Origin of the sequence: Marinomonas sp. A3A, from assembly GCF_018336955.1 — a bacterium.
GTDB classification, from domain to species: Bacteria; Pseudomonadota; Gammaproteobacteria; order Pseudomonadales; family Marinomonadaceae; genus Marinomonas; species Marinomonas lutimaris.
This window is the reverse complement of record NZ_CP025532.1, coordinates 1,431,268-1,488,938: the sequence shown is the minus strand read 5'-3', so window position 1 is coordinate 1,488,938 and position 57,671 is coordinate 1,431,268. Positions and strand designations below refer to the sequence as shown.

The window sequence follows — 57,671 nt, the reverse complement described above, 5'->3', positions numbered from 1 at the left end:
AGAGAAAAATACCTATAAGACCAACACCAAGACAGAAAGCAGTTTTCAGCTTTTTTAAAAAAGTGTCTAGTTTTATGTACACTCAATTAAGTAGCACAAATCCGATGAATGACCTTTCCTATAACACGTCTTGGCGACACCCAACCAATCCGTTCGGACTGTAAACTTTTATTGCTTTCACCGCCTAACCAAAGCTGTCCGTCTGGAGCGATATGCAATACTTTTTTGATAATAAATCCGTATAACGCGTGATCAACTACAACTAAATGACCTGTTTTAAGCTTTTTATGCCAACGACTGGTAAAAACAAAATCTCCATCGTTCAAAACTGGAGCCATACTTTCGCCTTGTACCTTGATTAAATGAAGCATAGTTACTCCTTTACGCGACCTATTTGCAAAATTAATGTCTATTCAAATGCTGCTTTCAATTTTTTAGATCAGGATAAACGACATCCAACATAGGCGGATAAGGGCAAGGAGCACGATAGATTGGAACATCCTTCGTAAACCAAAAGGCTTCTGCAAAGTCATTCACTAAAGCAACCAACCTCTCCCCTTCTGCACGATCAATTCCCTGTTTGCATTTTGAGGCCTGCAACATAATGGAATGCACTAGATCATGAGTATTGGGTATTTGCTCAAATTGCGGCGCTTTAAAATAATCTCCCCAGATAATCCGAACGGCCTCTTTCACTTCTGTACAAGCTGATTCTTTTTCGCTGACTAAACGAGAGATCTGAGCAAAGTCAGCCACACCTAACAACCCTTTTTCTTCTACTTCTTTAATCAAATCCATCAGACGAACACAGCTCAACGCCGCTAAAAGAGCTGTAGAAGGATCATAAATTTTACAGGGTATATCACAGTGAGCTTGCGCAGTCTTAAAGCCAATCACTTTATCTAACGTTTTAATCACACTATGCATCATGGCTAATCTCCTCTCGTTCAAGTTGTTTGCGGCGACGTAATAACTGCTTATAAATAAAGCCGCCAACAATAATGCTTCCCACAGCAAATACGGTTAATACGTGAATCAGGTCACTCGCCCAATGTGAATCATCATGACCAGGATGTGCCTGTGCCAATTGACTCATGATAAGAAAAACACTGCATAACATGACGGTAATAATAGATTTCATATCATCATTCCTTTTTTAGTACCAAAAATGTCAGTGACGCACCATGGTGGCAGGCATAGACACAGCGTTAGACAATGACTGCATCAAGGCTCTGCTTTGCGCAGCAACCTCCTTACTATAACTCTGAGTAAACAGCTCCCATTCAAAACGAATATGAGTCGCGGTTCTCATGATGAGAGAGCGCTGTTCGCCATCCAGATCTGGTCGAGCAATAATGGTTTGCAGAAAATTGACCGCACACTCAAATTGAGTATTAGCGGAAATAAAGTCACCTAAGGCGGTATAAGATTCGGCAATATTCAAAAAGCTTACCGCAGCGGCAGCAACAGCCGATTCAGCATCTCGATAAAAATCTTCATCGAATGAACGCTCTGCTTCCATCAATGCCTGTCGGTTTAAATCCACAGCATCAGTAAAAGCATGGTTTGAATAAGCTCGGTTGGCTTGTCTAGTTAAACGTTCCCAGTCCTGCATTGTTTTCTCCACGATATGTTATGACGCATCAATTAAACTTAATGAGAATCATTATCGTAAAAGATTTTAAATAAATCCAGCTAATTTGAGAATAAATCTCATTTGAATGCATTTTTTACATTATGAAGAGTCTGAGCAGGTCTAGCCCCAGACACAAAGAAAGGAAAGATAAAGGGATTGAAATAGAGAGTAATTCAGAAAGAGTAGCTCGCTGCGCGAACTACCACTCAATTCCGACTTGAGCTTTTACACCATTCGCAAAAGCATGACGTTCATTGGCAATTTTACTGTGGGTATCAACACTGTCTAACAAAACGCGTGGTGCTGTACGGCCTGTCATCATCACATTTTGATGAGCGGGACGAGCAGCCAACGCAGCGATCAAATCGTCTTCATTTAAATAGCCATATTTATACATGTAGGTAATTTCATCCAACAAAACAAAATGCACACTTGGGTCAGACAATACACTTTTAGCTAACGCCCACGCTTGCTCAGCGGCTTCTTTTTCCAATTCTGGGTTACGTGTTTCCCAAGTGAAACCATGTCCCATGACGTGAAAATCAACTAATGGATGAGAACCAAAGAACAGCTGTTCACCTGTCGCTTTTCGCCCTTTGATAAACTGAATTACCGCACTTTTTTGTCCATGTCCCAAAGCACGAGCCATGGTACCAAAGGCGCTAGAACTTTTGCCTTTGCCATTACCAGTTAGCAAGATGGTTACACCACGCTCTTGCGTTGCCGCTGCAATACGTTGATCAACAACCGCTTTTTTCTTCAACAAACGTGCTTCGTTCTTTTCTGCTTGTTCTGTGCTTTTTTGCTCTGTGACTTTTTGCCCAGGAGAAGGATCCATCATAATTTGTCTCTTTAATGTCATTTTTTTGTACTACTTTTTTTGTACTACTTTTTTTGTACTACTTTTTTTGTACTACTTTTTCTTGTACAACAACCAACTTGGGTAATACAAATCTTTATGTATCGCGAACACCCTTAGTATAAAGACTAAAGCGACTGCGTAAATCGAGTTAAACTCATGTGTCGGTACGTTTTTTTCAAGTAGCACTAATAACAAGGCGCCTAAGAATGCTGGTGTTGCGTAAAATTCTCGCCCCAACACCAAAGGTGGACGATGGCTCAAAATATCACGAATAATACCGCCAGCTACACCAGTAATAATACCCATAGTGATAGCAATCGTTGGCGGGAAACCTAAATTTAACACTTTCTCCGTTGCTACTACGGTAAAAAGCGCCAGGCCAAAAGAGTCTGCATAATGGAAAACGGTTTGCCTATCTTCAATAAATCGCACCGTAAAAAACGCCAAAGCAGAAGATAAAAATGCCACCCACAAATAAGAGGTGTCTTCAACCCAATAAACCGTTTCCACCGATAAAACCGTATCTCGAATCGTACCGCCACCCAATGACGTCACCATACCAAGAAATACCACGCTAAAAAGATCCATGTCTTTTTTGCCGGACGAAATAACCCCTGTGATTGCAAACGCAGCAATCCCAAACATACCCAAAAGATATAGCAACATTTTTTATTGATTCTCAATCGAACTTAAGACGATCTGGCGAATACCAAATCCAACATTAAAAGGCACTCGTTACTGACTCTATACCCAGTCACCAGCACCCAAACGCTTTAACATGACAAAATCCCCTTGAATGGAAAACTCCGTCAAACTGCTGAAGCCTACATCAATTCGGTGACATTGATCCAAAGGCCATTGGCATAGCATGCAGACAAACACCTTGATGACACCAGAATGAGCAACTAATACACAGTTCTCCATCGGCAAATCTTTTACCGACAGCCACCATTGCCAAACACGATCTGCCACAACTTGCAGCGACTCGCCATTATAAGGCGCTGAATGCACAATGTCGCCAGCCCAAAGATCTATTTCTTGCTTTGGAATATCTTGCCAACACAGCCCTTCCCAATCGCCAAAATCCAGTTCTTTTAGTGCGTCAACAACTTGTGATTTACCATCTCCAATATGTTCAGCTAATCGTGCTGCTCGGCTTAACGGACTGTGAAAACACACATTTGATTCACCATCAAATTCGATCGACAAGGCATTTTTTAATGCTTGTGCTCCCTCTTCCCAACCATCGACAAGTGGCACATCCATATCACCGTAACACAGACCTTTCTTAACCTCTGGCCTTGGATGTCGAATCAAATAAAGCTTCACGAATAAGACACCAACAGACACAAGACAACAAATATTTCGCCTATCTGTTCGCTTGCCCCCAATGTATCGCCATTAAAGCCATCAATTTTTTTACGCAAATAAAGGCGCATCAAAAAGACTAAAACCGCTGCAAAAACAAAGGTAAGAATCAAATCGAACAAATTAAATGCCAACATACCAAGCAACAAGCAAGGCAACAAAGCCACCAGCCACTGGCTAGGTTCTAACTTAGCAATCATGCTCGATGCCTTACTTTGCCCCATGGTTACATAATCTAGTGTATTCATTAACACCAGAGGTATGAATCGAGCAATAACATGCACCACACACCAACCGCTTAAGGTATAAATAAAACCTAAAAACGAGTCCGGAATGATCTGCAACCATTCACTAAGCAACAACCATTTCAGTGTTAAGGAAAACCAAATAGACAAGGCGGCATAACTGCCAATGCGCGAATCTTTCATGATCGACAAGCGTTGCTCTTTATCCCAGCCGCCAACCAAACCATCACAACTGTCCATCAGACCATCTTCGTGAAATCCACCGGTTAATAACACCGCGGTCAACAACATAAAAAGCGCTTGCAAAGACGTCGACCAATCAAACCATAATGGCCAAGCGCTCAGTAAACCGACAACCAAACCAATCCATGGTAAAAAGCACACCGCTGGGATGTGCTTTATGTCATCACTCCAATCCACCTTCAGTGGGATTCGAGTATAAGTAACAAGGCTACGTTTAAAGCCTTGCCAATAAGGGCCAATAATCATGCCTTTCATCTTTGTTTTGACTAACCTAGTTATTTATATAGTTGGCCAATAGCCTATTTGAACGAAAGCTATTTAGAATCACTCACACCAGCACTTTCAAAGCTCGCCATCTTATTCAAAAACAGACACGCACTGTTGATTAATGGATAAGCTAAAATAGCACCAGAACCTTCACCCAAACGCAGATCCAATGACAAAATAGGTTCTGCACTCAAATAATCAAGCAATATCTTGTGGGCTTTTTCATTCGATTGGTGAGCAAAAATGGCATACTCACGCACATTCGGAGCGATTTTCTGCGCAAACAACAAAGCGACTGAACAAATGAAACCATCCACAACAAAAGCCGTTTGGCGCTGAGCCGATTGCAACATAGCACCAGCCATCGCCAAAATTTCAAAACCACCGACTTGCTCCGCGAGGGTTTGTGCACTCCAGTCAGCCATCATCTGGCCAGTTTCTTGTTCTGCACGCTTTAGTGATTGCTCAATAATCTGCGCCTTATGGGAAACCCCAGCAATGTCCAATCCAGTGCCACGTCCAGTGCTGTCTATCGCGCTAACACCAATTAATGCCGTCATCATGCAAGAAGACACACAAGTGTTACCAATGCCCATTTCACCAAACATCAACAAGTTCACGCCATCATCAATAGCAAGATTGGCTTCGTCAACACCCGCTTGAATCGCTTGTTCAAGTTGCTGCGTTGTCATTGCGGCTTGTTGACTAAAGTCCTGAGACGAGAATGCTACTTTACGCGCACCTAATAAAGGATGCGCAGCTAATTCTGCATTCACGCCTACATCAACAATTCGCAGTGGCACATTATGTTGCTCACAAAAAACACTCACAGCAGCACCGCCCATCAAAAAGTTCATCACCATTTGTGGTGTTACTTCTTGAGGAAACAAACTAATGCCCTGTGCGACAACACCATGATCAGCTGCAAAGATGATCATCTTAGGTTTTGATGTATCTGGCGTTAACGTTTGCTGAATTTTGCCAAGCTGAAAAGCAATGTTTTCCAACTCGCCCAGCGCACCTAACGGTTTAGTTTTGTTATCAATTTTGTGTTGTAACTCTGCGGCAATAACAGCCGAAGGTGCCGGAATATTAAATTGCTTAAACAAGGCTTTGTGCCCCTTAACCTTTGGCCTTAACAGCGCGTTGACGCACTACTTCGTAGAGACAAACACCGGTCGCTACTGACACATTCAAACTAGAAACCACACCAGCCATAGGCAGTTTCACTAAATAATCACATTGCTCACGAGTCAAACGACGCATGCCATCTCCTTCTGCGCCCATAACAATGGCCGTCGGAATGGTTAAGTCTTGCTCGTAAATAGTTTGTGTCGCTTCGCCAGCCGTGCCAAAGATCCACACACCTTGGTCCTGCAACTTCTTCATGGTGCGAGCAAGGTTGGTCACCGCATACACAGGAATGCTTTCTGCGGCACCGCAAGCGACTTTGCTTACCGTTGCATTCAAAGGCGCAGAATTATCCTTTGGCATCACAACCGCATGAGCGCCAGCTGCGTCAGCACTACGCAAACAAGCACCCAAATTATGCGGATCTGTCACGCCATCTAGAATAATGATCAACGGCGTTTCATCTAAACCCGCGATTAGCGTATGCAAGTCTGCTTCATTACCCGCTTTGTTCATTGTGGTATAAGCGACAACACCTTGGTGAACCACACGATCTTTATTTGAGGTAAACAATTGGTCGAGATCGCGGCGGGCAACAACGCTATGACGCACTTTATTTGCCTTACAAAGCTGCATTAAGCGCTGAGTTTTCTTATCGTCACGGCCTTCTTGAAAACGCACTTCTTTGATACGTTCTGGCTGTTGGTTCAACGCATTTTCCACGGCATGTATGCCGTATATCCATTCTAAATCTGACATCTTTTACTCTATTAATTTGGGGGCATACGCCCCCATTTTATTCATCTAGAAAGTTACTAATCTAGAAAGTTATTCATCTATAAAGCTCAGTTCACAGCTTCAGATCAGTCTTTTGCTTTTGGCTTAGTATTGCTCTTTTTCGGCTTTTTAGGCTTTTTCGTTTTTTTAGCCGCTGCCGTTGGCTTACCATTTGCCGAAACAGTACCCGACTTTTTCTGTCTGATACGTTTGCCTTTAGAAGCCGGCGAACGGCGCTTTTTCTTCGCCTTGCCATCCGACTCTTTAGCCTCTGATTTGCCATCTTTCGACTTATCGCCTTCTACTTTGGCGACAGACTTAGGCTTAGGTCGACCACCCAATTCAATAGGCGGCAACTGAGCTAATTGCATTTCAAGCTCCGACATTTCGTTGCGTTCCACTTTTTTACGTGGTTGACGCGCAGCGCTTTCGTCCAAACTCAAATCAATCTTACGCTGTTCCAAGTTCACATTAGACACTCGAACTTTCAAGGTATCGCCAAGACGGAACACTCGACCCGTTCGTTCACCAATAATCGCCTGATGCTCCATGTCATGAACAAAGTAATCTTGTCCAAGCCCTGAAATATGCACCAAACCATCGACAAACAAACCTTGTAGCTCAACGAACAAACCAAACGAGGTCACAGCAGTAACGACACCATCAAACGGTTCGCCCAAATGCTGTTCAACGTATTGGCATTTCAACCAAGCTTCCACATCACGGGTTGCTTCATCAGCACGGCGCTCAGTCAAGGAACAAGAATCCCCTAAACCATCCATATCGGCGTGATTGTAACCATAGATTTTGCGTTCTTTCAGTTCTGGGCTACCTGCCACACGATGGGCCTGACGCACGGCTGGACGACCTTCACCACGAATCAAGTAACGGATCGCGCGATGAACCAACAAATCTGGGTAACGACGAATTGGCGACGTAAAGTGCGTATAAGCTTCGTAATTCAAACCAAAGTGGCCCAAGTTATCCGCTTGATATACAGCCTGAGACATAGAACGCAGCATCATGGTCTGAATACTACGAGCATCCGCTCGATCTTTAATGCTTTCAGACAGTGCCGCGTAATCTGCTGGCGTCGGTTTCGTGCCGCCCGTTAATTCTAAACCCAGCAAACCAAGGTAAGTACGCAAGGTTAACAAACGGTCGTCTTTTGGCCCTTCGTGAACACGGAACAAGGCTGGCAAATCTGCAGTAATCAACAATTCTGCTGCCGCCACGTTGGCGCACAACATACATTCTTCAATCAGTTTATGAGCGTCGTTACGTTCAACTGGAATAATGTGTTCAATCTTAGAATTCTCGTCGAATACCATGCGGGTTTCGATGGTATCGAATTCCATCGCACCGCGTTCATCACGAGCGCCTTTTAATACATGATACAAACCTTTTAAGTCATCAATATGCGAGACAATAGACGCATAACGCTCACGAAGTTCAATACCTTGCTCTTCTGGCTCGTCGTCGATCATTTTCGCGACTTTGCTGTAGGTTAGACGAGCATGAGAGCGGATAATACCTTCATAAAACTTGAAGCCGCGCATCTTGCCTTTCGTCGTCAAAGACACTTCCGCCACCATCGCCAAACGATCTACATCTGGGTTAAGTGAACACAAACCATTCGACAAAACTTCCGGCAACATAGGGATAACACGACCAGGGAAATAGACCGAGTTACCACGAACAATGGCTTCTTCATCTAGCGCAGTGTCTTTCTTCACATAGTGAGAAACGTCGGCAATGGCAACAAACAACTTCCAACCGCCCGGTGTTTTTTCACAATATACCGCGTCATCAAAGTCACGCGCGTCTTCACCATCGATAGTAACAAAAGGTGTATCACGTAAATCAACACGATGTTCTTTGTCTTCTTCAGCAACTTCTGTGGTGAAGTTTTTAATTTGTTTTTCAACCGCAGCTGGCCACTCGTTAGGAATTTCATAACGGTGCATTGCTACTTCGATTTCAACACCTGGCGCCATAAAGTCACCAAGGACTTTTTTCACCAAGCCTTGAGCTGGTTTACCGCGCTCAGCGTAGCTAACAATTTCCGCCAACACATATTGACCATGCTTTGGCGTTAAGCCAGAGTCAGTGGTGATCAAGATATCTTGAGCGATACGTGGATTCTCTGGTGTCACGAAAGCCGTGCGGCTCTCTTCATAATATCGGCCAACAAGTTGCGTGTGCTTACGTTCTAGCACCTCAACCACGACACCATCTAAGCGACCTTTAACGCTACGACCAGAAAGGCGTGCTTTTACTTTATCGCCATCCATCACGTTCTGCATTTGACGGGCAGACAGGAAAATATCGTCATCGCTTTGACGCAATAAGAAACCATGACCTTCTTTATTGCCTTGAACGTAACCTTCGATCAGATCACTTTCTAAAATCGGCGAGTATTCGTCATTTTGGTTGCTGGTCATTTGATTGTCTCGGCACATAGCGATGAGACGACGACGGAGGGCTTCGATTTCGTCTTCGCCAGTCAGCGAAAACTCTTTGCATAAATCTAAATGACCCATGCTTTTATTTTGGGTGGCAAGAAACTCTAAAATGAATTCACGGCTCGGTACAGGGTTATCGTACTTAGACGCTTCTCGCTGCATGTGTGGATCGTTAATTTTTTTATTACTCAATGTATTTTTATCCTTGGTTTTTTCAATAAGACGCCCTTTTATAAAATAGAAATATGAACATCTCACTATTTAGAACATTTGCAGTACTCGCTATCGCTTCTGATAAGCCACTTAATGCGAGTCACTGTCGCGCTCAATTAATCGTCATTATAGAGCATATTAACCAAATACTCTGCAAGTTAGCGCAGCTCTTAGCATTATCTGCACACTCTCTTCGAGTAAATTTGGTAATTACACAACAAATAGCCCTTATGACTCGATATTTGTCTGTCTTTTACAAGCATTTGTAATGCCATTTTGGCCTAAGCGAAATATTTTCATTACTTAATTGTCTAAATTTCAAGCAAAAACGATGAACCCATCGAATTATCTGATCATTCCGCCAAGCATTTTTACTGTCTATGGCGCACCAAATCCATTTCCGCCATCACTTTGGTGGAAATTTCTTCCACAGACAGTTTTGTTGAATTCAAAAAAGGGATGCGTTCTTGGCGATATAAAGACTCCACTTCGTCCACTTCATAGCGACATTGACGAGCAGAGGCATACTTACTCGCCGCCATTCGACCAGTACGAATTTCATGCAACCGCTGAGCGTCTATCGTCAAACCAAATAACTTTTTCTTATGATCTTTTAACACCTTAGGCAAACCAGGCGTAGAAAAGTCATCTTCGGTAATTGGATAGTTTGCCGCTTTGATACCGTACTGCATCGCCAAATACAAACTGGTCGGCGTTTTGCCTGAGCGAGATACACCCAACAAGATAATATCCGCCTCGGCAAAATTCTTCACCGACGCCCCGTCATCATTCGCCAAAGCATAATTTATGGCGTCTATTCGGCCATCATAAACGCCCTCTTTCATACCATGGGCTTTCTGTGCTGTCGGCTGGGCTTTCACGCCTAAAGCTTGTTCAATCGGCGACAATAAATCTCCAAACAAGTTGTAACAATGGCAATCACAAGAATCGATGATATCGCGAATTGTCACATCAGAAATAGTATAAAAAACCAGCAAAGCAATACCTTGCTGCACTTCCAAATTAATCTGTTGTTTTAAGCCTTCCGCCCGATCTTTAGTACCCAAAAACGGCACACTTTTTGTCTCTACCGCCACATCAAAAAAGGACAGCATTGCCGACCCAAATACCTCAGCAGTGATCGCTGTCCCATCCGATACAAAATACACTTTCATGCGTTTTTTTCCCGTTTTTGTTGTTATCTAACGACATTCGTTTTTTCGATTGAAATAAAACTACATCGAATAATCGATTTTATTCAAAGCAACTACCCTACATACAATGAACCCAGACCGAGCGCTTTGACAAGAGCACGAAGCAATTTGATAAGTGCCTAATGTCTACTTGGCAAACCAGCCATCTTTTGGCCAAACCAGCCATATTCTTTTAATAAGAAAAAATAATTGGAGTCTCTTGTGAGCAAATTTATTAAGTGGTTTAAAGATCTTCATATGGAAGATGTCGGTGAAGTAGGCGGAAAAAACGCCTCTTTAGGTGAAATGATTTCCAACCTGACAGACCTTGGCATTCAAGTGCCAAACGGTTTCGCAACTACTTCCTATGCTTATCAAAGCTTCATCACAGAAAGCGGCCTAGACGAGAAAATCCATCAAGCACTAGACGCATTGGATGTGGACGACGTTCACGCCCTCGCTGAAACCGGCGTAAAAATTCGCCAATGGATTGAAGACGCGACTTTCTCGGCAGAATTTGATCGAGAAATCGAAGCGGCTTTCGCAACCCTTTGCGATGACAACGCAGAAGACACCTCATTTGCGGTTCGTTCTTCTGCCACAGCGGAAGATTTACCAGACGCGTCTTTCGCAGGTCAGCAAGAAACTTTCCTAAACGTGAAAGGCTTGGCAGACATCAAAGCTTCCATCAAACGCGTTTTTGCTTCCCTATTTAATGACCGCGCGATTTCTTACCGCGTTCACCAAGGCTTCGAACACCAAGGCGTGTCTTTGTCCGCAGGCATCCAAAAAATGGTACGCAGTGACATCGGCGCTTCTGGCGTACTTTTCACTCTAGACACGGAATCTGGCTTTGACGAAGTGGTCTTCATCACCGCCGCTTACGGCCTTGGAGAAATGGTTGTACAAGGCACCGTGAACCCAGACGAATACTACGTTCACAAGCCAACACTGGCAGCTAATCGTCCAGCCGTTGTACGTAAGAGCCTAGGCAGCAAAGCACAAAAAATGGAATACGCCGAAGCTGGCAGCGATGACGAATTCGTCAAAATCGTCCCAGTCGCTTTGGATGACCAAAACCGCTTTGCACTGACTAACGACGAGATTCAAGACCTTGCTCGCCAAGCCTGCATCATCGAAAAACACTACCAACGTCCAATGGATATTGAGTGGGCGAAAGACGGCATCGACGGCAAGATTTACATTGTTCAAGCACGTCCAGAAACCGTTCGTAGCCAAACCAATGCCCAAAGCATGGAACGATACAACCTGAAAAAAACCTCTCAGGTGATGATCACAGGGCGCGCTATTGGTCACAAAATCGGCACAGGCGCGGTAAAAGTATTGTCTTCTATTACCGAGATGGACCGCATCCAACCGGGCGACGTTCTAGTGACCGACATTACCGATCCAGATTGGGAACCTATCATGAAACGTGCTTCAGCGATTGTCACCAATCGTGGTGGTCGTACATGTCACGCAGCGATTATCGCTCGTGAATTAGGCATTCCAGCGGTCGTGGGCTGTGGCGATGCAACCGACGTATTGCAAGACGGCCAAGTCGTCACCGTATCCTGCGCACAAGGCGACATGGGCTTTGTTTACCAAGGTGAACTGCCATTCGACATCATCACCTCTGAAGTCGGCAACATGCCTGAACTGCCAGTAAAAATCATGATGAATGTGGGCAACCCAAACCGCGCCTTTGACTTTGCCATGCTGCCAAACGCTGGCATTGGCTTGGCTCGCTTAGAATTCATCATCAACCGCATGATCGGCATTCACCCGAAAGCCTTATTGAACTACGCAGAAATGACACCCGCGTTGCAAGAAGAGATCAACCACCGCATCGCGGGCTACTCAGGCCCTGTGGAATTCTACATCGACAAACTGGTCGAAGGCGTCGCCACACTGGCGTGCTCTTTCTCTCAAAAACCAGTCATCGTGCGATTATCTGACTTCAAATCAAACGAATACCACAACCTTGTGGGCGGTCCATTGTTTGAACCAGACGAAGAAAACCCAATGCTTGGCTTCCGTGGCGCAGCACGCTACATCGACGACTCGTTCCGCGACTGCTTCGCCCTAGAATGTGAAGCCATCCGCCGCGTTCGTAACGACATGGGCTTAACCAACGTACAAATCATGATCCCATTTGTTCGTACCTTGGAAGAAGCACAACAAGTCACCGAACTGCTTGCTGAACAAGGCTTGGCTCGTGGCGAAAATGGCCTGAAAGTCATCATGATGTGCGAACTACCGTCCAACGCCCTATTGGCTGACGAGTTCCTAGAATACTTCGACGGCTTCTCCATCGGATCGAACGACTTGACTCAGCTAACTCTCGGACTTGACCGCGACTCAGGATTGATCGCAGACAAATTCGACGAACGAAATCCAGCCGTGAAAAAACTGCTGAAAATGGCCATTACCGCTTGTCGTGAACAAGGCAAATACGTCGGCATCTGCGGCCAAGGCCCATCCGACCACGCCGACTTCGCCGACTGGCTAGTAGCGCAGGGCATCGAAAGCATGTCTCTTAACCCAGACACAGTGATCGAAACTTGGCTACACCTTGATGAAGTATTGAAAAATACCGAATTGAACAACAAAGCCATTTAAAGAATCTTCCGCCGCGCGGCAATCCGTGCAGCGGGAAACCAGTCTGCGTTTGGTGTTGTGTTTTTTAATACAACACCAGATCAGAATGCTGTGTAAAAGCAGCGCGTGACCTTATCGTAGTCACTCCCTAGTTTTATAGCCCCGCTCTGCGGGGCTTTTTTTTGAGTCCCTTCCCCTTTCCTGTAGGTTGGGCTTTAGCCCAACAACCCCAAAATAAATCTAGGCACAGCAGCTTCCATTCAAACGCTTTGTATTCCCAACCTTTATTCCGCTCTGCTGAGCGTGTAACTTTTTGCTAGCACCCAAAAAGTAACCAAAAATTCGCTTTATCGGGCTATCGCCCAAACGTCTCATTCACTTTGTATATATTCGTTTTGGCAAGACGATTTTTATCGTAAGGCATAGATTGTTTTTACAGACTTAAGAAAGGGTATTTTTAACTGCCTCTGAAACTCCATAGAGTCGCGCAACTTCGTCGCGTCGAACGGACTTCATCGGTGATACCGCTATTTCGTACTTTTGGTTCCATTCAAACGCTTTGCATTCCCAACCTTTATTCCGCCCTGCTGAGCGGGTAACTTTTGCCAATCGATGCAAAAGTAACCAAAAAATCTTTTATCGGGCTATCGCCCAAACGTCTCATTCACTTTGTATATATTCGTTTTGGCAAGACGATTTTTATCGTAAGGCATAGATTGTTTTTACAGACTTAAGAAAGGGTATTTTTAACTGCCTCTGAAACGCCATAGAGTCGCGCAACTTCGTCGCGTCGAACTGACTTCATCGGTGATACCGCTATTTCGTACTTTGGTTCCATTCAAACGCTTTGTATTCCCAACCTTTATTCCGCCCTGCTGGGCGTGTAACTTTTGCCCAGATCCGCAAAAGTAACCAAAAAGTCTCTTTATCGGGCTATCGCCCAAACGTCTCATTCACTTTGTTTATTATCGTTTTGGCAAGACGGTTTTTATCGTAAGGCATAGATTGTTTTTGCAGGCTTGAGAAAAGATATTTTTAACTGACTCTGAAACTCCATAAAGTCGCGCAATCAGGATTGCGTCGAACTGACTTCATCGGGATTTCAAGCGCAGAAGGTAATGTCTACTGATCACCAAGTCCCTTCCCCTTTTATCTTCAAGGGGAAGGCGGAGGATGGGGTTAATCTCTTTTCGACTATATTCCCACCTACCCGTAGGGCATCATGAGCGCAGCGTAATGTGCCGCTGAAAGCGAAGCTTTCATTATTCCCACTAAAAATAAGTCATTCCCGCGAAGGCGGGAATCGATCTCTTATGGGCTAGGATAAGAAACTGCCTTTTTGAGCCGAAAATTAAAACGTAATTTATGGGTGTAAATACAGTTTATTTTTATGGTTGCCAAATTTTGGCTCGGTTTGCCAGTTTTAAATAGTCGTTTTTTGCGTATTTGTACTGGCAGCAAATTAAAAAGTCTCCTAATATCAATGAATAAGCATATCGGAAGACGAAATAATATGCTGGAAATAAATGCGTAAACGCGCATGCTCATTTTTTCAGGATTTAATTTCTTCTTCAGAAGCTTTGAAATTAGCTCAATGCGCACTTGCGATAAAAATATTAGTTCATTAAATTTTTTTCATAAAAACGGAGTCAATATGGATGATTTCACACTACCACCATTGACTGATGAGGATGTCATTTTAAACTCTAGGTTAGAACATTTGTATAACCATGATTTTGGTGGAGGTCGTTTTTTTCAAGTTATCTTTTCAGACCAAAATGAAACTCATGTAAAATTAGCAGCAAGAACTTCTTTCAAGGTTATCTATCTTAAAGATAAAGACAATATTGAAGGGTTTGAAATTATTAAAGTGGTCTCTGGTAAAGAAAAAGAACGCGTGAAGTTATCTAAGTTTAACTTGGAGCAACTTACATGTTTCTTAGAGTTCATACAGGAGCTGGACTTCAAAGATATTACTAGACGCCGAATATCATTAGCCGATGACGAATTAAGCATTTTAGATTCTGAAACCAAAGCAAAAATCGCCACTTTGCTTAGTGGTGAAGATGGGGGAGACTTGGTTTACGATCTATTAGATAAAGGTCTAATTACAAATCAAGATCTTGTTAATACCGGTTACAGAAAGCACCAATTAGAGGTGTTTGAGTCGTTATTATATAAAGATGGCTTGTCAGCATATAAAGAGCAAATAGATACACCAAACACTAAAGATGAAACAGCTTGGCAGCATTTTTTCAGTTCCAATGAATGGATATTTGGTTACGGCCTAGATTATCGATTTCAAGGAATCCTTCAAAAAGAATTTCATGCTTCAACGTCAAATGCTGCAGGTAAAGATGAAGTTATATCAGACTTTCTATTGGGTGATAGGAGATTTACTACTTTTGTGGAGTTGAAACTACCGACTACGAACTTATTCAATAAGTCAAAAAACAGGTCTAATTGTTGGAGTCTATCAAATAACCTTATCGATGCCTACTCACAAATTCTAGAGCAAAAAGCTAGTGGTCAAATTAAAATTGAAACTACCAAAGAGCTTATAGGTGATGACTATGAAGAAATTAAGCAAAAAGCTTATGACTCTAAAACCATATTGATATTGGGGTCTTGGTCAGAAATAAAAGATGACTCTCCCGGAATTAAGCGGATTAAAGAAAAAACGTTAGAATTGTTTCGTAGAGACTCAAGAAATGTAGAACTAGTTACTTACGATGAACTCTATGATAGAGCGAGATTTATAGTACATAATGAAAAGCATGCAAAGCAAAACCAACAATCGCAATCATAGCGTCTCGTGCGAGACGTGCATGTTGCGAACGTTCAGAAGCCCCATTCGACACAACCGCAATATTTCTTGCAGCGTTAACCTGAAATAAGCAGAGAGAACATGTTTTCAATCATAGATCTTCATCATGACTACTTACTTATCTCAAAAATGAAGATTCCAACAAAAAGAAAAGCACGATTAATTACTGAACTATTAGCCGAGTCAGATAACCCTTGGAGAGTTATAGGTATCACGGAAAAGGCATTTAAAGTGTTTTCTGAGAACGATTTTGATCGAATCCCTCGAATGAGGATTAATCGAGCTCATCTTGTTAACAGGATTGAGACTTTTACCCATCTTTTTGAAAAAATCTATACTGATCCAAATGAATGGTGGAATTATTATTATGATCGAGATAAAACAATATTATCTACTTCATCTGAAAACATGACAAATGATCTTTCTAGCATAATATATTTTGACCGCTTTGACTTTTTTAATGTGAAAGATAATTTATTCAAAACTGTTGGCTTTACATGGTCTTATAGTAAAAAGAAAGAAAAGCAATTTCTTATGCAATTGGCAAAAGAGCTAAATGCATAACAAAGCACTCAAGCCGACTGCGCTAACGCGCAGTCGCTGAGTTTAATCGTTAACCATCTGGGAGAGATATGTCCGAGTATAAGCTTATGAAAGAAATCATAGATCTTTCAGTATCCAAGGTTTGGGATGCCGCGAAGCTCGAATGGTCGTTGGCACAAATATATGAGGCAGATGAGCCTGAACGCTGTTTGTGCGGCCACTTCCCAATCATTGAAATATGTATATTGCAAAACAAGCATAATCATAACCAAGCTACGCTTGGAAACTGCTGCGTTAAAAAGTTCATAGGACTGCCTTCGGATAAAATATTCCAAGCTGTTAAGCGTGTGCGTAAAGATAATGAGAAATCACTCAATGCCGAAGCTATAATCCATACGTATAGAAACGGCTGGATTAATGAGTGGGAGTACAACTTTTCCATCGATACTATACGGAAGATAAAACTGTCAGTGAAACAGCTTCAAACACGCGTCAAAGTGAATGAAAAATGCTGTTCAACATGCGTCGTGGCAATCAAAATGGTTAACAAGGTAATAAAAAATCGCTAGCAAAAGGCGCAGGCTTGACTCACTACCGCTCACCTTTATTGCGGCGTTATGTTTTTAGGAAAATTTTGTGGAAATAACAATTAGAACAATTAGAACAATTAGGGCCAGATGAAAATTAAAACTATAAAAAATTGGAGTGAATTTGATAATGCTGTCGGAAGAAAAAACTTCCGCAAGTGGATTTTTAGAGGACAATCCTATTCAGATTGGCCTCTTGAAAGTTCATTGCATCGTGCATTCGAAGAAGCACAGTCAATACATAAACTTAAAAGCGGGAAAGAAAAAAAACTTAACCGAGTTGAGCATGAAAAGGTAATGATAGACCGTTTCAAGTGTAATGCTCACTTGTATCTCGATCACTTGCCTCAGCCTGAAGATCTATTAAGTTGGCTTTCATTAATGCAGCATCACGGTGCTCCGACTAGGCTGTTAGACTTTTCATTTTCACCCTATGTTGCATTGTTTTTTGCTTTAGAGTCTGGTGAAGAGGATGCTGCTGTTTATTGTATTAATCATGATGCCATCCGAAACGACGATGATGAATATTTTGGGAAGAATCGGCTTGAAGTATATTCCAGAATTCTTGAACCTATAAATAGGCAAGATGATCCATGCCTTTTCGCATTTGAGCCTACATTTTCTAACCAACGTTTACTTTCTCAGCAAGGTCTATTTGTGGCAACGAATACGCTAGACTTAAGCCATGGAAAGATATTGAACGACTACGACATTCAAGATACCGATGTCATTAAAATAGTTATACCTGCTGAACAAAGGTTCGAGGGCCTTAGGAAATTAAATAAGATGAATATCAACTCTTCTAATATATATCCAGGCTTAGATGGTTTTTGTAAGAGTATGCGCAGACAGCCAATTTTTGGTCTCGAGTGGCAGAGAAGAGTTGGAAATGAACTTTAGGACAAGCCGCTGAAAGCGCCGTCACAAGCCCATCCCGAATGCGCGACCCTATGGAGTTTCAGAGTCAGTTAAAAATATACTTCCCAGCACCATCAAAAACAATCTATGCCTTACGATATAAATCGTCTTGCTAAAGCTAACCTAAAACGGATTGAGTCAGACGTTTGGGCGATAGCCCGATTAAAGATTTTTTGGTAACTTTTTTATCGCTTGAAAGAAGTTACCCACTCAGCTTTCCCCTGAATTAAAACTCGGAAATAAAGATCGGGAATACAAAGCGTTTGAATGGAAACCTTTATAAAGCCCAGCGTTAGTAAGGATATCTTATCAAGGCTATTTCATTGACCGACGACCTATATAAGGACTATATTTGGTCATAATGAAGAGGTATTTATGAAGTTATCAGGTCAAATCAAGCCTATTAGCTATTTGAAAGCTCATGCTGCTGAGGTCGTGCGTAACCTGTCTACGAATATGCAGCCGATGGTGATCACTCAAAACGGTGAAGCTAAGGCGGTTATACAAGACATCAAAAGCTATGAGCAAACTCAAGAGACTATGGCGCTACTTAAGATGTTGGCTCTGGGGCAGCGCCAAGTAGACGAAGGCAAAGTTCAGCCTGCAGGTGATGTTGTTGCCAAGCTTCGTAATCGGAGCAAAAGTCGCTAATGAGTTATCAGGTATTTCTCACTGATGATGCCGCTTACGATCTTGAGGCTCTATACGACTATATCGAATCTCATGACGCACCAGAAAAGGCAAATTACGTTCTCGACAAAATCGAAGAGACATTTTTAAGCCTTGCCGATAATCCAGAACGCGGGACTTATCCAAATGAGTTGCTAGCTATCGGCCTACGGGAGTATCGAAAAATCTATTTCAAACCCTCCGTATTATTTATCGAATCAACTCGCTGTCTGTTTATGTCATGGTGATCGCCGATGGTCGTCGCGATATGCAATCGCTTCTAGAACGCCGTTTGTTCCAAGACTAAGGGGAATAAAGGGTCAGCCAGATTAGATGAAAAATAGGATAACTTTTCATCTAATCCTCATGTCAAAAAATATTTACGAATCACTGTGGATGTCCCATTCACAAGATATTAATGCTCCTAATCCTAACGAAGTATAAAAACTATCTGCATTGATTTTGACCAAAACTTGCTTAAGCAGCACTTGTAAAAACAAAACAAAGATAAAGGAAACTTTGTGATCAATAATTCTGGTGATTATATCCAGATATGGATAAAATCACCCCGAATTTTAAATCAGAAAAATTAAATTGTATTTTTACATGGAGTATCAAATGACAACCCCTTCCTTTCGAACTTTAAAAAATTCTATGGTTTGCTTATCTATAGCAACAGCTTTAACTTTAGCAGGCTGTTCGGTAAACCAGTCGCATCGTGCTGTAAAATCGGAGACAGTAAAAAGCTATAACACTGATTATAAAGGATTAAAAACTACGTTGGTTGTTGGTAATTTCCAAAACCGCTCTTCATACATGCAAGGCCTTTTTTCGTCAGGTACTGACAAACTAGGTAACCAATCTAAAACCATTCTGAAGACACACCTTCAACAAACTAATCGATTTAAAGTAGTAGACAGAGAGAATTTAGAAGTTTTAAAACGTGAAGCCGAGCTGAATGGTATAAAACAAACTTTAACTGGTGCTAGATATACAATTACCGGTGATGTAACAGAATTTGGGCGAAAAGTAACTGGAGATAAACAGCTTTTTGGAATTCTTGGATCTGCTAAAACTCAAACTGCCTATGCAAAAGTCAGCATTAACATTGTCGATGTTGTGAACGGAGAGATTGTTTATTCAACACAAGCCGCTGGCGAATATGAACTCAGTAATCGCGAAGTAGTAGGCTTTGGATCAACTGCTAGTTACGATGCAACACTAAACGGCAAAGTATTAAACTTCGCTATCACAGAAGCAGTAAATAATATTGTACGTGATCTAGAGAACGGCACATGGGTGGTGCTATCAAATGAGCAGTAATAAAAACATCAAACACTCCAATAAAGTATCTTTCGCTATAGTATTTTTTTCGTTGTTTATCTTGAGTGGCTGCGCCACTAAGAAAAGCACTTTCTACTGGGGAGAATACGAAAACATGCTATATGGAATGTATATCGAGCCAGGTAGTGCTGATTCGACCACTCAAATTTCGACCTTAGTAACAGATATTCAAAAAGCAGAAGCACAAAATATTCCCGTGGCACCTGGCATTCATGCCCATCTTGGCTATATGTATGCTTTAGAAGGAAATGTGGCTCAATCTAAATCAGAGTTTATGACTGAGAAAACCTTGTTTCCAGAATCTGCAATACTTATAGATGGAATGATGAACCGCTTGGAAGGAACTAAATGATGCTAACGTTTAAAAAAGTGTTTTTACTATTCACGCTCTCATTAGCTCTTTTAATTACAGGGTGTTCAACACCTCCTCCTTATAATTATGACGCACTATTGGCAGCTGAGCCTAGATCAATCTTGGTGATTCCACCTAAGAATAACTCTGTAGAGGTAAACGCACCATATATTTACCTATCAACAATAAGCAGACCATTAGGTGAAAAAGGCTATTACGTATTTCCAGTAGCTGTCATTGATACTTTTATGAAAGAAAATGGATTGCCAACGCCGGAAGAAATGAATTCAGTTCCTCTCGACAAGCTGTATGAACATATTGGTGCTGATGCAGTATTGTATGTCGAAATTAATGACTGGGGGCAAAAATACAACATACTATCTTCGGATACTGTAGTTAACGTGTCTATGAAGCTAGTTGATGGAAAAACAGGCGTTCTCTTATGGGATGCAAGCGCTTCTGTCGTCCAAAGCTCTAATTCAGGTAATAATGGCTTAATCGGTAGCCTAGTAAACGCAGTTGCTTCACAAATAATGAACTCTATTTCGGATCAAACTCCGACTGTCGCGAGAACAGCAAATAATATCGCACTATATAGACATAATCAGGGATTACTGAATGGTCCCTATGCCGCACCTAATGTACAAAAGTAACTTCTAATTTGTTGTAAATACTCCAATCACTAAAGCATTACAGTAGTTGGAGTATTTTTTATAAAATTTAACCTTCCCTTTTGAAATCTTCCTAGCAGTATAAAACAACCCCTAACGTCCAAACTGTTGGTCTAACCAATCAAAAGAAGCGTTTTGCATGTCTGCTGTGTAAGTGTGGCCTTTGTTTGGCCAGATTTTTGTTTCTAAACTATCTGATACGTTATTAGCAGCCCAAACAGAATGCAGGGTTGAAAAAGCGTCGTTGACCGAGTCAACAGGAAATAATGTGTCTTCTTCACCCGCATAGACTAAAAGTGGCTTGGGAGCGCTGAGGGCGGCGATATCTGGATAATCTAGGTATCGAGCGATAAATGGATGTAACATGGCAAACGCAGATTGACCTTTTAGTTGATTGTTTCCGGGAACCATTAATCCTTTCATGGTCGCCATCCAGCAGTCGACGATACCTGCTGTAATGTCATCTGATAAAGCTGTCACTTGCCAAGCACGAAATGCGCCCATAGAAAAACCAACCGCTGCGACCTGAGTTTTATCAACCTTAGGTAAATTAGCGAGAAATTTAGCTGCTCGTACATCTTCCAAAGCAATAATGCCTGCGTAAGAAGTGCCTAGGTTAAACAGATTGGACGCCAATGCTTGTTGCGAATCGGTTTTAAAACCGTCAACGCTTCTATCGCCCCAGCCCAAAGCGTCAATGGATAAAACAACATAACCACGTTTCGCAAGTACATCTCCAGGAAAGCGACCTGTGAAGAATTTATCAGCCCATGCTTTGGAAGAAGTAAGGCGTTTGTCGTCCCCCCACGTTTCGACAAATTTTTCTTTGCCTATATCGAACTTACTGCCATGGTCATGCAAAAACAGTGCGGCGGGAAAAGGACCGTCTCCTTTTGGAACTAACAAGAGCGCTAAGACTCGACTCTCATTGCTGATATTAAAGACTATTTTTTTCGCGAGATAACTGCCACGATCAATTTCATCAATCACCACGGCATCAAAAGGAGTATCATCCTGATAAGGAAAAATTAATTCTTTAGCTTTAGCTAACCCTTTTTCTTTCCATGCTTGCGGGTCTTGAATAGTTTCATTCCAGCCTAAAGCGAACGGTATTCGATCTTTAAGTTTTTGGTAGAACAAAGGAAAACTGCGGTCTGGGGAGTTTATTGCTTGAGTCTGATAATCCGTTGGGATTTGGTCATCTACCTCGCTGGTTGTCACGTTTTGGGCCCACCCTGAGAAAGAAAAAGTTACGCATAGCGAAGCTAAAAACACTTTTGTTTTACATTCCATGTCATCACCGAATTTTATTAGATTTATTGTTAATTCAGCTTTTTAAGATAAAGATATCTACGTGATAATCAACTATTTTACAGACAAGTTAGTGGCTGTTTTTTTGCTAATAAAGAAAGCTTGCAGGCTAGCGCCCTCTCCACACATATAGCAGAATGCGCATCATTGGCGGCATAAAGTATCTGGTTTTCTTTCAGTGGATAAGCGCCCCAGTTGGATTTTTGGGCGCCTTTGCCAAGGCGTTTTCCCAGTACCATGGCGACGGCGGCGCGGGCGCCGATGCTGTTTTTCTCTCCGACGAGTTGCTTTAAGGTGACAGACAAGTCTTGCGTGTTGGTGATGTCGATGTCGAGTTTGTTACGCAGTTCTTTGTTATCGTCTTTTATACCAAAGCCGATTTTTTTGATCTTCGAGTTGGTTAGTATTTCCTTGGCCGCAGCGACAGCCGAAGGAAATCGAGTTGGGAATAGGAATGCTTTTGACTCTGTCGCCAGTTGAATCAGCGATGGGCCTGGGCTGACCTCACCTTTGCGAAAAATCGGTTTGCTCTCGGTATCGAATCCGATAAAAGCCTCGTTTTCTAGCTCTTTTATGGCTTGTGCGGCATCAAGTTCGTTTTCAACGATGTAGATGTCGGAAAGACCAAGGCCAATATAAAAAGGTAATTCGCTGATCTGTTCCTTGGTAGGACGTTCCATTCTTTGTCTCTTTTTTTCTCTTGTTTCTTTAAGCTTTTTTTAGATCAAATAGCACGTCGTGGATTTCCGCTTTTAGCTCTTTATCGATGATTTTATTGCTGTGGATTTTAGCTTGTTCAAGATATTCGATGGCACTAGCGTTATCGCCAAGCTCTATTTTCAGTTGAGCAGCAGCGAAGCCGATGGAAGATAGATAGTCTTTTGAGTTAATAGCAGCGGCTTTTTCTAAGGCTTTATCGTAGATAGCAATCGCTTGTTCTAAATCGTCGGTAAAGTCACCAAGGGTTTCCCATTGAACTGGGTGATCTTTGTCTGTGCCGTCGTTGTCATCACAGATTGCTTTCAATTCTGCATAATAAGCATCAAAGCCCGCTTGGTCTTTTTTGTTCGCGCAGGTCATGAGTTCTTTGGCTAAAAAAAGCACTTCTTTGTATATTTTAGTGTTCATATTTCACTCTGTTTGATGCATTCAATTATGTAATAACGAGTATGGTAATTTTAATAGACTATTTATGACAGCTTTTCGCTGGGTTCTTAACAAATAATAGGAGTTATCTAAATGCAAGTTCATGAATGTGTCTCTTTTATATTGCTAAAAGACGATCAGGTGTTGTTAGAGAAACGCGCTAAAGACAAAGAATATGATCCAAGTCTGATTGCGATTCCTGGTGGTCATATGGAGCTAGGAGAAACACAAGAACAAGCCTTGTTACGAGAGCTGAAAGAAGAGCTAGATATCGTCCCAACGTCTTATGTCCACTTGTGTTCTCTTTATCATCCAACAGGTGAGCTTCAACTCATTCACTATTACGTCGTCAATAGTTGGGAAGGTAAGATATTGTCTCTAGAGGCAGACGAAGTGACTTGGCATTCTCTTGATTCTAATCCTCTAGATGTTGAGGCTGATAAATTGGCGCTGTCAGAGTATCGAAGACTTAGCTTATCATTTGCAATCATGTAAATTCATAAGGCGAAGCAGAATAAGAGCATTTAAAGTGAATGCTGAGCGTACGGGATGAACTACGAGTAAATTTGGTTTATCGCAAAAATCAATATCATTGGTTAATTAAACAATTACAAATAAAAACATTGCATCTCTATTATAAAAATGCTTTTTGCTAAAAGCAGCTCTTAGATTACAAGGGCAATAACAATAAAAATGGAGAACAAGTATGTTTAAAATTGTTAATAACATCGTAATTTGCTCCACCTTTTTACTGAGTAGCGTTAGTGTGTTCGCCACTGATGAAAACCCTAATAGAGATAATCGCTTTGAAACGAGGTTCATCTACGAATCACGTGTAACAATAGACAAAAAACGAGTCACTGTTGGGCAAAGCAAGTATGGTGAACGAGGCATTATTTGGATCACAGGCGGTGAGTTTGCAGGACCATCTTTAAAAGGGGAAGTCATATCTGGTGGGGGCGACTGGCAGCTAGGTAGACCAGACGGCAGTAAAGAATTAGATGCTAAATACGCACTGAAAACCGACGATGGTTTTGTGATATTGGTTCAAAACAAGGTTACTATTAACTCAGAACCCACCAAAGAAAACCCTAGCAATCGTTATGCCCGAAGCGTATTAAGCTTCGAAGCACCTATCGGCAGCCCCTATGAATGGATGAATAAATCCGTTTTTCTAGGCACATTAGACAGAGCCGATAATTACAACGAAGATCCAGCAGTGATCATTCGAGTGTGGCAAGTGCTCTAAACGCCTTATTAAGCTCCGATATTTAAGCGTTATCGGAGCTTAATTCATTTAGGCCTCTTTTTTGTCGAATCAAGCTCACTTCAGCCAAAACAACGATCCCCAATACCAACCAAGATCCCATGATGACGCCGCTCCAACCATCCGCTTGCCAGAAAGGATCAAGATAAAACCCACCAAGACTGGCGCCTAGATAGTAAAATACCAAATACAAGGAAGAGGCACTGGCTTTGGCATGTTTGGCATTACGACTCACAAAGCTACTGGTAGTAGAATGACATAAGAAGAAGCCAAAGCTGTTTATCAATAAGCCCGCGATAATCGACAATAAAGAGTCGCCCAATGTAACTAACGAGCCAAACATGAAGATGCAGGTACCTAATACCATAATGTTGGGTTGGCTCCAGCGTTTGGCAAGCTTGCCTGAAATCGCCGAACCCAAGGTGCCAGACAAGTAAGTTAAGAAAAGCAAACCAACGTATTTAGCCGTTAAGCTGTAAGGCGCGGCCTCCAAGACGAAAGTCACATAACTGTATTGATTGATAAAAATGAAGAAGCTAAAACCACCGATGAAATAACTGGTTAATAAGCGACGATTCTGCAGATGGCTTTTCATGTTCATCAGGATATGACCAACACGCAGTGGTTTTGCTTCAAAGTGCTGTGATTTTGGCAGTAGAAAGAAAAAGGCTAATAAACAAATTAAACTAATCACACTCATGACGCCAAAAGTTGCCGAGCGTCCTAGCCATTCACCAACAAAACCACCAATCAGACGGCCACCAATGCCACCTAACGTGTTACCACTGATGTACAAGCCAACCGCAACCATCAAGGCTTCTGGTGTATATTCGTCGCCCAAGTAAGCAACGGCAATAGCAGGCAACCCAGCTAGAAAGAAACCTTGCAGGGCACGCAATGCCAATAATGATTCGTAACTTTGTACTAGGGATAAACAGAAAGTAGTCAAAGTAATACCAACCATGGTCATCACCATAATCCCTTTGCGACCTAAGGCATCTGAAATTGGACCGTAGAAAAGCAAGGATATGCCCAACGTCAGAGTTGTAATAGTAAAGCTACCGCTGGCTTGTAATGGACTAATGGAAAATTCGTTGGCAATCATTGGTAGCAAAGGCTGCGTCACGTACACATTGGCAAAAATCATAAAAGAGCCAATGACTAGAGCCAAGGTTCCTCGCCAAAATACCGAACTACCTACTTCTATCACAGCAAAACTCCACAGACATCAAAAACAAATCAAACAAATATTATTGCGATACTATACGCCTCACCATTTTATCAATAAAATATATTCGTTTTATCCAATCCATAAGGGTTATTGATGGACATTAAGCCGCTACGTTATTTCATTGCGATTGCAAAAACAGAAAGCTTTACCAAAGCAGCTCAGCAGCTTGGCGTTGCGCAGCCAGCTGTCAGTATGGCAATCAAAAAATTAGAGACGGATTTAGGTTTAACCTTAATTCATCGAGCAGATAGAAATGTAGGGCTAACCGACGAAGGTAAAAAGTTGCTAACTCATGCAGAAAAAATCATTCAGGCAACGGACGATGCCCTATTGGAAATGAGTGAGCTAAAAGGTTTGAGTCAAGGTGAAGTACGTGTGGGGATTCCAAGTATGCTGGGCTCTTATTACTTCCCGCCTATTCTGATGGCATTTCGCCATAAGTATCCAAGTATTGCCTTAAAAGTCATTGAGGGAGGAACTTGGCAGTTACAAAAGATGCTCGAAAATGGCGAATTAGATCTTAGTGTCATCGTCGCTGAAACACTTCCTGATAGTTTAGAAACTCAAGCACTGATTCGAGAAGAAATGCTGGTAACCATTGCAACCGACCATCCTTTCAGCCAACTAGACAGAATCTCACCAGAAGCCTTTTTTGATGAAGAACTGGTGATGTTTAAAGAAGGCTACTTCCACCGCCGTATTGTCGACAAGCTAGCGAAACAATGCAAAAAGACGCCCAAAATTGGTTTTGAAACCAATTTAATTCCACTAATAAAATCCATTACCCAGCAAGGCTTTGGCATATCTACCCTACTCGCCATGGTTATCGAAGAAGACGATGACCTAATTACTCGCCCTTTTGATCCACCAATCTGGCTAGACCTAGGTATTGCTTGGCGCAAAGACAGTTACCTTTCAAAAGCCAATCGCGCTTTTTTAGAGTTTGTCAGTGAGCATGGACAATATAAACGCTGAACCAATAAAAATGCCTGCCCTACACAACAACAGGACAGGCACTTGGCATCATTAAAAGGTGTTTAGTGGAATAAGCGTGCTTCAAACAAAGAAGAGTTCTTGAAGCGATGCAAGCTTTTCGCACCAGCCAATACGGCAAGATCAAGTACTGGCTCTAACAATACAACGCTCATATACGCCATACCAAACGTTGCCACAGAGACTAAGTTTTCAGCGCCGAAACCTTGGCCATAAAACGCCCAAAAAGCCACCCAAGCAACAATGCCACCTTGGTAAGTTAAGGACAGTTGCAAGGCTTGCTTGTAGCTAATATCAACGTAAGCGGTATTGACCACGATCGTACGACGGGCAACCGCAGACATAGCAAACAGAGGCAACAATAAGGTCGTCACGTTCATACCATATTGAGGCAGATCAAACTGAGCAAAGAAAACGCCTTGTGTTAACAAACCTAATATCAAACCAATAGAAGCAGCCGCAGGGCCAAAGATTAAAAAGAGCGTTGAGCCTAATATAAGATGAACTTCGGATACACCAACAGCGTGATGAGGCAAAAGTTCAAAAAAGGCAAAAACAAAAAGTGTAGTCAAAGTACTGCGACTGATTAAAGACATAACACCGTCTTTTTTTATCATATCGATAGAGGCTTTTGCGGAAAAGCCGAAGGCGGCCAACGCCGTAGCGTAACTCAAAACGATTTTTGCGCCGTCAACGACGCCTGGTTCAATATGCACTATGTGCCTCCAAAATATGCTTCATACTCACCCGTATGATTCAAATTAACGGATTTTTGCATGGCAATATTTGCCGATAGCAAAATCCTAATCAATGAAGGCCGGTCTCCGGACTGATAAGTGTTTGGCAGATCTGTATTTATTAAAGCCCCTCGTCCCTTCCCATTCAAAAAAATTTCTATCTATGAACAGTGGAAGCGAGAAAAATACACCACTTATTTACCGTTGCGGGGGCAGTACAGGGATTACTTAACAAAAAGCTCACCTGTTTCCCGTTTCACCCATAAGGGCACCTTCACAAGAACTGGTATTCATGATCTTAATGCAAGATTAATAACCGATTACCAGAGATTCGAAGCGTACGGTTTAACTTAAATTTTAGCAACTAAAGTAATGGAAATACTGAACGCTTAACGAACACCCTTCATACAAAGAAGAAAGGCATTCATAATTTGGAAAATTTTAAGAAGGTTTACGCCCAGATAAAGAGCTACGAGCATTCATACGCGACTCAATATTCTTCAGCAAGGAAGTTCTATGAAAGATAGTACCGCCAATAATCCCAATCGCACTACCAATAGAAATATCGATCAAACGATGTTCTAGTAAAACCTCAGTCGTCATATTGACACTCGTAATTTCAGCCATAATAACCGTTAACGGTGTAATAAAAATCACAGCTGCACCATAGTTCTTTATGATCAACAACTCCACGACAAATTGAAAGAAGATCATACTTAACGCTAAAACCCAATAATTTGGATGTAAAGAAAACAAGCACCAAGCGACTCCCATACCAATTGCCGTACCCACAATACGATGAATATTTCGGTGCCAGATCATACGATAAGTCGCACCTTGTAAAACAGCTGCACAAGAAATTGGCACCCAAAGTGCATTAGGTAATTCAAGTAAAACAGCAACGAGATAAGAGAGAGAGATAAAGAAAGCCACCAAAGCAGCCTCTAAAATAATCGCATTAACCTGAGTATCTGTTTCTACTTTTGTTATCGGCAGATCATTTGCACCAGTCATCAGACTATAAATAAACGCCAAACCACAAGATAACATTCCCCCTAAAGCGACCATACCGATATTTGATGACCACTTACTTAAATCAAAAGGTAAATAAATCGCCAAAGCAGAAACAAGAATAAAGAAAAAGCTACCGGGAGGAGATAGACGATAATATCGGGTAATAACAATCGCGCCGAAGGACAGTAGCCCAAGAGCAAAAACAGCAACGTAAGGGTTGAAACTAGAAAGAGAGCCTATTGTAAAACACACCATGAAACCAAAAGAGCACATGGCGAGAGTCACCATTCGATGTGCTGTACGAGTTTTAGGCAAATATAAAATAACCATTGCTCCTAAACTAGACAAGGTCGCTACTGCAAATTGATTTGTCGCGGCGCCAATCAAGGCAGGAATACCAACACAAACAGAAGCAAGTACTGCAAGGTGCCAAGGACGCTTAACGTCACTCCACGAAAAAAGCCCCTTTAATTGGGTTAATAAAACATTCAACAAGCATACACCCCACAAAATTGTTTAGTAGATAAACATTATAACATCATTATCACGCTTCAATTCTGAAAAACTTCAAACATAAATTTCATAGTTCTGGTAAAACCAACACCCATACAGTTTAGATGAGAAAAACTAAACAATTATTTGAGTAAAACTGTTTAGAAAGATAAAAAATCATCTTATTGGTCAATGTTTTATAAATAGCTATATATTTATTCCATAAAAAAAATTTATAATCTTTTTTGTAAGTTTTTGTTCGTACCGCCTACTAAATAATGATTTCTGCAAGGACACAGATTATGAACCTGATCCGCACTCTCCTATCCTTTTTAATGAAGGATAAAATAATTGCCTCACCCAATTTTAACCGTTGGCTGGTACCACCAGCCTCAATAGCCATTCACCTATGTATTGGTTCTGTTTATGCTTGGAGTATTTTTAACCCAGCATTAACGAAAGAGTTTGGTGTTGTAACCAGCGCTGCACAAGACTGGAGTCTTAGCAGTGTTGTATGGATATTCTCTGTTGCTATTGTTTTTCTGGGTCTATCTGCTGCAATCGCAGGTAAATGGCTAGAAGAAGTTGGCCCTCGTTGTGTTGGTGTAACGGCGGCATTCCTTTGGGGCGGCGGCTTTATTATCGGCAGCGTGGGTATTTCAACTCATCAGTTGTGGTTGGTCTATCTAGGGTATGGAGTTTTAGGTGGCTGTGGTTTAGGGCTTGGTTACGTGTCCCCAGTTTCTACACTACTTCGCTGGTTCCCAGATAAGCGCGGTATGGCCACAGGTATGGCGATTATGGGATTCGGTGGCGGCGCAATGATTGGCGCACCGCTAAAAACCTTTTTATTAGAAAAATTCGCAGTAGCTCCAACGTATCTTGGACCTGAATCTGCGGTTAGTCTCATTACCGAAGGCGGTAGACGCTTTGCAGAAATGGCAAGTGGCAAAATAGAAGTGGTTGTTGCCAGCGCTTCTGAAGCGGCAAAACTACCTGTTCCAGGTGATGCCGGTGTTTACGTGGTTGGGACAGGTAATACCGGTGCTGCCAGTGTTTTCTTAACGCTTGGTATTGTGTATTTCATTATCATGATGATTGCTTCGTTTGCTTATCGCGTTCCGCCTAAAGATTGGAAACCTGAAGGTTGGACTTCACCAGCAAAAGATGCGGCCAACACTATGATCAGCCGTAATCATGTCCATATTGATCAAGCCCTAAAGACGCCTCAGTTTTGGCTGTTGTGGATTGTATTGTGCTTTAACGTGACTGCTGGTATCGGTGTAATCGGCATTGCTAAAACAATGATGACGGAAATCTTCGGATCAACCCTTCCGACTATCGCCACAGCAAGTTTTGCTGGCACTTATGTTTTGATGATTTCTGTTTTTAATATGTGTGGTCGATTCTTCTGGGCATCAACATCAGACTTCATTGGACGCAAAAACACCTACCACTGCTTTTTCGTACTCGGCACAATTCTGTACCTATCTATCCCTTACGCGGCGTCAGCTGTAAGTGCAGATCCATCCATTACTTGGCTGGTTATGTTCTACGCAGCAACCATGATTATTTTCACTATGTACGGCGGTGGCTTTGCTACGATTCCAGCTTACTTAGCGGATATTTTTGGTACGCTACATGTTGGCGGTATACACGGTCGATTACTTACTGCATGGGCAACCGCTGGTGTACTAGGACCTTTTGTTATTACTTACTTAAGAAACCTATCGGTGGAAAACGCGATTAACGATTTAGTCAGTAAAATTGACCCTGCCGCATTTGAACAAAAATTCAATGCGTCCGTTTCTCAGCTAAATGAGCTAATCGCCGCAAAATCCGTGACCGTAGCTAAACTGATGGAAATTGCCCCTGCAGGCACAGTCGATCCAACATCGAGTCTTTACAATACAACAATGTATGTAATGGCAGGTTTGTTAATTGTCGGCTTCTTTGCCAATTTAATGGTGCGACCAGTTAATGAAAAACACCATGTGGAAAAAACGCACCCAAATCTATAGTCGATAATCTCAGCGTACAATCGGTTAAAAAACCAAGCCAACAAGACAAATTCTGTCTTGTTGGCTTTTGCATAAAGTGTTTCGATGAAATTAAAAGCAATCAAGCCATGACTTAGGATTGTTAAAAAGTTCACACACTCATTCTCAGCCATTATTTAGCAACAAAAATAAAGATTACTATAATAATAAAACCTTTATCCAATGCTGTACTAATCTGATTAAAAGCATACTTCAAAAGAAGGAATTACTTCATGATTCAGCAAATAAAATCCATGCCCATTACGCGCCAATTGGCCGTTGTTGTATTTACGGTTTCAATTCTTTGTTTTAGCGCGTTAAGCTGGTTAGCTTCGAATAAATCCTATGATGGATTTATGACAAGTATCGATCACGAACTACAAACCAGCGCTAGTCAAGGAGACATGCTGCTTGATTTTTATTATGAAAGTCTAGAAAGCAGCACCAATAGACTAGCTGATATATTCTTCACACTTTTCCCTAATGGAATCACCGTAAGCGATTCAGAAACAGTAAAAATTGGCGAATATGACAGCCCTTTAGCTACTAACTCAGGCGAAACAATTAACCTGAATTTTAGTAAACCGGATCAATTTACCAGTATGACAGGTGGTACAGCGACGGTTTTCATTCGCTATGGAGATGATTTCCTTCGAGTTAGTACATCACTAAAAAAAGCCGATGGTGAACGCGCGTATGGAACACTATTAGGCAAAGGGCATCCTGGCTACCAAAAACTAATCAATGGTGAAACTTACTCAGGCCCTGCCGCATTATTTGGCCGTAACTACATGACTAAATACGTACCTTTTAAAGATGCAAAAGGGAAAGTGGTTGGCATTCTGTATATTGGTTTTGATTACACTGAAGGGTTAAAAAGCTTAGAAAAAGAAATTAATGGCCTATCCTATGGCAAAACAGGCAAAGCCACAGTTATTAACTTAAAAGAAGGCAAAGACTTCGGTCGAGTTGTTATTGACTCTCAAAATAAAGGTAAGTTATTCACTGAGCTTGGCTTAGCCAACGCAGAAAAACACTTACAACTAATGAAAAGCCAAGATACAGGCACATTCTTCACAGAACAAACCGTGAACGGAGTTACGCAGAAAAACATCATGACGTTTAGCCGTGCAGATCGTTGGAATTGGGCAATTCTAACTGGCGGACCAATAAACGAGTTTACTCTTGTGGCTGACTCTGTTCGTAACAGCCTAATCATTATCTCCCTGATTTGTGCCGTTATTCTTGTGGTTCTCATCGCCTTTATTACTCAACGAATTCTTTCTCCTTTAAAACGCGTTGGCCAAGACCTACAAGAACTAGGTAATGGTAATCTTTCTACCCACCTCTTTGAAAATGGGCAAAATAATCAAACTCAAAGCCGTAATGAAATCGCGACGCTTTTTGAGCATGGTCGAAATACAGTTAAACAGTTACGCTCCATGCAAATGGAAGTTAGAAACTGTATGGAGCTACTTGCTAGTTCGAGTCATAAAGTACAAGAAACCGCGACATTAGCCTCCAAAGGCATGGCGAAACAGCAGGTAGAAACAGACTTGGTAGCAACAGCCATGAACCAAATGGTGATTGCCGTTGAAAATGTGTCTCAAAATGTTACAGAAACAACCAATGAAACACAAAAGGCTGACGAAGAAACCCGAGCTGGCACACAAGTAGTAAATGGTGTCGCAAACGATATGCAAAGCCTAGCAAGTGTCATTGGTCATGCTTCGTCAGTTATGCAGGAAGTTGAAAAAGAGAGCGTTAGTATTGGCTCAGTTTTAGATGTTATTCGTAGCATTGCAGAACAGACCAACTTACTAGCTCTCAATGCTGCCATTGAAGCAGCTCGAGCTGGTGAACAGGGCCGGGGCTTTGCCGTGGTTGCTGATGAAGTGAGAACACTAGCGACACGCACACAAACGGCTACCGCTGAAATTGAAGGCATGATTAGCCAGCTGCAAAAACTGTCTAAAACAGCGTCAATGGAAGTCATTAATGGACGCGATCAAGCAGCAGGGAATGCAGAAAAAGCACTGGAAGCAAGTAAAGGGCTGATGAAAGTAACCGAATCGGTTAGCTCAATAAACGCTATGTCTATCAATATTGCTAGCTCAATTACAGAACAATCTGCCGTTGCAGTCAGTGTGAATGAAAACATTGCCAACATACGCAATGTTTCGAACGAAACGGCTAACGGCGTTGAAGAAATGATGGCAACCACAAAAACACTTTCAGAAGTATTAAACAAGTTGAAGTTATCAATAAATCGATTCACGTTATAACTGAATTTGCCTAAAAAAAGCGAGTAGACAATGCCTACTCGCTTTTTTTATTTCTTCAAACTCGTATATTCTTATCTAAAAATACGTTCAGACCAGACGGTTAATCCTGCGGCAACGCTGCCAAAATGATCACCATCCAACACTGGAATATCGCCAATGCGTTTTTGAATAGCTTGACGAATCACTGGAGACTTTGCGGAGCCACCTGTCATATAAATCAAATCTGGCTTCTCGCCAGCCTGCTCTATCGCGGCCGTCATTAGATTTAACATTTTTTCTAGCGGAGAAGAGATAGATTTAGCCAACTCATCACGGGTAATCGTGGCCGCTAATTCTGCCTCAATATAATCCAGTGCAGCAAGATAACTCTGCGTATCTGATAGGGCAATTTTAGCTTCTTCCGCACTGCGAACAATATGATAGTTGTGTTTTTCTTCCCGCATGCGCAAGAAACGTTCAATCAATTTAGGCTGTGCAGCATCTAAACGCAGCTGCGCTATCTGGTTCTTGGTTTCCATACTATTGAAGGTCGCAATAGCTGATACATCGTTTGTCGTAATCGCGTTCCAATACATTTGTGTCGGCATTGGCAAACCCGTTTTTAACAATGAGTCCATACCAAAAAGAGGCATTAAATGCTTACCCGCAATCTGTATGTCTAAATCATTACCGCCAATTCGTTCACCGGTATGAGCTAAAAAATCACCGCGACGGTCTTCTTTTTTCAGATAGTCAGGGCCCATACGAACCATAGCGCAATCTGTAGTACCACCACCGATATCCACAACCAATACGGTTTTATTCTCTGCCAGTTTCACTTCAAAATCTAAACCAGCCGCAATAGGTTCATAAAGAAATTCGATTTCTTTAAAACCAGCTCGCTTGCCTGCTGTCGTTAGGATCTCAAGAGCTTGACGGTTACTTACATCCGCATCAAGACCTTGAAAGTTAACTGGACGACCAATAACGGTGTGAGTAATGTCAGCACCCAAGCTTTTTTCTGCGCGCTGTTTGATATTCTGCATCATTACAGTCACAACATCTTCGAAAAAATGAATATGCTCTGAACGAAGTCCAGCACCACCTAAAAATGACTTAGGCGATTTTACAAAGTAGCCTTCTTCAGGCCATTGGAAATATTCATTGAATGCAGCGCGTCCAAAAAATAACGTTTGATCTTCATCAGCAATGTCTTCTTCATAACGCGCACGCTTAGCACGTGTTAATGCATTTTGTCGTAGTTCAGCAAACGCTTGTCTTGAATGAATATCTTGCAGGCCCCTTCCGACCGCTTCGGTAATTAAATCTCGATCTAAGGCATACAATGTAGAAGGTAAAAAAGCATGTTCTCCTTCTAAAGCGACCAAACGCACAGCCGAATCTTGCACAATACCTAATGCACAATTCGATGTTCCGTAATCAAATCCACAAATCATCTAATATTTACCTGTTATCGCTAATAGAAAAGGGCCGCGGACGATAACAGAAAGATTCAAAAGTATCAAAACTATCGGGACACAACTTAAACATAGAAAGCTTACGCTTAATAACAGAAAATTGCAGGCCTGCAACATACTAGAAATACAATCTAAGCAATAATCCGCATTACGTAATACTCAGGAGATAAAGGATGCACCTTTCATTACAGGCTAAAATAACTTTTCAGTCCATTATTGTGGCTATAATTGTCGCTCTTGGCGTCGGCGGTGTATCTTTTTACGCTTTTAAATCCGACAGTGATACTCGCATAAAATCAGAAGCTAGCTCCCAAGCTAATGCCATTTCCACTTACATTAACAGCTGGTCTGATGATCGCATCGGTACTATGCAGGCCGTTAAACAAAAAATAGAAGCGTCCTTACGAGAAAACCCTGAGGTAAACGAAAAAGATATTCTTAATATATTGCAACAAGCACAAACAAGCTTGCAGTTTGGCTTGACCTTTTTAGGCTTAGAAAATGGCGCAATGTATCGCCACGACCCATCGTTAAACAGCGCTGACTATGACCCTCGTAAGCGAAGCTGGTATATAGATGCAAAAGCAAAAAACAGCGCCTACGTTACAGCCCCTTACATCTCAGCTTCAACCAAACAACTTTCAATGACCTTTGTTGAACCTATTATGTTGAATGGCAAGTTTGTCGGCGCCATCGGTGGTCTAGTATTTTTAGACAGTGTTTTAGATAGCATTTTGGCCATGAAAGTAGCAGGAGACGGTTATAGCGTATTGTTTGATGGCGACGGAAAAATCATCGCACATCCAAATACCGATAAAATTTTAAAAGATGCCACCGATTTATCGCCAGTATTAACGGATGACTTTTTCAAAAGTGTTCGTAATGAGGCTAAATTTACCGAGCTTAAAGTAGACGGCAAAAACACTGAAATGTACGCCAGCAACATAAAAGGCAACCCTTGGGTTTTAGGGTTAATGATGGATAAAAGCGTTTTAAACGCACCTCTTGTGAGCTTAGGCACCAATATCCTTATTGCGGTGTTTGTTTTGCTTTCCATCGCAATATTAGTGGTCATTCAAGTAACCAAATTCTTGCTTAAAGATTTACGTCGCGTGTCTGATAGTATGGCGCAAATTGCACAAGGTGACGGAGATCTGACGCAACGATTAACCGCCAGTTCTAAAGATGAAATCGCAGTCTTGGTCGATAACTTTAATACCTTCGTCGCATTATTACATGGCACTGTGTCACACCTTAAAAAAATTGGATATGACTTAGCAGGTCAAGCCAGTGCGGCCCATGCATCTTCTAGAAACAGCTCTTTGAAACTAGAAGAACAGCAACACAATATTTCAATGGTAGCGACAGCGATTCACCAAATGGCACAAGCGACTCAAGAAATCGCCAGCAACGCGACAAATACCGCAATCAATGCCGATGAAACGGTAGCTGCAAGCAATGTTGGCCAATCGCAAGTACTAAAAAGCCAAGAGAGCATTCGAACACTCGCTGCCGATATCCAAGACGTTGCCACTGTTATTAACGATCTCAGTAAAAATGCGGATGGCATCAACACCATTTTAACAACAATTTCTGGAATAGCAGAGCAAACGAACTTACTCGCCTTAAACGCAGCTATTGAAGCCGCACGAGCAGGTGAGCAAGGACGAGGCTTTGCAGTGGTTGCGGATGAAGTACGGGTACTGTCACAGCGTACTTATAGCTCGATTGAAGAAATCCAAAAAATGATTGAGTCTTTGCAAAAAATAACGAAAGACGCAGTAGGTAAAATTCAACTCAGCCATACCAGAGCGAACAACAGCGTTGAAGATGTCAACCAGGCAAAAGAGAGCCTAGACAAGATTCAAATGTCAGTCACAACGATCAATGATCGTGCGGCACAAATTGCAACAGCAACAGAAGAGCAAACTAGTGTAACCGCAGAAGTAAATCAAAATACAGCTGACATACAGCAAGGCTCGACCGAATTGGTTACTCTCGCAGCAGAAAGTGCAGCTCGTGCTGAAGAACTTAAATCATTGGCTGATGACCTAACCAAAAACATCAATCACTTCAGAACATAACAAACTGATGCCAATAAAAAGGCTCTATCAGGTAAACCAGATAGAGCCTTTTTTTGCTCTTGTATCTTTATGCTTTAGCGACGCATTAAACCAGTGGTGATACACCAATAATTGCTTGGTGTAGGTAAAAAGCGATAGCAAACCAAGAAACCATAGCGAAAGTGAAGGCCGCTAAATCAAACTGAACACCAGATTCTTGATCACGTACCACACCTGCTTTGCGGTCACGACGACGATAAACGGCAAAACTCACAATAGACCAAACCAAGAAACTGCCAAAGATCATTACATCGGCCAAGGTTCCGTTGCTAATCAAATGAGCAAATGCCCAAATTTTTACAGCGATTAACATGGGATAACCCACTTTCTTTTTCATTGTCGTATTCGGTACTAAAGCAGAACCAACGAAGAAAAGCGCAACCAATACCAGTAAGCCAGCTAAATGTCGCGTCCACACAGGAGGAAACCACAACCACACTGGCTCAAGGCGAACTTGCATGTAGCCCAGCACAATAAAAGCGGCGGCAATTAACGTTACCATGCCAAAACGCATTTTCCAGCGCATCTCGCCATGACTTGCCATACTTTTCTCTCGCCATTGTGGCGCGACCAAACGAATGGAATGCAAAACAAAGAAAATGACTAAACCTACAACTAAAATCAACATACTAAGATGTTCCTCATACACTTTAAAAATCTTTCAACTATCACTGGGAAATGACTGTAACCCACTCTTAATAATGGCCAAGCTAAACAGTACCAACCAATCTAAAAAATTAGGTTTAATTTATAGCGCAGGATTATAGAGGGAAATAAGCAAGAGGCCTATTATTCATTACAAACTACTAACAAATCACGAATTGCTCTTAAATTGCTCTTCGTTTATCTCGTAAACTCAACTGCCGGAAGATGGACATCAAGCAAATCCTGATTAAAGTCGTCAAAATGTCATAAAAAGCCCTGTAAAATACCTTTATTAAGCTAGAAAAAGCCCCCTCCTTTGCACTAGAATACACCGTTTTGACTAACGGGCAGGTTGCCATGATCAAGACACCTTATTATCTTATCGACAAAGCAGCTCTATTAAAGAATTTAGAGAAAATCGCTTACGTGCGCCAGCAGTCTGGAGCCAAGTCCTTGTTAGCTCTAAAATGCTTTGCAACTTGGTCTGTATTTGACCTAATGCAAGACTACATGGATGGCACCACGTCTTCTTCCCTATACGAAGTCAAACTGGGTAAAACCAAGTTTCAAGGCGAAACGCACGCTTATAGCGTGGCCTATTCCGACGATGAAATAGCAGAAGTGTTAGATCACTCTGATAAAATCATTTTTAACTCCATTGGTCAGTTCACTCGTTTTAAAGAGGCTAGTAAAGACAAGACCCGTGGTTTACGTGTTAATCCACAAGTGAGTACCTCTGAGTTTTTGATTGCCGATCCAGCAAGACCTTTTAGCCGTCTTGGTGAATGGGATCCTGAAAAAATCGCAACCGTAATTAACGATATATCTGGCTTTATGTTCCACAATAACTGTGAAAACAATAGCTTTGAACGCTTCGACGAGATGCTAAACCTTATCGAAGAGCGCTTTGGTCATTTGATTCAACAAGTAAAATGGGTCAGCCTTGGTGGCGGCATTCACTTTACTGGTGAAGGTTACCCAATTGATAAATTCTGCCAACGCCTAAAAGAGTTTGCCGAAAAATATGACATTCAGGTCTATCTAGAGCCAGGTGAAGCCAGTATTACAAAAAGCACAACACTAGAAGTCACCGTATTAGATACGCTATTTAATGGCAAAAATTTGGCTGTTGTCGATAGCTCTATTGAAGCTCACATGCTTGATCTACTGATCTACCGTGAGAACGCTAAAATGGCACCTTGCGATGGCGAACATGAATACATGATTTGTGGAAAGTCCTGTTTAGCAGGCGATATTTTCGGCGAATTTAAATTTGATAAAGCACTAAAAGTGGGTGACCGACTGTCTTTTCAAGACGCAGCTGGTTACACCATGGTGAAAAAGAACTGGTTTAACGGTGTTAAAATGCCGTCTATTGCCATACGCCAATTGGATGGCAGCATCGAACTTGTAAGGGAATTTGATTACAACGATTTTGAGCAGAATCTGTCTTAATTCTGCTTCAGTTAATATTTTGGAGTAAGCACTACCATGAAAAAAAATGTACTCATTATTGGTGGCGGAGGCGTGGCACGTGTTGTGGCACATAAATGCGCCCAACACAATGACACACTGGGCAATATCGCAATTGCTTCGCGCAGCGTTTCGAAATGCGACGATATTGTATCCAGTGTCCTCGACAAAGGCAGCATGAAGGTAGAGGGCCGCATTCAAGCATTCGCCCTAGACGCTCTTGACGTGCCAGCAACGATTAAATTGATTCAGGAAACCGAATCACAAATCGTCATTAACGTCGGTTCTGCCTTCGTTAATATGTCTGTACTTGAAGCTTGCATGGAAACTGGTGCTGCGTACTTAGACACTGCAATACATGAAGATCCAAGCAAAATTTGTGAAACACCACCTTGGTACGCCAACTACGAGTGGAAACGTCGCGATGCCTGTAAAGAAAAAGGCATCACCGCTATCCTAGGTGTGGGCTTTGACCCAGGTGTTGTGAACGCGTATGCAGCGCTTGCTTATAACGACTATTTAGACTCCGTTGACTCTATCGATATTATCGACGTGAACGCTGGTAGCCATGGCAAATACTTCGCCACTAACTTTGATCCTGAGATCAACTTCCGTGAATTCACCGGACGCGTTTACTCTTGGCAAGACAGTGCATGGCAAGAAAACAAAATGTTTGAAGTAAGTCGTACAGACGACCTTCCAGTGGTTGGTTCTCAAACGACTTATATGACAGGTCATGATGAAGTGCATTCACTGTCTCAGAATCTAAACGTGCCAAACGTACGTTTTTGGATGGGCTTTGGTGAGCATTACATTAATGTCTTCACTGTTCTTAAAAACCTAGGCTTACTATCTGAGCAACCAGTTAAAACAGCTGAAGGCCTAGAAGTTGTTCCTCTTAAAGTAGTAAAAGCAGTTCTTCCTGATCCATCCTCTCTTGCACCTGCTTATACAGGTAAGACTTGCATCGGTGATGTGGTCAAAGGCAAAAAAGATGGCAAAGACAAAGAAGTCTTCATCTACAACGTAGCTGACCATAAAGAAGCTTATAACGAAGTAGGTAGCCAAGGTATTTCTTATACAGCTGGTGTTCCACCTGTTGCTGCCGCCATCCTAGTTGCCAATGGCACTTGGGATGCGAAAGAAATGCGCAACGTAGAGCAACTTGACCCAAAACCTTTCCTAGGTTTGTTGAACGAGATGGGCTTGCCTACTCGCATTAAAGACGAAGACGGCGACCGCCCTTTTACGCTTTAATAGCTAATCAAGATTAGCGCTTAATCCCCCCAAAATAACCCCGTATTGACGGGGTTATTTTTTATCTAAGAAAGCCCATTCAATAAAAGCCCCCTGATTAAAATAAATACCAGCCCTCAAGACTTACACAATTAGAATAAAATCCTTACAATATCTTAACGTTTTTCGCTCCCCCTTTTTAGAATCTAGCCAAGGAACATCGTTATGAAAAAGGAACTAAAATTTGCAGTACTCACTGCTGTTATTACACTCACTCTTGCTGGTTGCGCATCCAATCCAGACTCTACCTCAAGCCTTGCTGCAGATATAAAACAAGCAGAAACCATTACTCAAATAAACAACCTCAAGCAAACTATTGATGCTGCCAACAAAAAAGTGACGCAAGGCATAGAAGAAGAACTAGATTGGTTCGCTACAAAAGAAGTCACCGATGCAAACGAAGCCTTAGCTGAAGCAAAAGAGTACTACGCAAAATTTGAATTCGACCCTTCAGAAGCAAATAGCAGTACAGGTTTTTTTAGCTCGACAACCAACATTACTGCCGCAGAAGAAGGTATCAGTAAATTCAATGAACATATGACAAAAGCCACTAATATCAAAGCTGCAGCGCTATCAGCGTTAGCAGAAGCATTTGACTATCGTGAACAGCTAAAAAAAATTGATGCTCAAAAATACTTCCCAAGCACAGTTAAAGAGCTAGAAGGTGATCTTAAAAAACTGGTAGATCAAGTTTCAAACGAGAGAGTTGAAGCAGCAATAAGTGCACAACCTGCCTTGCTAGCCAAGCAACGCGCTCTCGAAGTAAAAACAGTAACGGCCATCTATCTTACCGACGCTAAGAAAGACCTAGATAGGCTTGTTAAAGCAGGCACAGCGCAACACGCACCAAAGTCCTTATCTCAAGCCTCTGCTTCACTAACAGCTGTCACCGCATTTATTGTCGCTGAGCCAAGATCCATCGACAAAATCAAAATGCAAGCGGAAGAAGCAATGTTTTTAATTAACAGAGCAGAACAAATAGCGCTAACAGTTAAAAATCTTAAAGCACTACAACAAAAAGATTACGAAGATTATGCCATCAGCTATGAAAAAATCCTGCTCGAAATAAGTAATGCGCTTAATGCAGAAGATCGTCGTGATTTAGCCTTCGAAGAACAAGGAAAAGCATTGATAGCCTTTATCGAAGCAAATCTGAAGGATCAAGAAGCATCTGTTCAAGCGCAGCAAAAACTACGCAAAGAACTGAAAAATCAAACATCTTATACCGAACTATTGGAAGAGAAAATTAGTACTCTTAACGCTAATTTAGCCAATGCCAAAAAATCGTTAGCGGACCTATTATCTGAAAAAGAAGCGACAGAGAAAGCGGCGATAGAAAAGGCTGCTAAAGCGAAACAAACGATAGCAGAGCAAGAAAAATTAAAAGTAGAAGAAGCGAAAGTAGAGGCAAAAGCTCCAGCTGAAATTAAAACAGAAACAGAACAAGCAGAAAGTACAACAGCTCAATAACGTGCTTTATAAAACATAAAAAAAACCAGAGCATGAGCTCTGGTTTTTTTTGATCTCAATAATATCTACTATCGATGAGCAAAAGCCGTCTTAGTACAATCCCCTTCGATTTTGTCTTTTTCTTCTTCCAAAATCTCATCAGTAAATTGTCCCATGAAACAACAGCAGATTCCCTCGCCAATCATGGTTCGCGGCCCCATTGGGTGACCAATGTGCTTGTACACACCATGACTGTGACCATGAGAGTGATCGTGTGAATGGCCATGACTATGAGAGTGTCCATGACTGTGATCATGTGAGTGACCGTGGTCATGAGAGTGATCATGATGTTTCAATACCAATGAATGTCCATGATCAGCATGATCGAGCGCTTGAACTAGATTAGTAAAGTGTTTGGTATCAAATTCCGATAAGCCTTGCGTATCATCTTGTGGATCAACAAATTCGGCATGGTGATGATGAACATCCACTTCGCCCGCCGCAAGACGACGTTTAAAGGAGTTCATTAGGGTTTCTTCACCCGTTTGTAATTCCCCCTGCATAATTTCTTCCACACGGTTTTGGAAGGCATCGATGACACGAGGATGATCATTTAAATAAGGTGTTTGAATGAAATCAATACTTGGATTTTCTTGAGCCACCTTATCAACGTAACCTTGGATACGCTTGATCAAACGACCAGTAAACAAGAAATATGGCGCCACAACGATACGTTTAAAGCCAAGCTTCATTAGCTTTTCAAGGCCCACGCCAACAGACGGGTAAGTCACGCCAGAATAGACGGTATCAGCCCAACCAAAACCCATATTTTCGTTAACAATGCGCGTTAGCTTAGCCGCTTCAGCATTGGCAGAGGTATCGGACGTACCACGACCAACCACCACCAACATGGTGTCATAAAGGTTTTGAGGTGGATTCTCAGGATCGAGACCAAGAGATTCGTAAATACGCGCTTGGAACGCTTCTACCATGTCATCTTGCAAACCTAATTCACGCCCATAAGTGACTTTTAAACCTGGGTGTTTTTCTTCGTAAGTCGTCAAAACGGAAGGAATATCATTTTTTGCATGAGTAGCAGCGAACAACATACCCGGCACCGCGTAGATTTCCTCGACTCCTTGGCTCACCAAACTATCTAAGCCCATATGAATATTCGGTGCAGAAAACTCTAGAAAGCCGTACTCCACAGGAAGATCGGGATAACGCGCTTTGAGTCCTTTCGCTACTAGGCCAAATTCACGTTCTGCGTCTTTATCACGACTGCCGTGACCACAAATCATAATGCCCTTTTTGGCCTGTTCTTTATTGCTCATTATTTCTCTCTACTTTAAATCGTCTTAGCTGATAGTAAGTGTAACGACTAACAGCAAGGTTACCAGCGCTCTTCTGCCCAAGATCACTGACGTTGTTCTTGCTGCTGATCTAAATCAAGCAACAAGGATTGAATTTTTTCTCGGTGCGCATCGGCATTTTGCCACATGCCACGCTGTATGGCTTCTAATAAGCGCTCACCCATTTCTTCTAGCGCGTGAGGATTATTATCGCGCATAAAAGCTTGGTTGTCTGGATCAAGCAACAATCGATCGGTCACTTGCTCATATTGATAATCCGCCACAAGATCCGTCGTCGCATCGTAGGCGAATAAATAATCCACGGTAGCGGTCATTTCAAACGCACCTTTGTAGCCATGAGTTTGCATGGCTTCGATCCATTTCGGGTTTAATACTCGTGAGCGCACCACCCGATTAAGCTCTTCTTTTAAGGTACGAATTTTTGGTGAACTCGGGTTAGAGTGATCACTATGATAAACACTGGGCGCTTGACCACTAAACTCGGTGACAGCGTTGGTCATGCCTCCTTGGAATTGATAATAATCGTCTGAATCGAGAATATCGTGCTCGCGGTTATCTTGGTTTTGCACCACCGCATCCAGTTGAGACAAGCGCTCAACAAAGGCGTCTTTCGCTTCGACACCTTCGCCTTGGCTCTTAACGCCATCGTTATCAGTGTCATCGCTATAAGAACCATAAGCATAACCGCCCCAGTTTACATACGCTTCGGCAAGATCCGCTTTGGTGTCCCAACAACGCTCATCAATAAGACCTTGCAACCCCGCACCATAAGCCCCAGGTTTACTTCCGAATACACGATAAGTCGCTTGACGATTCGCCTCAACTTCACTCATGCCTTGAGCAAGTAGTTTGCTTTTTCGCGCTTCCACATTGGCACGAATCACATTGCCTGTGCCGGGTTCTTGGTAGCTTGCGATGGCTTGCACGGCCGCATCATAGAGTCGCATTACGTTGGCAAAAGCATCACGAAAGAAGCCGGAGACTCGCAAAGTCACATCCACTCGTGGACGGCCTAATTGCATACAAGACAAGATTTCAAAGTCCGTCACACGGTTTGATCCTGGCGCCCAAATCGGACGAATACCCATCAGCGCAAAAGCTTGAGCAATATCATCGCCGCCAGTTCGCATGGTGGCGGTTCCCCATACGGACAAACCCAAATCTTTTGGATAATCGCCATGCTCCTGTAGGTGTCGTTGAATCAGCGCTTCGGCCGACATCTGACCAATCGCCCAGGCCGCAGGCGATGGAATAGCGCGATTATCCACCGAGAAAAAATTTCGCCCAGTAGGCAAGGTATCGAGCCGCCCACGTGTCGGCGCGCCACTTGGGCCAGGGGGAATAAATCCACCCGCCAAACCTGTTATTAACGCTTGAATTTCATCATGAGCACTTTGCTGCAAAGCGACCAACAAGCGTTTTTTACTGTGGGCTAATAAAGCGGCTGTTTGAGGTAACTTTGCTGCCAACTTGTCTATGGAGTGAGCCCCGATTAGATGACTCAATACCAATTCTTTTGCAAATAATTCCAATCGCTCTTTAGTATCCGCATGGGTACGCCAGGCAAGTTCACTAATGGATTGTAAAAGCTCAGGCTTATTCCCTAACCAAGGCGTTCGTTCACTTTTCATTGGATCGAAACCGTCTTGCTCCAATGAAAGATCATTGACTAACCCATGAAGTATCCCTTGGCTGGTTATCTCACTACCTCGCGGTAAACGTAACAAAGCCACCAGAGTGTCGGCGAGTTTATCGTCTTCGGGTAATTCTCCTAGACGATGCAAACCGTGACGAATTTGTGCCTCTTTTATCTCACATAAATACGTATCTAGTCCTTCCAGCACAGCATCATCATTACCGGATTCAACACAGGTAAGCTCTTCTAACAAATGGGACTCTTGAACTTTTTTAAGAATTTGCTCACGCAGCCAGGTTTCTCGACGTACGTCCATTCCCATGGCTTGATAATATTCGTCTACTAAGTTTTCTAGCTCGGCCATGTCGCCATAGGTTTCTGCACGGGTCATCGGCGGCATAAGATGATCGATAATCACAGCTTGCGTACGGCGCTTAGCTTGCGCCCCCTCACCCGGATCATTGACGATAAAAGGGTAGAAATGCGGCATCGGACCCAACGCAATATCTGGCCAGCAAGAGGCAGACAAGGCGGTTCCTTTGCCCGGCAACCATTCCAGATTACCGTGTTTGCCCACATGCACAAAAGCATCCACTTGATACACATGGCGCAACCAAAAGTAAAAAGCCAAATAACTATGAGGGGGAATCAAATCAGGGTCATGATAATTCGCCGCGAGATCCAAATTAAAACCACGAGCCGGTTGAATGCCCACAAAGGTTTCCCCAAGCCGAATACCTGCGAGCATAATACGACGCTGGCCGTTTTGCTCACGGCATTTATGATCGTCTTCTGGTGGCCCCCAGCGATCCCAAACGGCGTTTTGACATTCCAACGGGAGCTGATAGAAATACTGCAAGTAATTTTCTAAGGCGAGGCTTTGCCAGCAACCGCGCTCATGCAAGGTGTTTGGATTATTGGTCACTGCGCCGAGCAATTCTTCGATCAAGGCATTACCATGATCGGGAATATTTTCGATGGGATAACCCGCGGTTTCTAAGGCTTTTAATAAATTCACCGCCGAGGCTGGTGTGTCTAAGCCTACTCCATTACCAATACGGCCATCTTTGGTTGGGTAATTGGCTAACACAAAAGCGATGCGTTTTTGATGGTTTGGTTTGCTGGCTAAATTAGCAAAGCGTTTGGCAAGTTGAGCGACAAAACGCGCACGCTCTTGGTGTAACTCATAACGTACTAAATCGACTTGGGCAATATCGTTGTAATGACTCAAGGCTTTAAAACTCACCGCACGAGTAATGATGCGTCCGTCCATTTCCGGCAAAACGATTTGCATGGCCACATCGCGGCTGCGCAAGCCTTGAGTTTGCGCTTGCCAATCGTCTTCTGTGCTACCAGAAAGGATCAACTGCAAAACCGGAATCGGCGAAGCAAACGCGGATTGAAAGTCTGTCGGCTCAGAGGCTAAATCTGGACTACCCACTCGATTCGCCGCAAAGCCGGTGGTGTTTAAAATCACCTTGGCTTGAGTGCGTTCCACTAACGATTCGATCAAACCCACCGATACATCGTCTTTTAGAGAACTCACCGCCACAGCCAACGGCACCAGACCCTCTTGCTCTAATATTCCAATCAAGCCATCAAACATGGCTGTGTTGCCGCTTTGCAGATGAGAACGATAAAACGCCAAGATGGCAACAGGACGACCTTCCACCAGCCAGTCAGCATAGTGGCTCTGCCACTGAGTAAAACCAGATGAATAACCTGCATGATAAATCAGCGCACTGGGTAAAGGTGTTGGCTCTTGCCAAGGACAAGGTTGATCAGAGTATCGGTCGGTGAGGAAATAAAATAATTGCTGTGAGTTTGTTTGACCGCTTTCACGCAGATAGCGCCACACTCGATGGCAGTCTTCTGGTTGTGCGGTAGATACCTTCATTAGCGATGGATCTTGCGAATCATCTCCTGGCACCACAATAAGTGTTCGGCCAGCTTTCGCTTTCGCCCATTCTTGCAGGCGCTGAAAACCATACGCCCAATAATGCTCGCCGCCAAGCAGTGAAACGACGACGACTTTAGCGTGATCGAGCACCTTGTGCTCGTATAAATCGTAAGCAGCAGGTTTGACCAACTGCATCCAATTGGCAAGGCGAACACTCGGTAATCGTAGGCGCTCCAATCCATCATCGGAGCCATGGAAAGAAGCTATCTCGTCAAGCGCGCTACCAAGCGCACCAAGCACACTATCAGCAGCGGCCAAAATCACTAAGTCTGCTGGGGTTTGCCCAAGATCGACAATTCCCTCATCGTCAACAAAGCCACCCGGTTTGGCTGCTAATAAGTGCACTATTTCTCCAATTGTTTTACTAAATCAATCTTGTCATTCAGTTATTCGACACTTATTCACAGCGTCACGAGCGCAGTAGCCGTGAGCGGTGATCAAGCACTCAAAGCATCATGAAGCACATTCTCAATCTGCTCTTTACTAATACCTTTACCAATAAACACCAACTGAGTTTTACGCACTTCTTCTGGTAACCATAAACGATCAAAATAACGATCCAAACGCGTTCCAACCACTTGAAACACTTGGCGCATGGGCTTGCCATGCACTGCAGCAAAACCTTTGACACGGAAGATATTATGCTCTTCAACCAGTTGAGTAAGCGTCTCTTGCAAAAGGTCAGACTGAACTTCGCCCAATGTCACCACAAAAGAATCAAAATGATCATGGGCATGGTCATGATGTGCACCATGAGCATGATGATGATCGTGGTGGTTATGTACTTCATCAATTCGGCTTTCGGTTGCAGCGTCAATGCCTAACAAGACATCCAATGCCGCTTCGCCATTTTCGATATAAACAGTTTTTACTGTACTTGGCACTTCGTGGGCAATAATCGCTTGCACGCGTGCACGCTCTTCATCGTTGAGTAAGTCGTTTTTACTGACCACAACTAGATCGGCAGCGCTTAACTGATCATCCAGTAATTCTTGCAAGCTAGGGTCATGATCCAGACTTTCGTCCGCTTGGCGTTGTGCTTGAACTTTGTCTTCATCATGAGCAAAGCGGCCTGCAGCCACAGCAGCACCATCAACCACGGTAATCACCGCATCGACTGTGCAATGCTCTTTAATGCCAGGCCAGTTGAAGGCTTGCACCAAAGGCTTCGGTAACGCCAAGCCACTGGTTTCAATCAAGATATGATCAATATCACCACGACGAGCAACAAGCTGCTGCATCACTGGCAAAAACTCTTCTTCTACGGTGCAACAAATACAACCATTCGCCAGTTCGTAAAAACCGTCATCACTACGCTGGCTTCCCTCTTCCACACCTTCGGGGCAATCAAGAGGACAAGAGCGCAATAGATCTGAATCGATATCTAACTCGCCAAACTCATTGACGATCACGGCAATACGCTTACCAGCCGCTTGCTTTAACACATTAGATAATAAGGTTGTTTTACCACTGCCCAAAAAGCCAGTCACAATTGTTGTTGGAATTTTATTCAACTGCATGATTCATCCTTCTTACTTTAAGGGATAATATTTTAAAATTATGTTTTCTTAGACTTGTGTATCTTACGAAAGATATGCGCTTGTCCCTTGTCGTATAAATAGGAGTCTGCAAAATCTTCTGTGTCTAATACCTTCCCGACCAATATCAAACTGGTACGAGTAAATTTTTTCTCTCTTACTTTGGCAACAATATCCGCTAAAGTTCCCACGACATAGTCCTGATCTGGCCAACTTGTGCGATAACACACAGCAACCGGACAATCTTCACCATAATGAGGAATGAGTTCTTCAACAATTTTATGAATGCGAGTAATGCCAAGGTGAATGGCTAGCGTCGCGCCACTTTGCGCTAACGCGGGCAATCGCTCTCTTTCAGGAAACGGGGTTTTACCTTCATAGCGGGTCATAATGACCGTTTGGGAAACGCCCGATAAGGTCAATTCTTTGCGAAGTAATGCCGCCGACGCCGCTACCGCACTGACGCCAGGAATAACTTCGTAATCAATGTCTAACGCTTCCAAGCGGCGAATTTGCTCACCGATGGCTCCATACAAAGCAGGATCACCAGACTGCAAACGCGCAACATCCTTGCCTTCTTGCGCGGCTTTTTCAATCACAGCGGTGGTTTCATCCAGATTCATTTCTGCCGTATCATAAATAGCTTCGGCTGAACCACGCACACTATCAATCACTTGTGGTGGAATCAAAGAACCGGCATAAAGAACAATCGGACAACGCTCCATGGCTTTGACCGCTTTTACCGTCATCAAATCTGGATCGCCTGGGCCTGCGCCAATAAAGTAAACCTTCATTTATTTCCCTTATCTTTTATAAAGAACTAAAGCTTTTTGGAATAACCGCGAGGCGTGTAAATCCAGTGTTTCTGGCCGTTAACTATGTGTTTAGAGTCGGAATTGCCCACACTTACCATGGTGAACATATCGACATCTTTGGCCTCTAACTCACCCAAGGTCGTAAAGGTAATCACTTCTTCCGGACGGGTCAGCTGGCGACCAATCATCACAGGGGTACTAGCAGGGCGATATTGCAGCAAAACATCACGAGCGTGGTTAAGTTGCCAATCTCTTTTCTTTGAAACGGGATTATAAAAAGACACCACAAAGTCGCCCGCGCCACAAGCATGCAAGCGTTTATCGATGGTTTCCCAAGGGGTTAATAAATCAGAAAGAGAGATGGTACAGAAATCGTGCCCAAGCATGGCTCCAACTCGGCTAGCGCCGGCTTGCATGGCTGAAATGCCGGGGATAACTTCAATATCGACATTTAGCCATTCAGGGTGATTTTCTTTGCTTTGCAGTTGCATATCCAGCAATTCAAATACCAAAGTCGCCATGGCATATATGCCAATGTCACCACTGGAAATTAACGCAGTATTTTTTCCTTGAGCGGCCAAGTCGAGCGCCAAACGAGCACGACCAATTTCTTCACCTAGTGGCAGATTATGAAAGGTTTTTCCTTCGCTTAGCTCACCCAATAAATCTAAATAGTAGCCGTAAGCAACCCAATCACTGCAAACTGCCAATGCTTTAGTCGCATTTGGCGCCACTAAACCCAAATCACCAGGCCCCATGCCCATTACAAATAACTTGCTCATCTACTCTCTACAATATAATCAAGCGCCACAGGACGCGAATGATGCCATTGTACACGGATTGCAAATCTGACGGGATGAAAACACCACTATTTAGAATGAGAGATGTTCAGGTTTAGGATTCAATACGAACAAGACGACAATGATTTTTCTCTACACCATTAAACTCTAATTCAGCTTCATCACCATGAATCCAAAAAGATAAACCTTCGCCTAAATAAAATGCGCCAGACGCACTGATTGCATGAGTCAGTACATAGGTTTTTTCTTTCCAAGATAACTGGGCTTGCTCGGCATGAAAAAATATATTTAAAGGCATGCTATTGCAGAGATAGTCAGCCTCATTCGTTTGAGCAACGTCTTCTATCTCATACATGTCATCATTTGAAGATACGTTTTTATTAACAGAGCTGCAAGCAACTAGACCTAATAAAGAAGAAGCAAGCAAGACGCTTTGTAGAAGCAACTTTTTAATGTGCACTATGTGAGACTCCATTCTAGAACCACTTTTTCCGATACACCATTCTTGACCAAGCGGTCATTATAGTGAGCAATTTAAATTTTAACAGCTCATATTATGTAGCGCTAGATAATAAGCTCTACTAAGCATGAATCTTATATTAATTACTTTTTGCGACAATTCGGCTGCTAATTATTATTAACGGCTGAATTGTCACAAAATCACCACAATTGATAAGAATAGACGCTTTGACAGCCACAGATAAAAACGAGTATATTCTGTTTGTCGGATTTATCCGACTTCGTTCTCGGGGCGGGGTGTAATTCCCCACCGGCGGTAAAGACTTTACATAAGCTAAACTCTAAGCCCGCGAGCGCCTTTAAGAAGCCTTTCTTTTAGGGTCAGCAGATCTGGTGTGATTCCAGAGCCGACGGTTATAGTCCGGATGATAGAGAGCGCGTCAGACAAGACCTATATTGGCATGGCATTTTTTGCTGCGCCCGATTTAAGGTATGCCATTTAAAAGTGGTGTATTTGCCTGCCCGTTCGCCCTGATTCACCTTAGATATTTAGGATTAAAAAATGAATCAGAGCTCAACGAATAACATTGATTTCACTCCTGCTACAAAGCGCATTGCCATTCTTCACGCCACTTGGCACGAAGATATTGTATTAAATTGCGTTGAAGGCTTTAAAAACGAACTAGTCTCTCGCGGCTACGACGCTTCTTTAATTGACGTCATCTCAGTACCTGGTGGCTACGAAATTCCATTACAAGCAAAACTACTCGCAAAAAGTGGACAATATTCCGCTATCGCTGGAACAGCACTGGTTGTCGATGGTGGTATTTACCGTCACGATTTTGTTGCTCAGGCAATTTGTAACGCCTTAATGCAAGTTCAATTGGAAACGGAAGTACCTGTTCTAACTGCGGTATTAACCCCTCATAACTTCCATGAGCACGACGAACATAAAGAATACTTCAGCCGTCATTTTGTTAAGAAAGGTATTGAGCTTGCTAATGCTTGCGATCAAACCATTCGCTTAACAGAAAAAGCCAAACAATTGCTTTAAACTTTTGTTTTAGCATTTAAAAGTACTAAGTTCGTAAAAATGCCCCGCACCATTGATGCGGGGCATTTTTGTATTCCGATTAGTCAAATGTTTTAACAAAATGCATGTGACTGAAGCGACTTATAAAGCTCGCTACTTCTGTCTGCCTCGATACACAACCCCAACATGTCATCGATAAAAAAGCCTAAAGCTCGTCGCTCTATCTGCTCAATCCCTTGCTGTTGCAGCACTGATAAGTTGGCATATTTTGATGCCGCTCCAAAGTCGCCAAACAAAACATGACCTTCTTTATTGATCAAAGTGTTGTGAGCGTAAAGGTCACCATGGCTGACTTTTTTATCACAAAAATGTGCTACCAGCTGCTCTACTTGCTCGATAATTCTGGCAATTTTATCAATTGAAAACAGCTGGTCTTGTGCAAAAGTATCTCGAGTGCAGGACTCTAAGCTGGGCGGTTTCCCTAGATTTGTATAATGCGCAGGAATTAGCTCCATCACGAGAGCAGAACAATCACTCTCTACCACCTTGGCAAGTGGTTGAACCAGGTTATTGTGACTACCAACAGCAAGACATGCATCCAGCTCGTCCTCAGGATAACCGTCACTGGTCACCTCACCTTTGAATACTTTTACCGCTACCGAGTCTGAAAAATTAAAGACATTCTCTCGCCAAGTCGCGAGAGAAATAACGCCTGATGCCCCTTGCCCCAATACTTGATGTAATTCCAAATCACAAAATTGCACCGTTTTAAATTCATTATGCGGATCACGTTCTGCACAAAATGGATTGCCAGAGAACGCCAACCAAGCCAAGCGAGGCAACTCTAATAATGCATCAGGGAAAGCCATCAGTTGATTAGCCGAAAGGCGAACCAATTCCAAGTTGCGACAATTAACAATAGAACCCGGCAGTGACGTTAAACGATTTCCTGCTAAAGCTAGCTTCTGCAGGCGAATTAGTCTTCCAAAATCCTCTGGAAGAGAACCAATTTTGTTATCGGTAAGGATTAACCAACGGGTCTGTGTAGGCAACGAATCAGAAGACACGGTAGTAATTTGATTACTTTTAAAGCCAATCATCTCCAAGTGTTTGCATTGCCCTAGAACCTCAGGCAAATGCGTGAAGTGATTATTCGAGCAAAAAAGTATACGGAGCTTTTTTAAGCGTGATAAATCTGCTGGCAGCTCGCTTAAATTGTTATTAGATAAATCTAAAATTTCTAGGCTTTCAGCTAGATCAAAAACAGCCTCAGGAAAAGTCGTTAAATTCTCAGACAGCTGCAGGCGAACAACGCCTTTCAACTCTCCACTGTTAAGTTGGTCAAGTGTGTGCAAAATAGAACTCTTTCTAAACAAGATTTACGCTTATTATAACAATTACATGCGTGGAATGGTGGTTATCAAGTCTGTTACGCCGACATCAATACCCAGTTGAGAAAGTAAAGTGGTTATCTGGCCTCTATGATGAGTCTGATGATTAAAAAAGTGCTGTAGAGTAAAACCAAACCTTTGCGAATGATCAACACCCTTCATATTTATATACTCAAGCGCAGATGCTAGCATCTCGTCAGTTACTTCATCCATCATCGCAATAATTAGCAGATCTAATTCAAAGCGCTGGCTTTGTAATAATAGCAAATCATCAAACAACCGAGTATTAAGTGCTGCAGGTCGCTCTAGCACACGAACACGATCTAGACTAGAAAGCTCAGTGAAATGAGCTGCAAAGCGCTTCAGCCAAATAATGTCCGCCGCAAGGTTATGATTAAGCGTGCCTAGCACAGAGCCAAAAAATGCACCTTTATCTTCAACCAAATTAGCATAACTCAACTCACCAGCCGCTTTATAGATCGCCTGATTCATCCATTGATTATACGACGCCATCAGCTGCATATTTTCTTTTACCGACATAATTATCGCCCTCTTAAGGTATTTATTAAGCTGCTAGTAAAACAGCAATAAGAGCAATTAAACCCGGTAATCCTTGTACAAACAAAATCTTCTTGCTCGAGGTAATCGCGCCATAAATACCAGCAACAACCACACAGAGTAAAAAGAAAATCATTACCTGTGAGCCTGCCGCACCAAGCCACGCTCCCCACAACAAACCTGCTGCCAAAAAACCGTTATAAAGCCCTTGGTTGGCAGCCATCACCTTACTCGCTTTAGCAAAATCAGGTTTTAAGCCAAATATCTTCATACCCTTAGGCTTGTCCCAAAGAAACATCTCAATGTACATAATGTAAAGATGTAACAGGGCGACAAGAACGGTGGCAACAATTGCGATTAATTCCATAGATATACCTCTTCTTATTTTTATTCCGTTAACCAAAAAACTCAAAACCTAACACAATGCTTTTCAATTAAGGAACTGAGAAACTATTTTGCTATTCCTTGGTCTACTACATCAAGTTCGTTTTGCTCGTTACCTATTTTTCAAGCGTCACTTGCGCTTTATCATTCATTCTTTCAAGCTTCCCTTGAAAGTCTCTCAAAGCAATGGTCAAAGCGCCTACTGCGACACTTGGCTCTATGTCATTGCTTTCAAGCAGCTCAATAAGGTCAACAGCCAGCTTAATGTGATCTGGCGCGAGGTCTAAAGGCATAAAAACTCCATACGTGAGATTGCAACAATCTATATGTAAAATGCACAAAATAGGCAATTAAAAAACGTTTTTGCCGTCTATAATGGCTTTTGGCATTACGAGTTGTTCAACATAAAATAAGACAAATATAATACACATCGAACATAAACAAGCCTAATTTAACGAGGTTATCGTGATTACAAATGAATTTTGGTTGGATCGATGGAAAACTGGACGTATTGGTTTTCATCAAGAAGGCGTCAATCCGAAGCTGATAGAGTTCTGGCCTGCCTTACCCAAAGGCAGCAGAGTTCTTGTGCCTTTATGTGGTAAATCCAATGACATGATTTGGTTAGCTGAACAAGGCTATGAAGTCACAGGTGTTGAACTCTCTTCTCTGGCAGTCATTCAATTTCTAGGTGATAACGATTTAGCCTTTGAAACACATCAAGAAAGCGACCTAAAAGTTCATACCGTTGACGGTTTACCTTTACGAATTGTCGAAGGTGACTATTTCCAATTCAACGAAACTGAATTTGATGCCTGTTATGATCGTGCCGCTATGATAGCGATGCCAGATTCAAAACGTGCAGAGTACGTTGCCCACACCCTTGATCGTTTATCCTCATCTGCTTGCGTACTATTGGTGTCATTACAATATGATGGCGACAAGCAAGGGCCGCCATTTTCAGTCGATGAAGATAGTGTGATATCGCTGTGGGGGAGTCAAATTCAGAAAATCGCCTCTGAAAATCTAGCACTGACTAATCCTCAATATAAAGAGGAAGGGCACAGTGTATTTGAGGAAAGTGTGTGGCGTATTCAACCCTAGATAATATAAGGCTGAATAGACCTAGATTAGACTGTATACCCTAGGTTTTTTCTGGGATAATACGGCACAATTTTTCACCGATAATCCATGTATCCTCGTAATGATTAAAAATGCGAACTCACCATTACGCCAGATACCAAGAGTAAATAATGATCAAACGACATAAAACCGCCAAAGAGCTCTTTTCTTACCCATTGTATTGGGCTGAGTGTTATGGCGTTTCGCCCTTCCTACCAACAACCAGAGAAGAAATGGACGCTCTTGGCTGGGACAGCTGCGATGTGATCATAGTGTCAGGTGATGCTTATGTGGATCACCCTAGTTTTGGTATGGCGGTTTTAGGTCGCTTATTAGAAGCACAAGGTTATCGCGTCGGCATCATCGATCAACCTGATTGGCGTAATACTAAAGATTTCATGCGCCTTGGTCGCCCTAACCTATATTTTGGCGTTACCGCTGGCAATATGGACTCCTTGATCAATCGCTACACCGCTGATTTAAAAGTGCGTAATGACGACGCTTATACGCCTTACGGTGTTGGTGGAAAACGCCCTGATCGCGCAGTTATTGTTTACTCTCAGCGCTGTAAAGAAGCATTCCACGATGTTCCTGTCATGATTGGCGGTATTGAAGCCAGCCTTCGTCGCATTGCCCAATACGACTATTGGAGCGATGAGGTACGTCGTTCGGTACTGATCGATTCAACTGCCGATATTTTACTTTACGGTAATGCTGAACGCGCCATGATTGAAGTAACCCATCAGATGGCTATGGGCAAAACGCTTGATGAGTTAACCGACATTCGCGGTACGACTATTGTTCGAAACACCCCACCTGGCGGCTATACTGAAATCGATTCGACTCGTGTGGATTGGCCTGGAAAAGTAGATCAAATTTATAGCCCTTACGAATATATTCCAGAAGGAAAATGTCAGACTAAAGATGAAGAAGAGTCCGATGTAATGCCGATTCGAGTCATTCCCGCTCCACTGCGTCGTGGTGAAAAACTTGATCCGGAAAAAACCTATATACGCTTACCATCATTCGAAAAAGTATCTAAAGATCCTGTTTTATACGCGCACACATCACGTATTTTGCACCTTGAATCAAACCCACATAACGCACGCGCACTGATTCAAAAGCATGGCAAGAAAGAGATATGGGTTAATCCGCCACCGATTCCATTGGAAACACCAGAAATGGATGGCGTGTTTGATTTACCTTATGCGCGTGTGCCGCACCCGAAATACAAAAAAGCCCGCATTCCTGCTTATGACATGATAAAAACATCGATCAATATCATGCGCGGTTGTTTTGGTGGTTGTACTTTTTGTTCGATTACCGAGCATGAAGGACGAGTGATTCAGTCTCGTTCACACGAATCTATTTTAAAGGAAATTGAAGATATCAAGGACAAGGTGCCAGGTTTCACAGGGCATATCTCTGACCTTGGCGGACCAACTTCCAACATGTACACACTGAACTGTAACGACGACGAAGTACAAGCGTCCTGCCGTAAACTGTCTTGTGTTTATCCAACTATTTGCTCTAACTTGAATACCGACCATAGCCCTACGACGCAACTGTATCGCAAAACTCGTGCGGTTGAAGGCATTCATACCGTATCTATTGCCTCAGGTTTACGTTATGACCTTGCTGTAGAAGATCCTGAGTACGTTCGTGAACTTGTCACTCATCACGTTGGCGGCTTACTGAAAATTGCCCCTGAGCACTCAGAGCAAGGCACTTTGTCAAAAATGATGAAGCCAGGCATGGGAACTTACGATCGCTTCAAACGCATGTTTGATAAGTACTCCAAAGAAGCGGGCAAGAAGCAGCATTTAATCCCTTACTTTATCGCCGCGCATCCTGGTAGCTCTGATGAAGACATGCTTAACCTAGCTGTGTGGCTGAAAACCAATGACTTCAAACCAGACCAAGTACAAACCTTTTACCCTTCGCCAATGTCATTAGCTACAGCTATGTATCACTCTGGTAAAAACCCGCTAAAACCGGTTACTTATAAGAGTGAAGACGTTTATACCCCTAAAGACGCCAAGCAACGTACGGTACAAAAAGGCTTCTTGCGCTATCACGATCCGAGCAACTGGCAGGATCTACGTAACACTTTAATCAAAATGGGCCGTCCTGAACTTATTGGTCATGGTGATAACAAATTGGTGCCAGCGGAAGAGAAAGATAAACAAGTACGTCGTCGTCCTCAAAAAGCCAAACCTGGCCAAGCAACAGGCGCTTCCCATACATCAAACAGACCAACCATGGAAAAGAACGCTGCAGCAGAAAAAGCTCGTCGTAAAAATAACAACGGCGGCGTTGCAGCCACCCCAACAAAACGCCGCAAGACAAAAGTAAAGTCTCGCCAACAGTAACCTTATACCAGAATTAGGTGTACAGAGAGACAGGCATAAAAAAACGCGCCATGCTTATTTAACATGTGAAGTGACCCCCAATAGTTGGACAACCAATATTGGGGGTTCTTTTTTTATGTCAAAGTACAGTCGCACTTTTAAAATTGCATTAGCTCAACAATGTCTTGATGGTGTTTCATCACCAAGGGTTCTTGGAAAACAGCTATCCATTCCATATAGTCAGATTCGCTATTGGAGCAAGGTCTATAGCTTCAATGGTGAAGAATCGTTTCTACCGCCAAAATTTCCTCGTACCGCTAAAAATAAGGCTGATATCCTTAAAAGAATGTGGTCAGAAAATTGGTCATTAACTTACACAAG

The 57,671-nt window shown here is 42.6% G+C and carries 53 protein-coding genes and 2 riboswitches; of the genes, 23 read left to right on the top strand and 30 right to left on the bottom strand.

All coding sequences use genetic code 11. The annotated features are described in order from the left end of the window. Positions 1-86 precede the first annotated feature (86 nt). From CYL31_RS06940 to CYL31_RS06885, 12 genes are all read right to left on the bottom strand, one after another. On the bottom strand, positions 87-371 hold the full coding sequence (locus CYL31_RS06940) for a S24/S26 family peptidase (RefSeq protein WP_212918204.1): 285 nt from the start codon (positions 369-371) through the stop codon (positions 87-89). 55 nt (positions 372-426) lie between these two features. Beyond that, a complete protein-coding gene (gene sodN, locus CYL31_RS06935) occupies positions 427-930 on the bottom strand; it encodes a superoxide dismutase, Ni (protein ID WP_212918203.1) in 504 nt (167 codons plus the stop codon). Then, positions 920-1,141, bottom strand: a complete 222-nt coding sequence (locus CYL31_RS06930) for a hypothetical protein (protein WP_212918202.1) — start codon at positions 1,139-1,141, stop codon at positions 920-922. Before CYL31_RS06930 ends, sodN begins: the two co-directional genes overlap by 11 nt. Positions 1,142-1,171: 30 nt before the next feature. Further along, the gene (locus CYL31_RS06925) at positions 1,172-1,615 is read right to left on the bottom strand and encodes a DUF2753 family protein (protein ID WP_212918201.1); all 444 of its coding nucleotides are present in this window, start codon (positions 1,613-1,615) and stop codon (positions 1,172-1,174) included. A gap of 220 nt (positions 1,616-1,835) precedes the next feature. Beyond that, positions 1,836-2,474, bottom strand: a complete 639-nt coding sequence (cobO, locus tag CYL31_RS06920; protein ID WP_212918858.1) for a cob(I)yrinic acid a,c-diamide adenosyltransferase — start codon at positions 2,472-2,474, stop codon at positions 1,836-1,838. Positions 2,475-2,549: 75 nt separating this feature from the next. Further along, positions 2,550-3,164, bottom strand: a complete 615-nt coding sequence (locus CYL31_RS06915) for a trimeric intracellular cation channel family protein (protein WP_212918200.1) — start codon at positions 3,162-3,164, stop codon at positions 2,550-2,552. 78 nt (positions 3,165-3,242) lie between these two features. Continuing rightward, positions 3,243-3,827, bottom strand: coding sequence for a histidine phosphatase family protein (locus CYL31_RS06910; protein ID WP_212918199.1), 585 nt, complete (start codon positions 3,825-3,827; stop codon positions 3,243-3,245). Then, positions 3,824-4,600 carry an adenosylcobinamide-GDP ribazoletransferase gene (locus tag CYL31_RS06905; protein ID WP_249411721.1) on the bottom strand — a complete coding sequence of 259 codons (777 nt, stop codon included), beginning with the start codon at positions 4,598-4,600 and terminating at the stop codon, positions 3,824-3,826. Before CYL31_RS06905 ends, CYL31_RS06910 begins: the two co-directional genes overlap by 4 nt. A 68-nt stretch (positions 4,601-4,668) precedes the next feature. After that, positions 4,669-5,730 (bottom strand): nicotinate-nucleotide--dimethylbenzimidazole phosphoribosyltransferase, encoded by a 1,062-nt coding sequence (cobT, locus tag CYL31_RS06900; RefSeq protein ID WP_212918197.1) that lies wholly within the window; start codon positions 5,728-5,730, stop codon positions 4,669-4,671. A gap of 13 nt (positions 5,731-5,743) precedes the next feature. Then, positions 5,744-6,511: a 23S rRNA (guanosine(2251)-2'-O)-methyltransferase RlmB gene (gene rlmB / locus CYL31_RS06895; protein ID WP_100187386.1), complete on the bottom strand. Its 768-nt coding sequence runs from the start codon at positions 6,509-6,511 to the stop codon at positions 5,744-5,746. A 104-nt stretch (positions 6,512-6,615) separates the two neighbouring features. Then, on the bottom strand, positions 6,616-9,156 hold the full coding sequence (gene rnr / locus CYL31_RS06890; protein ID WP_249411769.1) for a ribonuclease R: 2,541 nt from the start codon (positions 9,154-9,156) through the stop codon (positions 6,616-6,618). A 422-nt stretch (positions 9,157-9,578) separates the two neighbouring features. Further along, positions 9,579-10,382, bottom strand: a complete 804-nt coding sequence (locus CYL31_RS06885; RefSeq protein WP_212918195.1) for a pyruvate, water dikinase regulatory protein — start codon at positions 10,380-10,382, stop codon at positions 9,579-9,581. Positions 10,383-10,622: 240 nt separating this feature from the next. Between CYL31_RS06885 and ppsA the strand changes: the two genes are divergently transcribed. From ppsA to CYL31_RS06835, 10 genes are all read left to right on the top strand, one after another. After that, the gene (gene ppsA / locus CYL31_RS06880) at positions 10,623-13,022 is read left to right on the top strand and encodes a phosphoenolpyruvate synthase (RefSeq protein ID WP_212918194.1); all 2,400 of its coding nucleotides are present in this window, start codon (positions 10,623-10,625) and stop codon (positions 13,020-13,022) included. 1,633 nt (positions 13,023-14,655) lie between these two features. Beyond that, on the top strand, positions 14,656-15,810 hold the full coding sequence (locus CYL31_RS06875) for a Shedu immune nuclease family protein (RefSeq protein ID WP_212918193.1): 1,155 nt from the start codon (positions 14,656-14,658) through the stop codon (positions 15,808-15,810). Positions 15,811-15,909: 99 nt separating this feature from the next. Next, complete coding sequence (locus CYL31_RS06870; RefSeq protein ID WP_212918192.1) at positions 15,910-16,392, top strand: hypothetical protein; 483 nt, start codon at positions 15,910-15,912, stop codon at positions 16,390-16,392. 68 nt (positions 16,393-16,460) lie between these two features. Further along, positions 16,461-16,940, top strand: coding sequence for a hypothetical protein (locus CYL31_RS06865; protein ID WP_212918191.1), 480 nt, complete (start codon positions 16,461-16,463; stop codon positions 16,938-16,940). Positions 16,941-17,048: 108 nt separating this feature from the next. Next, entirely contained in the window at positions 17,049-17,858 is an 810-nt protein-coding gene (locus tag CYL31_RS06860; RefSeq protein ID WP_212918190.1) for an FRG domain-containing protein, read from the top strand. A gap of 393 nt (positions 17,859-18,251) precedes the next feature. Continuing rightward, on the top strand, positions 18,252-18,527 hold the full coding sequence (locus CYL31_RS06855; RefSeq protein ID WP_212918189.1) for a type II toxin-antitoxin system Phd/YefM family antitoxin: 276 nt from the start codon (positions 18,252-18,254) through the stop codon (positions 18,525-18,527). Further along, positions 18,527-18,793, top strand: coding sequence for a type II toxin-antitoxin system RelE/ParE family toxin (locus tag CYL31_RS06850; protein WP_212918188.1), 267 nt, complete (start codon positions 18,527-18,529; stop codon positions 18,791-18,793). Before CYL31_RS06855 ends, CYL31_RS06850 begins: the two co-directional genes overlap by 1 nt. A gap of 370 nt (positions 18,794-19,163) precedes the next feature. Beyond that, positions 19,164-19,868 carry a CsgG/HfaB family protein gene (locus CYL31_RS06845; RefSeq protein WP_249411720.1) on the top strand — a complete coding sequence of 235 codons (705 nt, stop codon included), beginning with the start codon at positions 19,164-19,166 and terminating at the stop codon, positions 19,866-19,868. After that, positions 19,858-20,241 carry a DUF4810 domain-containing protein gene (locus CYL31_RS06840; protein ID WP_212918187.1) on the top strand — a complete coding sequence of 128 codons (384 nt, stop codon included), beginning with the start codon at positions 19,858-19,860 and terminating at the stop codon, positions 20,239-20,241. The genes CYL31_RS06845 and CYL31_RS06840 overlap by 11 nt, the downstream gene beginning before the upstream one ends. After that, on the top strand, positions 20,238-20,894 hold the full coding sequence (locus CYL31_RS06835; protein ID WP_249411719.1) for a DUF799 domain-containing protein: 657 nt from the start codon (positions 20,238-20,240) through the stop codon (positions 20,892-20,894). The genes CYL31_RS06840 and CYL31_RS06835 overlap by 4 nt, the downstream gene beginning before the upstream one ends. 111 nt (positions 20,895-21,005) lie before the next feature. On the opposite strand, the gene CYL31_RS06830 is transcribed toward CYL31_RS06835, so the two are convergent. From CYL31_RS06830 to CYL31_RS06820, 3 genes are all read right to left on the bottom strand, one after another. Continuing rightward, positions 21,006-22,133: a dienelactone hydrolase family protein gene (locus CYL31_RS06830; RefSeq protein WP_212918186.1), complete on the bottom strand. Its 1,128-nt coding sequence runs from the start codon at positions 22,131-22,133 to the stop codon at positions 21,006-21,008. A 149-nt stretch (positions 22,134-22,282) separates the two neighbouring features. Further along, positions 22,283-22,903, bottom strand: a complete 621-nt coding sequence (locus tag CYL31_RS06825) for a 3'-5' exonuclease (RefSeq protein WP_212918185.1) — start codon at positions 22,901-22,903, stop codon at positions 22,283-22,285. A 28-nt stretch (positions 22,904-22,931) separates the two neighbouring features. After that, on the bottom strand, positions 22,932-23,351 hold the full coding sequence (locus CYL31_RS06820) for an Rpn family recombination-promoting nuclease/putative transposase (RefSeq protein WP_212918184.1): 420 nt from the start codon (positions 23,349-23,351) through the stop codon (positions 22,932-22,934). A 111-nt stretch (positions 23,352-23,462) separates the two neighbouring features. Between CYL31_RS06820 and CYL31_RS06815 the strand changes: the two genes are divergently transcribed. Together CYL31_RS06815 and CYL31_RS06810 are read left to right on the top strand one after the other, a co-directional pair. Beyond that, entirely contained in the window at positions 23,463-23,864 is a 402-nt protein-coding gene (locus CYL31_RS06815) for an NUDIX hydrolase (RefSeq protein WP_212918183.1), read from the top strand. Positions 23,865-24,075: 211 nt separating this feature from the next. Then, positions 24,076-24,618: a DUF3237 domain-containing protein gene (locus CYL31_RS06810; RefSeq protein ID WP_212918182.1), complete on the top strand. Its 543-nt coding sequence runs from the start codon at positions 24,076-24,078 to the stop codon at positions 24,616-24,618. 22 nt (positions 24,619-24,640) lie between these two features. Here the strand turns inward: CYL31_RS06810 and CYL31_RS06805 are convergent, their stop codons facing one another. After that, on the bottom strand, positions 24,641-25,846 hold the full coding sequence (locus CYL31_RS06805) for an MFS transporter (RefSeq protein WP_212918181.1): 1,206 nt from the start codon (positions 25,844-25,846) through the stop codon (positions 24,641-24,643). A gap of 114 nt (positions 25,847-25,960) precedes the next feature. On the opposite strand from CYL31_RS06805, the gene CYL31_RS06800 reads away from it, so the two are divergent. Further along, positions 25,961-26,842 (top strand): LysR family transcriptional regulator, encoded by an 882-nt coding sequence (locus tag CYL31_RS06800; RefSeq protein ID WP_212918180.1) that lies wholly within the window; start codon positions 25,961-25,963, stop codon positions 26,840-26,842. Between the two features lie 62 nt (positions 26,843-26,904). Here the strand turns inward: CYL31_RS06800 and CYL31_RS06795 are convergent, their stop codons facing one another. Together CYL31_RS06795 and CYL31_RS06790 are read right to left on the bottom strand one after the other, a co-directional pair. After that, the gene (locus CYL31_RS06795; RefSeq protein WP_212918179.1) at positions 26,905-27,576 is read right to left on the bottom strand and encodes an energy-coupling factor ABC transporter permease; all 672 of its coding nucleotides are present in this window, start codon (positions 27,574-27,576) and stop codon (positions 26,905-26,907) included. A gap of 82 nt (positions 27,577-27,658) precedes the next feature. After that, positions 27,659-27,888: riboswitch (cobalamin riboswitch) on the bottom strand. Positions 27,889-28,038: 150 nt separating this feature from the next. After that, the gene (locus tag CYL31_RS06790; RefSeq protein WP_212918178.1) at positions 28,039-29,106 is read right to left on the bottom strand and encodes an FUSC family protein; all 1,068 of its coding nucleotides are present in this window, start codon (positions 29,104-29,106) and stop codon (positions 28,039-28,041) included. Between the two features lie 299 nt (positions 29,107-29,405). Between CYL31_RS06790 and CYL31_RS06785 the strand changes: the two genes are divergently transcribed. After that, the gene (locus tag CYL31_RS06785) at positions 29,406-31,124 is read left to right on the top strand and encodes an OFA family MFS transporter (protein WP_212918177.1); all 1,719 of its coding nucleotides are present in this window, start codon (positions 29,406-29,408) and stop codon (positions 31,122-31,124) included. 251 nt (positions 31,125-31,375) lie between these two features. Next, complete coding sequence (locus CYL31_RS06780; RefSeq protein ID WP_212918176.1) at positions 31,376-33,427, top strand: methyl-accepting chemotaxis protein; 2,052 nt, start codon at positions 31,376-31,378, stop codon at positions 33,425-33,427. 71 nt (positions 33,428-33,498) lie between these two features. On the opposite strand, the gene yegD is transcribed toward CYL31_RS06780, so the two are convergent. Further along, positions 33,499-34,863, bottom strand: coding sequence for a molecular chaperone (gene yegD / locus CYL31_RS06775; protein WP_212918175.1), 1,365 nt, complete (start codon positions 34,861-34,863; stop codon positions 33,499-33,501). 194 nt (positions 34,864-35,057) lie between these two features. Between yegD and CYL31_RS06770 the strand changes: the two genes are divergently transcribed. Next, on the top strand, positions 35,058-36,968 hold the full coding sequence (locus CYL31_RS06770; protein ID WP_212918174.1) for a methyl-accepting chemotaxis protein: 1,911 nt from the start codon (positions 35,058-35,060) through the stop codon (positions 36,966-36,968). A gap of 85 nt (positions 36,969-37,053) precedes the next feature. On the opposite strand, the gene CYL31_RS06765 is transcribed toward CYL31_RS06770, so the two are convergent. Beyond that, entirely contained in the window at positions 37,054-37,635 is a 582-nt protein-coding gene (locus tag CYL31_RS06765; protein ID WP_212918173.1) for an NnrU family protein, read from the bottom strand. Positions 37,636-38,009: 374 nt separating this feature from the next. Here CYL31_RS06765 and nspC point away from each other — a divergent pair, with 374 nt between their 5' ends. The 3 genes from nspC (at position 38,010) to CYL31_RS06750 (ending at position 41,891) form a co-directional block, all read left to right on the top strand. Beyond that, a complete protein-coding gene (gene nspC, locus CYL31_RS06760) occupies positions 38,010-39,107 on the top strand; it encodes a carboxynorspermidine decarboxylase (protein ID WP_212918172.1) in 1,098 nt (365 codons plus the stop codon). A 36-nt stretch (positions 39,108-39,143) separates the two neighbouring features. Further along, positions 39,144-40,382 (top strand): saccharopine dehydrogenase family protein, encoded by a 1,239-nt coding sequence (locus CYL31_RS06755; protein WP_212918171.1) that lies wholly within the window; start codon positions 39,144-39,146, stop codon positions 40,380-40,382. 204 nt (positions 40,383-40,586) lie between these two features. Further along, positions 40,587-41,891, top strand: a complete 1,305-nt coding sequence (locus CYL31_RS06750; RefSeq protein WP_212918170.1) for a hypothetical protein — start codon at positions 40,587-40,589, stop codon at positions 41,889-41,891. A gap of 68 nt (positions 41,892-41,959) precedes the next feature. Here CYL31_RS06750 and CYL31_RS06745 read toward each other — a convergent pair whose 3' ends face one another. The 6 genes from CYL31_RS06745 to CYL31_RS06720 form a co-directional block, all read right to left on the bottom strand. Further along, on the bottom strand, positions 41,960-43,204 hold the full coding sequence (locus CYL31_RS06745) for a sirohydrochlorin chelatase (protein ID WP_212918169.1): 1,245 nt from the start codon (positions 43,202-43,204) through the stop codon (positions 41,960-41,962). A gap of 83 nt (positions 43,205-43,287) precedes the next feature. Continuing rightward, complete coding sequence (cobN, locus tag CYL31_RS06740; protein ID WP_212918168.1) at positions 43,288-47,184, bottom strand: cobaltochelatase subunit CobN; 3,897 nt, start codon at positions 47,182-47,184, stop codon at positions 43,288-43,290. 92 nt (positions 47,185-47,276) lie between these two features. Continuing rightward, positions 47,277-48,359: a cobalamin biosynthesis protein CobW gene (cobW, locus tag CYL31_RS06735; protein WP_212918167.1), complete on the bottom strand. Its 1,083-nt coding sequence runs from the start codon at positions 48,357-48,359 to the stop codon at positions 47,277-47,279. A 38-nt stretch (positions 48,360-48,397) separates the two neighbouring features. Then, entirely contained in the window at positions 48,398-49,171 is a 774-nt protein-coding gene (cobM, locus tag CYL31_RS06730; RefSeq protein ID WP_212918166.1) for a precorrin-4 C(11)-methyltransferase, read from the bottom strand. 26 nt (positions 49,172-49,197) lie between these two features. Beyond that, complete coding sequence (gene cobJ / locus CYL31_RS06725) at positions 49,198-49,974, bottom strand: precorrin-3B C(17)-methyltransferase (protein ID WP_212918165.1); 777 nt, start codon at positions 49,972-49,974, stop codon at positions 49,198-49,200. A 112-nt stretch (positions 49,975-50,086) separates the two neighbouring features. Beyond that, positions 50,087-50,452 carry an MliC family protein gene (locus CYL31_RS06720; protein WP_212918164.1) on the bottom strand — a complete coding sequence of 122 codons (366 nt, stop codon included), beginning with the start codon at positions 50,450-50,452 and terminating at the stop codon, positions 50,087-50,089. Between the two features lie 278 nt (positions 50,453-50,730). Beyond that, positions 50,731-50,892: riboswitch (FMN riboswitch) on the top strand. 121 nt (positions 50,893-51,013) lie between these two features. On the opposite strand from CYL31_RS06720, the gene CYL31_RS06715 reads away from it, so the two are divergent. Next, positions 51,014-51,505 carry a 6,7-dimethyl-8-ribityllumazine synthase gene (locus CYL31_RS06715; RefSeq protein WP_212918163.1) on the top strand — a complete coding sequence of 164 codons (492 nt, stop codon included), beginning with the start codon at positions 51,014-51,016 and terminating at the stop codon, positions 51,503-51,505. A gap of 92 nt (positions 51,506-51,597) precedes the next feature. Here CYL31_RS06715 and CYL31_RS06710 read toward each other — a convergent pair whose 3' ends face one another. From CYL31_RS06710 to CYL31_RS06695, 4 genes are all read right to left on the bottom strand, one after another. After that, on the bottom strand, positions 51,598-52,839 hold the full coding sequence (locus tag CYL31_RS06710; RefSeq protein ID WP_212918162.1) for a leucine-rich repeat-containing protein kinase family protein: 1,242 nt from the start codon (positions 52,837-52,839) through the stop codon (positions 51,598-51,600). Positions 52,840-52,881: 42 nt separating this feature from the next. Further along, the gene (locus CYL31_RS06705) at positions 52,882-53,415 is read right to left on the bottom strand and encodes a DinB family protein (protein WP_212918161.1); all 534 of its coding nucleotides are present in this window, start codon (positions 53,413-53,415) and stop codon (positions 52,882-52,884) included. A gap of 25 nt (positions 53,416-53,440) precedes the next feature. Continuing rightward, positions 53,441-53,800 (bottom strand): DUF1304 domain-containing protein, encoded by a 360-nt coding sequence (locus tag CYL31_RS06700; protein WP_212918160.1) that lies wholly within the window; start codon positions 53,798-53,800, stop codon positions 53,441-53,443. Positions 53,801-53,933: 133 nt separating this feature from the next. After that, positions 53,934-54,110, bottom strand: a complete 177-nt coding sequence (locus CYL31_RS06695) for a DUF2496 domain-containing protein (protein ID WP_212918159.1) — start codon at positions 54,108-54,110, stop codon at positions 53,934-53,936. Positions 54,111-54,282: 172 nt separating this feature from the next. Here CYL31_RS06695 and tmpT point away from each other — a divergent pair, with 172 nt between their 5' ends. From tmpT to CYL31_RS06680, 3 genes are all read left to right on the top strand, one after another. Then, a complete protein-coding gene (gene tmpT, locus CYL31_RS06690) occupies positions 54,283-54,921 on the top strand; it encodes a thiopurine S-methyltransferase (protein ID WP_212918158.1) in 639 nt (212 codons plus the stop codon). A gap of 149 nt (positions 54,922-55,070) precedes the next feature. Then, on the top strand, positions 55,071-57,311 hold the full coding sequence (locus tag CYL31_RS06685; RefSeq protein WP_212918157.1) for a YgiQ family radical SAM protein: 2,241 nt from the start codon (positions 55,071-55,073) through the stop codon (positions 57,309-57,311). 115 nt (positions 57,312-57,426) lie between these two features. Then, positions 57,427-57,671, top strand: a 245-nt coding sequence (locus CYL31_RS06680; RefSeq protein ID WP_212918156.1) for a transposase, incomplete at its 3' end; no start/stop codon positions are given.

Excerpts from the sequence above, each read along its gene's own strand:
- CYL31_RS06940 (WP_212918204.1), bottom strand. The coding sequence starts at position 371 with ATGCTTCATTTAATCAAGGTACAAGGCGAAAGTATGGCTCCAGTTTTG.
- sodN (WP_212918203.1), bottom strand. The coding sequence starts at position 930 with ATGATGCATAGTGTGATTAAAACGTTAGATAAAGTGATTGGCTTTAAG.
- CYL31_RS06930 (WP_212918202.1), bottom strand. The coding sequence starts at position 1,141 with ATGAAATCTATTATTACCGTCATGTTATGCAGTGTTTTTCTTATCATG.
- CYL31_RS06925 (WP_212918201.1), bottom strand. The coding sequence starts at position 1,615 with ATGCAGGACTGGGAACGTTTAACTAGACAAGCCAACCGAGCTTATTCA.
- cobO (WP_212918858.1), bottom strand. The coding sequence starts at position 2,474 with ATGGATCCTTCTCCTGGGCAAAAAGTCACAGAGCAAAAAAGCACAGAA.
- CYL31_RS06915 (WP_212918200.1), bottom strand. The coding sequence starts at position 3,164 with ATGTTGCTATATCTTTTGGGTATGTTTGGGATTGCTGCGTTTGCAATC.
- CYL31_RS06905 (WP_249411721.1), bottom strand. The coding sequence starts at position 4,600 with ATGATTATTGGCCCTTATTGGCAAGGCTTTAAACGTAGCCTTGTTACT.
- rlmB (WP_100187386.1), bottom strand. The coding sequence starts at position 6,511 with ATGTCAGATTTAGAATGGATATACGGCATACATGCCGTGGAAAATGCG.
- rnr (WP_249411769.1), bottom strand. The coding sequence starts at position 9,156 with ATGCAGCGAGAAGCGTCTAAGTACGATAACCCTGTACCGAGCCGTGAA.
- CYL31_RS06885 (WP_212918195.1), bottom strand. The coding sequence starts at position 10,382 with ATGAAAGTGTATTTTGTATCGGATGGGACAGCGATCACTGCTGAGGTA.
- CYL31_RS06875 (WP_212918193.1), top strand. The coding sequence starts at position 14,656 with ATGGATGATTTCACACTACCACCATTGACTGATGAGGATGTCATTTTA.
- CYL31_RS06870 (WP_212918192.1), top strand. The coding sequence starts at position 15,910 with ATGTTTTCAATCATAGATCTTCATCATGACTACTTACTTATCTCAAAA.
- CYL31_RS06865 (WP_212918191.1), top strand. The coding sequence starts at position 16,461 with ATGTCCGAGTATAAGCTTATGAAAGAAATCATAGATCTTTCAGTATCC.
- CYL31_RS06860 (WP_212918190.1), top strand. The coding sequence starts at position 17,049 with ATGAAAATTAAAACTATAAAAAATTGGAGTGAATTTGATAATGCTGTC.
- CYL31_RS06855 (WP_212918189.1), top strand. The coding sequence starts at position 18,252 with ATGAAGTTATCAGGTCAAATCAAGCCTATTAGCTATTTGAAAGCTCAT.
- CYL31_RS06850 (WP_212918188.1), top strand. The coding sequence starts at position 18,527 with ATGAGTTATCAGGTATTTCTCACTGATGATGCCGCTTACGATCTTGAG.
- CYL31_RS06845 (WP_249411720.1), top strand. The coding sequence starts at position 19,164 with ATGACAACCCCTTCCTTTCGAACTTTAAAAAATTCTATGGTTTGCTTA.
- CYL31_RS06840 (WP_212918187.1), top strand. The coding sequence starts at position 19,858 with ATGAGCAGTAATAAAAACATCAAACACTCCAATAAAGTATCTTTCGCT.
- CYL31_RS06835 (WP_249411719.1), top strand. The coding sequence starts at position 20,238 with ATGATGCTAACGTTTAAAAAAGTGTTTTTACTATTCACGCTCTCATTA.
- CYL31_RS06825 (WP_212918185.1), bottom strand. The coding sequence starts at position 22,903 with ATGGAACGTCCTACCAAGGAACAGATCAGCGAATTACCTTTTTATATT.
- CYL31_RS06820 (WP_212918184.1), bottom strand. The coding sequence starts at position 23,351 with ATGAACACTAAAATATACAAAGAAGTGCTTTTTTTAGCCAAAGAACTC.
- CYL31_RS06815 (WP_212918183.1), top strand. The coding sequence starts at position 23,463 with ATGCAAGTTCATGAATGTGTCTCTTTTATATTGCTAAAAGACGATCAG.
- CYL31_RS06810 (WP_212918182.1), top strand. The coding sequence starts at position 24,076 with ATGTTTAAAATTGTTAATAACATCGTAATTTGCTCCACCTTTTTACTG.
- CYL31_RS06800 (WP_212918180.1), top strand. The coding sequence starts at position 25,961 with ATGGACATTAAGCCGCTACGTTATTTCATTGCGATTGCAAAAACAGAA.
- CYL31_RS06785 (WP_212918177.1), top strand. The coding sequence starts at position 29,406 with ATGAACCTGATCCGCACTCTCCTATCCTTTTTAATGAAGGATAAAATA.
- CYL31_RS06780 (WP_212918176.1), top strand. The coding sequence starts at position 31,376 with ATGATTCAGCAAATAAAATCCATGCCCATTACGCGCCAATTGGCCGTT.
- yegD (WP_212918175.1), bottom strand. The coding sequence starts at position 34,863 with ATGATTTGTGGATTTGATTACGGAACATCGAATTGTGCATTAGGTATT.
- CYL31_RS06770 (WP_212918174.1), top strand. The coding sequence starts at position 35,058 with ATGCACCTTTCATTACAGGCTAAAATAACTTTTCAGTCCATTATTGTG.
- CYL31_RS06765 (WP_212918173.1), bottom strand. The coding sequence starts at position 37,635 with ATGTTGATTTTAGTTGTAGGTTTAGTCATTTTCTTTGTTTTGCATTCC.
- nspC (WP_212918172.1), top strand. The coding sequence starts at position 38,010 with ATGATCAAGACACCTTATTATCTTATCGACAAAGCAGCTCTATTAAAG.
- CYL31_RS06755 (WP_212918171.1), top strand. The coding sequence starts at position 39,144 with ATGAAAAAAAATGTACTCATTATTGGTGGCGGAGGCGTGGCACGTGTT.
- CYL31_RS06750 (WP_212918170.1), top strand. The coding sequence starts at position 40,587 with ATGAAAAAGGAACTAAAATTTGCAGTACTCACTGCTGTTATTACACTC.
- CYL31_RS06745 (WP_212918169.1), bottom strand. The coding sequence starts at position 43,204 with ATGAGCAATAAAGAACAGGCCAAAAAGGGCATTATGATTTGTGGTCAC.
- cobW (WP_212918167.1), bottom strand. The coding sequence starts at position 48,359 with ATGCAGTTGAATAAAATTCCAACAACAATTGTGACTGGCTTTTTGGGC.
- cobM (WP_212918166.1), bottom strand. The coding sequence starts at position 49,171 with ATGAAGGTTTACTTTATTGGCGCAGGCCCAGGCGATCCAGATTTGATG.
- cobJ (WP_212918165.1), bottom strand. The coding sequence starts at position 49,974 with ATGAGCAAGTTATTTGTAATGGGCATGGGGCCTGGTGATTTGGGTTTA.
- CYL31_RS06715 (WP_212918163.1), top strand. The coding sequence starts at position 51,014 with ATGAATCAGAGCTCAACGAATAACATTGATTTCACTCCTGCTACAAAG.
- CYL31_RS06705 (WP_212918161.1), bottom strand. The coding sequence starts at position 53,415 with ATGTCGGTAAAAGAAAATATGCAGCTGATGGCGTCGTATAATCAATGG.
- CYL31_RS06700 (WP_212918160.1), bottom strand. The coding sequence starts at position 53,800 with ATGGAATTAATCGCAATTGTTGCCACCGTTCTTGTCGCCCTGTTACAT.
- CYL31_RS06695 (WP_212918159.1), bottom strand. The coding sequence starts at position 54,110 with ATGCCTTTAGACCTCGCGCCAGATCACATTAAGCTGGCTGTTGACCTT.
- CYL31_RS06685 (WP_212918157.1), top strand. The coding sequence starts at position 55,071 with ATGATCAAACGACATAAAACCGCCAAAGAGCTCTTTTCTTACCCATTG.